The following is a 56,422-nucleotide window of genomic DNA, read 5'->3' on the forward strand; positions in this document are numbered from 1 at the left end:
TGTTGAGGGAAGCGCCCACATATCGAAAGCGTTTTCCCGTGCTGGTCGAGATGTCGATGAACTGACGCTCATCAACCCGCCAGACCGACCACGGACCATGTCTGAAGTCAGCGCGACGGGCAGGCTGGATGCGTATCCCGCTGGCTTCTCTTCCAGTTGCAACGGATCGTTTATGAAAACGGTGCCGCTGGTGCGATTCTCGAAAACCGCTCCGGCACGCTCACAGCCTGCCGTCCCGCAGAGCAGGACAGCAAGGGGAGCATATCGACGCGCGATTGCTCCCCTTGCCATATCTTACAGCACCCGTGCGCGTTCCTCGACCTCGAACAGTTCGAGCATGTCGCCCGCCTTGATGTCGTTGGTATCCTGCAACATCACGCCGCATTCCAGACCGGCGCGCACTTCGGCGACGTCGTCCTTGAAGCGCCGCAGCGAGGCGATGACCGTCTTCGACACGATGACGTCCTGCCGCGTGAGGCGGGCACTGAAGCCCTTGCGGATGACGCCGTCCACGACGAGCAGACCGGCAGCCTTGTCCTTCTTGCCCGCCGGGAAGACCTCGCGAATTTCCGCACGGCCGACGACGGTTTCGATCCGCTCCGGTCCAAGCTGGCCGGCCATCTCGTTACGGACTTCCTCCAGCAGGTCGTAGATCACGTCATAGTAGCGCAACTGCACCCCGTCGCGACGCGCCAGCGCCTGCGCCTTGGTGTTCGGACGCACGTTGAAGCCGATCAGCGGCGCCTTGCTGGCCGCGGCCAGAGTCACGTCGCTTTCCGTGATCGCGCCCACGCCGCTGTGCAGCACGCGGACCTTGATCTCGTCGGTGGAAATGCGGTTGAGCGAGTTGACGATCGCCTCGACCGAACCCTGCACGTCGCCCTTCACCACGATCGGATATTCCATGACGCTGGTGTTCAGCGCGGAGAACATATGCTCGAAGCTGGTCGGCGCGGACGTGGTGCGCTTGCGCGTCGCCAGTTCGGCACGATAGGCCGCGACTTCGCGGGCGCGCGCCTCATTCTCCACCACCGACATCTGGTCGCCCGCACGGGGAACGCCGGTCAGGCCCAGCACCTCTACCGGGGTCGAAGGACCGGCGAACTTCACCTGCTGCCCCTTGTCATTGACCAGCGCGCGAACCTTACCACTCTCCTGACCGACGACAAAGATATCGCCGACCTTGAGCGTGCCACGACTGACGAGGATGGTCGCGACGGGGCCACGGCCCTTGTCCAGCTTCGCCTCGATCACGCTGCCTTCGGCGGCGCGGTCGGGATTGGCCTTGAGTTCGAGGAATTCGGCCTGAAGCAGGATCTTCTCGATCAGCTCGTCAAGACCGGTCTTCTTGAGCGCGGACACTTCGACGTCCTGGGTGTCGCCACCCATTTCCTCGACCTGGATGTCATGCTCCAGCAGCCGCTCGCGCACCTTCTGCGGATTGGCCTCATGCTTGTCGACCTTGTTGATCGCCACGATCATCGGCACGCCGGCCGCCTTGGTGTGGTTGATCGCCTCGATCGTCTGCGGCATCAGGCCGTCGTCCGCCGCCGCGACCAGAATGACGATGTCCGTCACATTGGCGCCGCGCGCGCGCATTTCGGTAAAGGCTTCATGGCCCGGCGTATCGAGGAAGGTGATGGTCTCGCCACCCTTCGTCTTCACCTGATAGGCGCCGATATGCTGGGTGATGCCACCCGCCTCGCCGCGCACCACATCGGTGCCGCGCAGCGCGTCGAGCAGGGAGGTCTTGCCATGGTCGACATGGCCCATGATCGTGACCACGGCCGCACGCGGCTCCAGCGTCTCCTCGGGATCGACGTCGATGGACGTGTCGATTTCGACGTCCGAGTCCGACACGCGCTGGATGCGGTGGCCGAATTCCTCGACCAGCAGCTCCGCCGTATCCTGATCGATGACATCGTTCTGCGTGACGGGCGTGCCCATCTTGAACAGCGCCTTGACGAGGTCCGCGCCCTTCTCCGCCATGCGGTTGGCGAGTTCGGCGACGGTGATCGCCTCCGGCACGACAACGTCGCGCACCTGCTTCTCACGGTTGACGGGGCCACCGGTGTGCGTGCGGCGATATTCCTTCTCCCGCGCACGCTTGAGCGCGGCGAGGCTGCGCGCACGGGCGCTGTCGTCGTCGGCGAGGGCGCGGGTGACGGTCAGCTTGCCCGCCTGACGGCGATCGTCGCCAGCCCCGGCGGGACCGCGCTTGGGACGCTCGACCTTGGGTTCGGGACGCTTGGGCGCGGCGACCGGGGTAAAGCGGCGCGGTGCGGGACGCTCGTCGGTCGCAGCCGTGGTGGCCGCAGGCGCAGCCGATTCGGCCGGAGCAGCGGATTCGGCTGCAACAGCACCCTCAGCGGCAACAGGCGCGGCGGCGGGAGCAGCGTCCGCCTGCGGGGCGGCCGGCACGTCGACGGGCTGAGCCGGCTCGACCTTGGGCGCGGTGGCGGCTTCCGCCTCGGCCTTGCGGCGAGCGTCGGCTTCCTCGGCGCGGCGCTTCTCATCCTCGACAGCGGCCAGACGCTGGGCCGCATCACGGCGGCGCGCATCCTCCAGGGCGGACATGCGGGCTTCCTCGGCCTCGCGCAGCAGCTTGGCCTGACGTTCCTGACGGGTCAGCAGGCTGTCGGCAGGCTGGGCAGCGCGCGGCGGTGCGGGACGCGGGGCGACCGGCGCGGGCGCCGGAGTCGCGACGACGGGCGCAACCGGTGCGGGCGCGGGGACAGTGGCGACGGGCTCTGCCGCCGCCTCTTCCACGGGCGCGTCGGCGCGGGGCGCAGCCTCTGCCTCGCCGGGCTTGCCGATCATGCGGCGGCGCTTGACCTCCACCACGACCGTATTCTTGCGGCCATGGCTGAAGCTCTGCTGCACCTGCCCCGACTCGACCGTCCGCCTGAGGCCAAGCGGCTTACGACCCAGAACCGGCTTATCTCCGTTATTTTCGCTCATCGACCGAACTTGACCCTTCAAAAATACCCAATGCCCCGGCCCGGCACCCAAGCCGCCAGCCAGACATGCTGTCCCAAAATCCTACCGCACCACATCGACCGCGCCCGCCGGATTCCCCGACGTCGCGGCGTTAGCGCACCCCAAATAGCTTTGCCAGCGGTCGAGCAGGGTTCGCACTCGCTCCCCCGCCCGCGCGTCAATCATCGCGATGTGGACGACATTATCCCTGCCCAATGCCATAGATAGGGCCTCGCGGTCCACAGGCAAGCGCAGTCCGCCAAGATCGGTGCCTTCCAGCTCCTCCCCCACGCGCCACGCCTGATCCAGTTTCCGTACGCCATCGTCGCGCGCATCGGCGGCGTGGAGGAGCAGTTTGACCTGCCCCCGGCGCGCCGCCGTATCGATCTTGTCGAACCCGTTGATGAGGGTGGAGGACCGCGCCTCCAGTCCCAGCCGGTCGACGAACTCCCGGCGCAGTGCATCGTCGATGCGCGCCGCCAGATCGTCGGGAATGGACAGCGCCTCGCCCTTGAAGGCCCGCGCCAGACCGCCCTTCAGCTTGCCCTTCGCCTGCGCCGTCTCCAGCTCGGCACGGGGGACGCCCAGCCAGGCGCCCCGCCCCGGTGCCTTGCCGCGCACGTCGGGCAATATCTGGCCATCCGGCCCGATCGCCAGACGGATCAGCGTAGCCGGGGAGCCTCGCTCGCCCGAAATGATGCAGCGCCGTTCGCTGTCCTCCGCCATGCGTCGCTTCTCCCGCATCTGCTTGCGCGTTGGCGGCAAGTCGGCAGGTCCGTCGACATGGTCGGTGGCCGGCGCGTCGACAGACTCAGGCAGAGCCTCAGACACGGGCGCGACGATCCCGGCCCCTGCATCGGCAGGAGCAGCGGGGACCGCTGGCGCTATTGCAGCACTTACGCTGTCATTGGGAAGTTTCCGCAACATCTGCGTCCTCCCCTGCTGAGTCGACACCATCTTCGTCCGCGAACCAGTGCGCGCGGGCGGCCATGATGATCTCGTTGCCCTGTTCGTCCGACAGGCCATATTCGGCGAGGATGCCGCCCTTCTCCTCCGGCGCATCGCGGCGACGGCGAGGGTCGACACGCTTCTTCTGCACCAGTTCGTCGGTGGCGAGGTCGGCCAGGTCGTCGAGCGTCTTGATGCCCGCCTTGCCCAGTGTGACCAGCATCGCTTCGGTCAGGTGCGGGATTTCGGCCAGCGCATCCTCGACGCCCATCTCACGGCGGGTCTCGCGGGCAGCGGCCTCGCGGCGCTCCAGCGCTTCGAGCGCGCGATTCTGAAGCTCTTCGCCCAGTTCGTCGTCAAAGCCTTCAATGCCCGCCAGTTCCTCGATGGAGACATAGGCGACTTCCTCCAGCTCGGTGAAGCCTTCGGCCACCAGCAACTGGGACAGCGTCTCGTCCACGTCCAGCTCGTTCTGGAACAGTTCGGACCGCTCCACGAACTCGCGCTGGCGCTTCTCGCTCGCGTCCGCCTCGGTCATGATGTCGATGGCCTTGCCGGTCAGCTGGCTGGCGAGGCGGACATTCTGGCCGCGACGACCGATGGCGAGGGACAGCTGGTCCTCCGGCACCACCACTTCGATGCGGCCCTCATCCTCGTCGATGACGACGCGGGCGACGGTGGCGGGCTGGAGCGCGTTGACGACGAAGGTCGCCGTGTCTTCCGACCAGGGGATGATGTCGATCTTCTCGCCCTGCATTTCCTGCACGACGGCCTGCACGCGGCTGCCCTTCATGCCGACGCACGCGCCGACCGGGTCGATGGACGAATCGCGGCTGATGACGCCGATCTTGGCACGGCTGCCCGGATCACGGGCAGCGGCCTTGATCTCGATGATGCCGTCGTAGATTTCGGGCACTTCCTGCGCGAACAGCTTCTTCATGAACTCCGGGTGCGCGCGGCTCAGGAAGATCTGCGGCCCGCGATTTTCGCGGCGGACGTTCAGGATGATCGCGCGGACGCGGTCGTTGACGCGAACAACTTCGCGCGGGATTTGCTGGTCGCGGCGGATGACGCCCTCGGCCCGGCCCAGGTTGACGACGACATGGCCGAACTCGACCGACTTGACGACGCCGGTGATGATCTCGCCCACGCGGTCCTTGAACTCTTCATGCTGGCGCTCGCGCTCTGCATCGCGGACCTTCTGGAAGATGACCTGCTTGGCCGACTGGGCGTCGATGCGGCCCAGGTCGATGGGAGGCAGCGGATCGACGATGAAGTCACCGACGACGGCGCCCTTTTGCAGCTTGTTCGCCGCCTTGACGTCAACCTGCTTGAAATAATCCTCGACCGCCTCGACCACTTCCACGACGCGCCACAGGCGCAGGTCGCCGGTTTCCGGGTCCAGCTTGGCGCGAATGTCATTTTCCGCACCGTAACGGGCACGGGCGGCGCGCTGGATCGCGTCCTCCATCGCCTCGATGACGATCGCCTTGTCGATCATCTTCTCCGACGCGACGTTGCTCGCGATCGCCAGCAGCTCAGCCCGGTTTGCAGAAATGGCGTTGGCCATGGTCAGTCTCTCTGTTCTTCGGTTTGAATATGGTCGGCACCCTCGGCAGAGAGCGGCACGGTAGCAGAAATCAGGCGGTCGGTCAGCAGCAGCTTGGCCGTCGCAATATCGGCGAAAGGCACGGACACGCGACCCGCCTTGGGATCGTCGAGCAAAACCGAGTCGCCGTCCACCCCGGCAAGGTCGGACTTATACTGCTTGCGCCCGTTGGCGTCGGCCTCGGCCAGGTTGATCCGCGCCTCATGCCCGACCCAATCCGCATAATCCCGCAGGCGGGTGAGCGGACGGTCGATGCCGGGCGAACTGACCTCCAGCCGATAAGCCTCGTCGATGGGATCGCGGCCTTCCGCCTCCAGCGCATCGACCAGATCGGAGATGCGGCGCGACAGGGCGGCGCAATCGTCGATGGTGAGCTGGCGCGTGGCCGGACGTTCCGCCATGACCTGCAAGGTGCGATCACCGTCGCCGCCGAACCATGCCACGCGCACGAGATCGAATCCCAGCGCCTGGGCCTCTGGTTCGATAAGCTGCGTCAAGGCGGCCATATCCGGCAACCGCGTCTCCCGTGAAAAATGCCAAGCGCCCCTGTCGCCGGAGCCTTTCGGCGCCGACCTGCCATTTTCAACGATGTCAGGAGGACGACCGCCATATATGGTGGTCGGCGTCTGTATGCAACCCAATTCGCGCGACCCGCGTTGCGCCCCTATCGCCAGCTCCCGGAGACACAACCCATGCGCGCCATTCCCCTGCCCCTCACCCTTGCCCTCCTGCTATGCGGTTGCGGCCAGCCGTGGGATGCGCGGGCGGACAGTCGAGCCGATGGAGGAACACAAAGCACCGCTGCGCCCTTCACCCGCACACAGGTCGCGGATTTCGATGCCCCCTGGGCAATGGCGTTCCTGCCGGGCGGCGAAATGCTGGTGACGGAAAAGGCGGGGCAGTTGAAGGCCGTCTCGCCCGATGGCCGGATCGTGCAACTGGTGACGGGCACGCCCAAGGTGGACAGCGCCGGACAGGGCGCTCTGATGGACGTGGTGCCCGCCCCCGATTTCGCAAAGAGCCAGCGCCTCTACCTGAGCTGGTCCGAGGCGGGCGAAGGCGGCAAGGGTGTCGTGCTGGCCACCGCAACCCTGGCGCGGGACGGTGAAGAGGGGTCGCCGCGCCTCAAGGATCTGAAACCGATCTTTCGCGCTGCCCCGCTAGTGTCGGGCAATGGCCATTATTCGGGACGGATCGCCTTTGCGCCTGATGGCCAGCATCTGTTCTTTACGGCGGGCGAGCGGCAGGCCTTCACACCGGCGCAAGACCCCAGGGCGACGCTGGGCAAGGTGTTGCGCCTCAACCTCGACGGCACGGCGGCGGCGGGTAATCCGCTGGCGGCGAAGGGCTTTCATCCCGCCGTCTGGTCCTATGGCCATCGCAACCTGCTGGGCATCGCCTTCGATGCCAAGGGACGCCTGTGGGAGCAGGAGATGGGGCCGAAGGGCGGCGACGAGATCAACCTGATACAGCCGGGCCGCAACTATGGCTGGCCCAATGCCTCCAACGGCAGCCATTATGATGGCCGCGACATTCCCGACCATAAGGCAGGCGACGGCTATGAAGCGCCGAAGCTGTGGTGGAACCCGTCCATCTCGCCGGGCGGGCTGCTCTATTACGACGGGGCGATGTTCCCGGCGTGGAAAGGGTCGCTGTTCCTGGGCGCCCTGTCGGGCAAGGCGCTGATCCGCGTCGCCCTCGACGGGGAAGCGGCGCGCAAGGCCAACCAGTGGGACATGGGCTTTCGCGTGCGCGACGTGGAACAGGGACCGGACGGCGCCCTCTGGGTGCTGGAGGATGGCGGACAAGGCAGCCAGGGGCGGCTGTGGAAGCTGACGCCGCCGGAGAAGTGAGGCGCGGGATGCCCCTATCCGGCCGTAGCCCCGCCCCCGTTTCCTGACCGGCACCCTGTTATCAGGGCAAAGCGTCATAACGGATCAGGGTTCGGGGTGACGGTCGGGCATGAGGCTACACCACCCGGCATCATACCGCACAACCGGAATGCTCACGCAGCAGGACGTCGGCACCGGGGCATCCGTCGCCCGGTACGACAACACCCCGGATGCAGGCTTCACCTACCCCCGTGCTTCAGTCGAACTCCCACGCCCGCTCGCCATGGCTGGAGATATCCAGCCCCTCGCGCTCCGCATCCAGCGAGACACGCATCGGCGCGATGACCGCGACGATCAGGCTGATCGCCAGCGTCACCACGGCGGACCACAGTGCCACAGCGCCCACGCCCACCGCCTGCGCCACGAATTGCGAGGTGGCGTTCGCGCCGCCCTCATAACCCGCACCGCCCAGCGCGGCGCTGGCAAAGGGGGCCAGCAGCAGCGAGCCAACGATGCCGCCAACGCCATGCACCGCGAACACGTCCAGCGAGTCGTCGATATGCCATTTGTGGCGGACGAGGATGACCACGCCGAAACAGACCAGCGCGCCGATCACGCCCAGCGCCATCGCGCCCAGCGGCCCGACCATGCCGGCCGCCGGCGTCACCGTGGCAAGTCCCGCGATCGCGCCGGTGGCGATGCCGACCGTCGTCGCGCGGCCCAGCTTGATCCGCTCCACCGCGATCCAGGTGAGCGCCGCCGAGCAGGCCGCGAAATGGGTGTTGAGCATCGCGCTCGACGCGCCATCGCCCGCGCCCAGCGCCGATCCGCCGTTGAAACCGAACCAGCCGACCCACAACATGCCCGCCCCAACCATGGTCAGCGCCGGGCTGTGCGGCAGGATCAGCTTTTGCGGGAAGCCGTTGCGCCGTCCGATCAGCAGCGCAATGACCAGCGAGGACACGCCCGCTGTGGTGTGCACGACGATGCCGCCCGCGAAATCCAGCGTGCCCAATTGCGCAAGCCAGCCGCCGCCCCACACCCAATGAGCGACGGGCGCATAGACCAGCAGCGACCAAAGCGCGGAAAAGCCGAGCAGCCAGCCGAAGCGGACACGCTCCACAAAGGTGCCGATCATCAGCGCGGGGGTGATGATGGCGAACATCATCTGGAACAGGGCGAAGGTGGATTCAGGCACCGTCATCCCCTCCCGCAGCAGAGCGAGGTTGGACAGGCCGACGTTCAGCGCGCCGCCTGTCCACGCCGTACCGGGCGCAAAGGCGATGGAATAGCCGACCAGCCCCCACAGGAGCGAGGCGACCGCCGCCACCGCGAAACAGTGCATCATCACCGACAACAGGTTACGCGCCCGCACGAGGCCGCCATAGAAAAGCGCAAGGCCGGGCAAGGTCATGAACAGGACCAGCGCGGACGCGGCCAGCATCCAGGCGGTATCGCCGCTATCGGGCACCAGCGTCGCCGCCTGATCCTGCGCCAGCGCGGGCGCCGCCAGCGTGGCGCCCACGAGGAGGAAAGCGGCGCGCATCCCGCTGCGCGTCAAAGCCAAAGCGTCCCGAATCATACATCCCCCACAGCGCATCCCGCCCCGTCCTTAATCGGGGGCGTGTCGCAAAATGATTAAGCCCAGCCTTCCAGCACCTGATCCGGGGGCCGGTCGCCGCCCACCCACAGACGGATATTGGTGATGACCCGGGTGCCCATGTCGTCGCGCCCCTCGAAGGTCGCGGACCCCATGTGGGGCAGCAGCACGACGTTGGCGAGCGCGAGGAGACGCGGATCGACCGCCGGTTCATGATTATAGACGTCGAGACCCGCACCCGCGATGCGGCCCTGCTCCAGCGCGCCGATCAGCGCGTCCTCGACCGTGATCTCGCCGCGCGAGGTGTTGATGAGATAGGCGCTGCTCTTCATCAGGGCCACGCGGCGCGCGTCGATCAGCCCCTCTGTCTGCTCCGTATGAGGACAGTGGATGGAGACGATGTCGGCCTGTGCCAGCAGCGTGTCGAGATCGGTATGATAGACGGCGTCCGTCTCCGCCTCCACCGCCGAGGGCAGCCGGTGGCGATTGTGATAGCCGATGGTGAGGCCAAAGGCGCGCGCGCGCCGTGCGACCGCCTGCCCGATCCGTCCCATGCCGACGATGCCCAGCATCTTGCCGCCGATGCGGTGACCCAGCATGGCGGACGGCCCCCAGCCGCTCCAGGCGCCGGACCGCACCAGCTTCTCACCCTCCGCCAGACGGCGCGGTACGGACAGGATCAGCGCCATCGTCATGTCGGCGGTATCGTCGGTCAGTACGCCCGGCGTGTTGGTGACGATGATGTCGTGCGCCCGCGCGGCGTGCAGGTCGATATGATCGACGCCATTGCCGAAATTGGCGATCAACTGGAGCCGCTCCGCCGCCGCCGCAATCAGGCCCGCGTCAATCTCGTCCGTGATGGTGGGGACGAGCACGTCGCAGGCTCGCATCGCCTCCGCCATGCGCTGACTGTCGAACGGCGTGTCGGTGACGTTGAACTGCACATCGAACAGCGACGCCATCCGATGCTCGACCGCCGCCGGGAGACGCCGGGTGACGATGATGCGGGGGGTCGATGGACGAACGCGCTTTGGCATGAGGCGGACTTCGTTCAAGGCCGGAAAAAGGTCAAGCCCCATTGGCCATTCCTGCCACATCACGCGCCCATCGTCGTCGCCCCTCTGTCGATGGTTGAAGCGGGCCGGGCGTCGTGGCAAGGGGAAGCGATGATGGCCCTCCCCCTTCGATCCGGCGTGAAATTCCTGTGTTGCGCGGCATTGGCGCTGGCCTTGCCCGCCGTCGCCCCCACACCCGCCACGGCGCAGGCCCAGAAAAAGCTGCCCTATTGGGTCGCGATTTCGAAGGATGAGGCGCGGATGCGCGTCGGCCCCAGCATGGATTATCCCGCCAACTGGATTTATCGCCGCAAGAACCTGCCGCTCAAGGTGATAGAGGTCTATCCCAACTGGCGCAGGATCGAAGACCCGGACGGCACCAAGGGATGGATGCATGTGCGGCTGCTGAAGGATGACCGCACCGCCATCGTCATCGGCGAGACCGTCGCCCTGCGCGCCGACCCGTCGAACAGCGCCCGTGCCCTCTATCGCGCCGAGCCGGGCGTCGTCGGCCGCGTGACCGATTGCGACGATGGCTGGTGCATGTTCGACGTCCACGGCCAGCGCGGCTATATCCCCACCCGCAACCTGTGGGGCGCGACCAGCGAATAGAGGGCCATCAGGGCGGCGGGCGTTCGTAATCGCTTAGGACCTGGCCGGTAAGACGGGAGCCATGAGCATGACGCCCCCTGCCCCATCCAGCGCATCCGCCATCGTCGCGGAGGGACTGGTCAAGGATTTCAACGGCTTTCGCGCCGTCGACCATATCGACCTGACCGTGCCCGCGGGCAGCATCTTCGGCATCCTCGGTCCCAATGGCGCGGGCAAGACGACGACGCTGCGCATGTTGCTGGGCATCATCGACCCGGATGAGGGGCGCTGCACCCTGCTGGGCCATGACCGCCCGCTGTCGGTGGCGAAACAGGTCGGCTATCTGCCGGAGGAGCGCGGTCTCTATCCGTCGATGACAGCGGGGGAGGCGATCGCCTTCATGGGTGCGCTGCGCGGTCTGCCGCTGGCGGAGGGGCGTCGCCGCGCCCGCGACCTGATGGAGGGGCATGGCCTCGGCTACGCGCTGAAGCGGCAGGTCCGGCAATTGTCCAAGGGGATGGCGCAAACAGTCCAGCTCCTCGGCACCATCGTCCATGAGCCGCGCCTCATCATCCTCGACGAGCCTTTTTCCGGCCTCGACGCGCTGAACCAACAGAGGCTGGAGGAGATGATCCGGGCGCAGGCCGCCAACGGCGTCACCATCATCTTTTCCACCCATGTCATCGCCCATGCAGAACGGCTGTGCGAGGACATTGCGATCATCGCGGGCGGCAAGGTGCCCTTTGCGGGGCCGGTGGAGGAAGCGCGCAATCGGCTGCGCCCGCGCGTGCGGCTGGAAACCCGCGCGGCGGATGGGCCATGGCGCGCCGCCCTGCCCCCCGGCACGGTGCCGCAGGGCCGCCACTGGCGTTTCGACCTGCCCGAACAGGGCGTCGAGCCATTGCTGAAGGCGCTGATCGAGGGGGAGGCCGGCATCATGTCCCTCTCCATCGAGCGGCCCGGCCTGCACGATGCCTTTGTCGCCATCGCCGGGGCCTCGGCCGCCGCCGATCTGGCGCGCACCAGCGGATCGCAGAACGCAGCGGAGGCACGGCCATGAATGAGATCGTGCGCGCCGCACTGGTCATAGCCCGCCGCGACTTTACCGCGCTGGTCCGGTCAAAGGCCTTTATTTTTTTCCTGCTGACGCCGATCGTCATGCTAGTCGTGGCGGTCGCCGCAGGCGGGATCGGCGCGCGCATGGCGAAGCCGCCCGCTACCCCGGTCGTCGCCGTGCTCATGCCCAGCGACGACAGCGCCCGCCTGATTGCGGCACGCCAACGGCTGGACGAAGCGGTGGACGGCCTGCCCGCACTGGAGGCCGTCCGCACGGCCACGAGTGCGGAGTCCCTGCTGCGTGGGAGCAACCCTCCAGTGGCGGTCCTGTCCGGCACGCTCGACGCGCCGCGCCTGTCCAGCGACGGCGAAGGGGCACGGCATTGGCCTGACCGGGTACGGCTGATCCTCGATCAGGCGCGACACGATGCGGATTATCGCCGGGTCGCGCTGGACGTCCGCACCATCGCCCTGCCCGCCACGCCCGCCGCCGACGCGGAGGTCGACCGGAGCACGACCGCGCAAATGGGGCAAATGGCGCTGTTCCTGACCACCATGTTGCTGGCGGGCATGGTCCTGTCAAATCTGGTGGAGGAGAAGACCAACAAGATCATCGAGATACTGGCCGCCAGCATCCCCATGGAGTCCATCTTCCTGGGCAAGTTGTTCGCGATGCTGGCCATGGCGTTGATCGCCATTGCGGCATGGGCGGCGTTCGGGGCGGCCATCGGCCTGGCGGCGGGGTCCGCCCTGCCCAGCCTGCCGCCGCCCGCCGTGGGATGGCCAGTCTTCATCCTGCTCGGCATCCTCTATTTCTCGACCGCCTATCTGCTGTTCGGCTCCCTCTACCTCGGCATCGGTGCGATGGCCGCCACGGTACGGGAGGTGCAGACGCTCGCCATGCCGGTCAACATGGGGCAGTTGGGCGTCTTCCTCTTCGCCAGCTATGCCGTGACCCATATCGGCGACGGGGTAGAGATGGCAGCCTGCATCATTCCGTTCAGTTCGCCCTTCGCCGCGCTGGCCCGCGCCGCGCAGGCGCCGGACATCTGGCCGCACCTGGTCCTGCTGCTGTGGCAGGGGCTGTGCACCTGGGCGATCATCCGCATCGGCACGACATTGTTCCGGCGCAATGTGCTGAAGTCCGGCGGGGGCAGGCGGCGGCGCAAGGCCACGCGCGCGGGCGCTGGCGGACAAGGGCAAGTGGATCGTTCGGGGCCATCATAGCGGGGGCAGAACAAGTGACTTGCGGAACCGGGCGCAGCCGTGCTCCAAGTCCAAGTCACAGCAAGGACCGAGGAAAAGCCGATGAACCCGTGGACACACAGAGCCATCCTGCTTTTCTTCATGATCCAGATGCTGTTCCAGACCATATTATCGTCGAGAGTGACCGAAGAGGTCCGGTGGAACCTCTACTGGATATTCTTCGGTATGGCGTCAGTCGCCCTGTTAGACTTCATTATCGGCAAGCTGCGGGCGAAGCGCACGTCCGCCTGAGCAGCCTGCCCCCGCCCTATCGCGCCAGTTGCGTGTCCATCGCCGCCAGCATTGCCGATGCACCCTGCTCCGCCAGATCGCTATGGTCGCGGAACAGCGCGAACAGTTCGCGACCAGTATCGTAAATGTCCGGCGCGGACTCGGCGAGTGGCCGCGCGGCCCACTCCGCCGCATCGACCAGCGCCTCCAACTCGCCCGTCTGCGCGCAGACCCGCACCACATCGCCGTCGCGCAGCCGCGCGATGGGACCGCCGCCAATCGCTTCGGGTGACAGGTGGATGGCGGCGGGCACCTTGCCGGATGCGCCCGACATGCGGCCATCCGTCACCAGCGCGACCTTATACCCCTTGTCCTGCAACACGCCCAGCGGCGGGGTCAGCTTGTGCAGTTCCGGCATGCCGTTGGCGCGCGGCCCCTGAAAACGCACGACGACGACCACGTCCCGGTCCAGCTCGCCCGCCTTGAAGGCGCGCAGCACATCATTCTGCTCGCTGAACACGCGGCACGGCGCCTCTATGGTCCAGCGGACGGGATCGACCGCGCTGGTCTTCATGATCGCCCGGCCCAGATTGCCCTCCAGCAGCGCGATGCCGCCATCCGCGTTGAACGGATCGCTGACCGGGCGCAGGATGCTGTCGTCGCGCGTTTGCCGGTCATAGGGTTTCCACGCCAGCGCATCGCCCTCCAGCACAGGTTCCGCCGCATAGGCGGTCAGGTCGTCGCCCTCGACCGTCAATATGTCGCGGTGCAGCCGGCCCGTTTCCAGCAACTCGCCAATCACCCAGCCGATGCCGCCCGCATGGTGGAAGTCGTTCACGTCGCGCGCGCCATTGGGATAAACGCGCGCGATCAGCGGGATCACCGACGACAGTTCGGACAGGTCGGTCCAGTCGATGCTGATCCCCGCCGCCCGCGCGATGGCGGGCAGGTGGATGGCATGATTGGTCGATCCACCCGTCGACAGCAGGCCGATGGCCGCATTCACGATCGCCTTTTCATCCACGCACAGGCCCAGCGGGCGATAGTCATTTCCCTCCCAACTGATGTCAGTCAGCCGGTGCGTCGCCGCCCGCGTCAGTTCCTGCCGCAGCTTAGTACCCGGATTGACGAAGGCCGCACCCGGTATGTGCAGGCCCATCATCTCCATCATCATCTGGTTGGAGTTGGCCGTGCCGTAAAAGGTGCAGGTGCCCGCCGAATGATAGGAGGCGCTTTCCGATTCCAGCAGCTCCGCACGGCCGACCTTGCCCTCCGCATAGAGCTGGCGGATGCGCTGTTTTTCCTTGTTGGCGAGGCCCGACGGCATCGGCCCGGCGGGCACGAAGATGGTCGGCAGATGGCCAAAGCGTAGCGCGCCGATCAGCAGACCCGGCACGATCTTGTCGCAAATGCCCAGCAGCAGCGCTCCCTCGAACATCGCATGGGACAACGACACCGCCGTCGCCATAGCAATCACGTCGCGGGAGAAGAGCGAGAGGTCCATGCCGGACTGCCCCTGGGTCACACCGTCGCACATGGCGGGCACGCCGCCCGCGACCTGCGCCGTCGCGCCCTTCTCGCGCGCGAACAGCTTGATCTGGTCGGGGTAGCGACCATAGGGCTGATGCGCGGACAGCATGTCGTTATAGGCGGTGACGATACCGAGGTTCAGCGCCTTGCCGCCCATGATCGCCGGCTTATCCTCGCCCGACGCGGCAAAGGCATGGGCGAGGTTGCCGCACGCCAGCGCGGAACGGTTCGTGCCCGCGTCCCGCCCCCGCTTGATGAGGTCGAGATATTTGGTCCGCGCGGGCGCGCTGCGCTCCACGATCCGCTGCGTGACCCGTGCGACGACGGGGTGAAGATCAGTCATGCCAGCTTGCTCCATCCCGTTCGATCAGCGCAATCGCCGATGACGGCCCCCAGTTCCCGGCGGCGTAGCTCTGCGCCTTCTGGCCGCTGTCCTTCCAGCCGCCGACAACGGAATCGATCCATTGCCATTGCGCCTCCACCTCGTCGCGGCGCACGAAAAGGGTGGTGTCACCCTCCAGCAGGTCGAGCAGCAGCCGTTCGTAGGCGATGCGGCGGCGCTGGCCGTCGAACGCCTTGACCAGCGACACGTCGAGATCGACCTCCTGCAACTTCACGCCTTCGCGATCGAGGCCCGGTTCCTTCGCCATGATGGACAGGCGGATATTCTCCTCCGGCTGGAGGCGGATGATGAGCGTGTTGGCCTCCAGCCGCGAACCCGCGCCATTGCCCTTTGCGCCCTTGCCAAAGATGCTGTGCGGCACCGGCTTGAACTGGATGAGGATTTCCGACTGGCGGCTGGGCAGCCGCTTGCCCGTACGCAGGTAGAAGGGCACGCCCGCCCAGCGCCAGTTGTCGATATGCGCCTTCAGCGCCACGAACGTCTCCGTATTGGACGGCTTGCCCAGTTCGTCGGCATAGCCGGTGACGATCTCCCCCTTCACCGCGCCGGGCGCATATTGGCCGCGCACGCTGTTGGCGCCGACGCTGTCCGCGTCCATCTTGCGAAGGGACCGCAGCACCTTGACCTTCTCGTCGCGCACCGCCGTGGAATCGAGCCGCGCAGGAGCCTCCATGGCGATGATCGAGAGGATCTGGAGCATATGGTTCTGTACCATGTCGCGCAGCGCGCCGACCCCGTCATAATAGGAGACACGGCCTTCCAGCCCAACCGTCTCCGCCACGGTGATCTGCACATGCTCGATGGCGTTGGCGTTCCACAAGGGTTCGAACAACATATTGCCAAAGCGCAGGGCGAGCAGGTTCTGCACCGTTTCCTTGCCCAGATAATGGTCGACGCGGAAGATATTCTCCTCGTCGAACAGCGCGCCGATGGCGTCGTTCACCACCTTGGACGAGGCGAGGTCCGTGCCGATCGGCTTTTCCATCGCGATGCGCGTATGGTCGTCGATCAGGCCCGCATCGGCCAGCGCCTGCGCGGTCGGGCCGAACAGCGATGGCGGCGTGGACAGATAGACCGCGACCGGGCCGCCATTACCGCCCTTCATCCGGTCCGACAGGCACTGGACACTTTCCTTCGCGCTCACATCGACCGCGCAATAGCTGACCATGTCCATGAAGGCCGCAATCCGCTCCGCATCCCAGCGGTCGGCGGGCAGATAGTCCTTCAGGCTCTTCTCGATGCTCTTGCGAAAGGCACCATCATCCATCGCCGTCCGGCCCGACGCCAGGATCGAAAAACTTTCCGGCAACAACCCGTCGGAGAAAAGGTTATAGAGCGACGGAAACAACATGCGGTGGGCCAGATCGCCCGTGGCACCGAAAAGGACGAGATTGGTTGACTTGTCTGGCAAAGGACCATCCTTTTCGCACGGGCGAGATACTGAAGCGCCGGTTCCCATTCCTGTCGCCCTCGGGGAGTGGGGCGGAAATCGTGCCGGTCGGGATATAACGTAATTCCCCCCGCTGATAAAGAAAGGCCGTTTATGCGTGCACGCCGCCAGAAGCCCCTTTTCCTGACCTTTGTTGCGGTAACGGCACTATCCGCCTGTTCCGGAGGGCACCCGGACGAGGAGCCCACCGCCAATGGCATGACCAGCAACAGGGCCGCACCCGCGCCCAATGCTGCACTGGCGAATGATACCGCTCCCATCGATAAGCCGCAAAAGCTTTCCGCCAAGGTCGACGGTTTCGAGTTTGAATATCAATGGCCGGGTGAGGCCGCCGCCATCCCAGCGCTGGATAGCTGGCTGCGCGGAAATGGCGAAAGCCTGCGCAAGAGCAACCAGTCGGACGCCATGGCGGCCAAGGCGGAGGCGAAGAAGGATGCGTTCGTCTTCAACGGCTACAGCTATCAGGAGGATTATACGGCGGCGGCAAACACGCCGCGTTTCCTGGTCCTTATCAGTGACGGCTATGTCTATACCGGCGGCGCGCATGGCATGCCGATCAACACGGCGATCCTGTGGGACAAGGCCAGTGGGAAGCGCCTTGCGACCAGCACATTGATCGACCTGCCCCGCTTTGCCGCTGCTGCGCGTAAACGCTTTTGCGATGCGCTGGACAAGCAGCGGGAGGAAAAGCGCGGCGAGCCGGTACGGCATGACGATCCCAACGACATCGTCGATTTCAACAGTTGCGTGGACCTGACCAAGCAGCTTGTGGTCCCCATCTCGCACGGTGGCCGGGCGCTGGACACGGTGCAGGTCATTATCGGTCCCTATGAGGCCGGTCCTTATTCGGAAGGGCGCTATGTCATCGACCTGCCGCTGGATGCGGGCCTGCTGGCGACGGTCAAGCCGGCCTATCGGGATGCCTTCGCCCCGGCGGACTGAACCGGGGACGCGGCTCGGTCGTCAGGTGGCCGGTCGTCAGGTGGACAGATACCAGCGACCCGTCCCCTGCAAGCCGATGGCAGTCAGCCGGTCGCTGGCATAGGCGCCGGTGTCGATACCGATGCGGTTGGGCTGCTCGTCCACGAACTCACTGATGCTATGGCCATGGACGACCATGTGGGAGTGCCGGGTCGCGCTGCCGAGGAACTCACCGCGTATCCAGCGCAGGTCGCGCCCGTCCTGCGACTCCAGAGCGACGCCGGGCCGGATGCCGGCATGGACGAACAGATAATCGCCGATCACCAGACTGTTGGGCAGCTCTTCCAGGAAGTCGCGATGGGCGACCGGCACCTGCGTCATCATAGCCTGGAACAGCGCCTCGTCGCTTCCTCGCTCTATGGTCGCGGCGTCCACGCCATAGCTGAGCAGCGTCTCGCGCCCCAGCCGGCGAAACAGGGACAGGCCATGCGGGTCGCCGCGCAGCGCCAGCAGGAACATCTCCTCATGATTGCCCATCAGGCAGGTCATGCGCGGCCAGCGATCCGCCATGGCCATCACAATATCCACCACCCCCGCCGAATCCGCACCCCGGTCGACCAGATCGCCCAGCATGACGAGGCAGAGCCGGTCCACCGGTCCGCGCGCCTCGCTGTCGGTGACGATAGTTTCCAGCAACCGGCGCAGCAGGTCGCAGCGGCCATGCACATCGCCGATGGCGTAGACGCGCACGCCCTCCCCCACGCTGGGGGCAAAGGAGGCGGCGGAGGCGTCAGTGGATGACCCTTCCCCGCCACTTCCAAAAACAGACCGTAACTGCCTGAACATCAGCGCATTGTCCTACCGGCGCGCGACGCTGGCAAGGCTTGTGTGCGATTTCCCCCTGCGGCGGCCTGCGCAACCGGTGACCGCCAGCCTCAAAGCCGGGGCAGTGTCACCCCGCGCTGGCCCATATATTTGCCCGCACGGTCGGCATAGCTCGTCTCGCACGGCTCATTACCTTGCAGGAACAGGAACTGACACGCGCCCTCATTGGCGTAGATGCGCGCGGGCAGCGGCGTGGTGTTGGAAAATTCCAGCGTGACATGCCCTTCCCAGCCCGGTTCCAGCGGGGTGACGTTCACGATGATGCCGCACCGCGCATAGGTGGACTTGCCAAGACAGATGACCAGCACATCGCGCGGGATACGGAAATATTCCACTGTGCGGGCCAACGCAAAGCTGTTGGGCGGGATGATGCAGCAATCGGTCTTGCGGTCGACCAGGCTGTCGCCGTCGAAATTCTTGGGATCGACGATGCTGCTGTTGACGTTGGTAAAGATCTTGAACTCGTCCGCCACCCGCGCGTCATAGCCATAGGAGGACAGGCCATAGCTGATGACGCCGTCGCGGCGCTGTGACTCCACGAACGGCTCGATCATGCCGTTTTCCTGCGCCTGCGCGCGAATCCATTTATCCGATAATATCGCCATGCCTGCCCCTTACCGCGCCCTTGCGCGTGTTTCTACCGATTTGGCCGCTACAGGTTACCCGGTCCAAAAGCATGGGGCAGCAGGTCCGCCACCGCATGACGCACCGCCCCCTCCAGCCCCGATGCCGAAGCTGGCGCGCTATGGATGGCGAGCGCCCGGCCCGCGACATGCTCCGCCTCCACCAGCATCTGGCGGCAGCGACCGCAAGGCGTCACCGCCACGCCGGAGGGAGCCGAAGCCGAATCGCCGACCACCGCCAGGGCCAACGCCCGGCCCATCACGCCGCTGGCATGGGCCGACGCCAGCGCCACCGCCTCCGCGCACAACGACAGGCCATAGCTGGCATTCTCCACATTGGCGCCGCGCACCACCGTCCCGTCGTCCAGCGCGATCGCCGCGCCGACGGTAAAGCCGCTGTAGGGCGCATAGGCATGGCCCCGCGCGGTCCGCGCCTCCTCCAGCAGGGCGGCCACGTCGACAGCGGGAACCGCAGCGGTCATTCCTCGACGCTCGCCTGAGGCTTCACGACCGTCCATTCCACCGTCTCCTCCGCCCCGCGCAGGCGCTTGCGGCGGTTCGCCGTCCACAGCACCCAGGGATGGCTGGCATAGGCCGGGACCAGCCAGTCGCGGTCCAGCCAGATGGTCCGGTTGATCCCGCCGCTGACGGTATAAGCCTGCTCGAACGGTTCGGTGATGCGCAGGATGGCGGGCTTGCCACTGTGCGCCTCAATCTCGTTCAGGAAGGTGTTGAGTTCGGACAGGACCACGTCGCGGTCCGGCCGGGACGCGCAGCCCGGTTCGAAATCCAGCGCGACGACTGGCGGCAACGCGCCATTATCCCGCGGCACGCTGGCGATGAACAGCCGCGCCTGATCGCTGGCGGCGCGACACAGGCTATAGGCGTGGATCGCGCCATAGCGCAGCCCCGTCGCGCGCGCCTGCGCCCAATTCGCACCAAAGCTGGGATCGCGCCGGTCGCTACCGCCCGTCGCCGCCAGATAGGCGAAATCCACACCCTGCGCACGCAGGGTCGGCCATTCCACCGCGCCATTGCGCGCACTGACCGCAACCCCCTGCAACGGATAGCGATCCCGTCCGGGTGTCCAGCGGCCCACGCCCCAGTAAAGCAGGCCCGCGCCCACCACCGCCACGACCAAAATCGCGACCAATATCCGAAAAGGAGTCCACATCGCGCGACGCCCGATACGCCCGCTGTCCGCCCACACCTGCGCCATTATTATCTTATCCCTTGATGTGCAGTACGCAGATGAGCGTGAAGAGGCGGCGCGCCGTGTCGAAATCGACCGTTATCTTCCCCTCCAGCCGCTCCTTCAGAAGCTCTGCCGCTTCATTGTGGATGCCGCGCCTGGCCATGTCGACGGTCTCGATCTGGGCCGGGGTCGCCTGCCGGATCGCCTGGAAATAGCTGTCGCAGATGGCGAAATAATCCTTGATGGACCGGCGGAACCGCCCCAGCCCCAGGATGATCGCCTCCAGCGGTTCGTCATTCTCCCGGCGGATCTCGATGGCCAGCCGCCCTTCCTCGACCCGCAGGAAGACCCGGTACGGCCCGGCATAACCATCGGCATGCACCCGCTGCGGCGCGAAGTGATTCTCTTCCAATATGTCGAAGATGGCGATCCGCCGCTCCTGCTCGACGTCCGCGTTGCGCCACAGGATAGTCTTGTCATCCAGCGCGATGTCGATGATGCGGGGGTCGGCCATAATCGCCTTGTTCCATATGTCCGACTGCGGCCAAGAACAAGCATGGCGTGCAGGAACGCCGCCACTCGTCCACAGCTTTTCCATCCCCATTATCCACAGGCGCTTCGACCAACGTCCCCTTGTGCGAACGGCCGGATGAGAGGATGAGGGGCCATGGTCGAATTGAAACTGGCAGCGGACAACGCAACCGCAAACGAATCCCTGCGCCTTCCCCGCAATATCGAGGCGGAGGCCGCGCTGATCGGCGCGCTGCTGATCGACAACCGCATCGCAGAGGATGTGCAGCAGAAGCTGAAGCCCGACCATTTCCACGATCCGCTGCACGGACGTATCTATGAGCTGATCCTGCGCCTGCTCGACAAGAATATGGTCGCCAATGCGGTGACCCTGCGCCCGATGCTGGAAAATGAACCCGGCATGGCGGATCAGGGCGGCGCAGGCGCCTATCTGGCGCAGATCAGCGCCAACAGCATCTCCGTCATCGGCGCGCGCGATTTCGCACGGCAGATCTATGACCTTGCCCTGCTGCGCGAACTGATCGGCGTGGGGCGCGGGCTGGTCGAGGGTGCGCTCGACACCAGCGAGAGCATCGACCCGCTGGGCCAGATCGAGGCGGCGGAAGTCGCGCTCTACAAGGTGTCGGAGGGCGAAGGCGAAAGCGGGTCAGTGAAGACCTTCGTCGCCGCCGCGACCATGGCGGTGCAGGTGGCGGAACGGGCGCTCAACAGCGGCGGCCACCTCTCCGGTATCACCACCGGCATCAACGGCATCAACAACAAGATCGGCGGCCTGCACAACTCCGACCTTATCATCCTTGCCGGTCGTCCGGGCATGGGCAAGACGTCGCTCGTCACCAACATCGCCTATAATGCCGCCTCCCGCTGGCTGCGCGACAAGGCGGATGACATCCCCGACGAGCGCAACATGGGCGCGGGCGTCGCCTTCTTCTCCCTCGAAATGTCGGCGGACCAGCTTGCGACCCGTATCCTTGCGGAACAGTCGGGCATCAGTTCGGAAAACCTGCGCATGGGCAAGATCAGCCGGGCGGAGTTCCAGAACCTGAGCCGGGCGGCGCGCGATCTTCAGGAACTGCCGCTGTTCATCGACGATACGCCGGGCCTCACCATCGCGGCGCTGCGCACCCGCGCCCGCCGGTTGAAACGCCGCCATGGCATCGGCCTCGTCATCGTCGACTATCTCCAGCTTCTTCAGGGTTCGAGCAAGAATGACGGCAACCGCGTCAACGAAATCTCCGAGATTTCGCGCGGCCTCAAAACGCTGGCGAAGGAACTGCACGTCCCCGTGATCGCCCTGTCCCAGCTCAGCCGTGCGGTGGAGCAGCGCGAGGACAAGCGGCCCGTGCTGTCCGACCTGCGCGAATCCGGCTCGATCGAGCAAGACGCGGACATGGTGTGGTTCGTGTTCCGCGAGGACTATTATGAGATGTCCAAGCAGCCGCGCATCGAGGAAGAGGCCGCCTATCAGGCATGGGCCGACCGCATGGAGCAAATCCACGGCATCGCGGAACTGATCGTCGCCAAACAGCGCCACGGCTCCACCGGCAAGGTCCGCATGAAGTTCGAGGCGCAGATCACCAAGTTCAGCGATCTGGCCGACGATGGCCAGCAATATGACGACAGCTATGAGTGAGGCCCTTGCCCAACCCGCTCGCGCACGTTAGTTCATTACGCGTTCAGCGCGAGGAGCCGAAGCCGCTGCCACTATAATCAGTGGTGGAAATCAGATGCGGAACATCCTGTACGGGCTGGGACTGGCCCTGTTGCTGCCCCTTTCGGCGCACGCCCAGAGCGGCAGGCCCAGTGACATGGGAGGCAGTATGGATGGCGAACGCATGGGCGGAATGGGCGGCCGGGGCCGGGGCGGCGGCATACCGGGCGGCGAAGACGGCATGGGACCGGGACGCGGCGGCAATCATCCCGCCGAAATGAAGCCGATCAAGCGCGAACGGCTGGACCAGATGGTGGAGGCGATGGCCGCATCCGCCGACACGGACCGCGACGGCATCGTTACACTGGACGAATTGCGTGCGGTTCTGGCCGCCAGGCGCGACGCCACCATCCGCGCCCGCTTCGAGAAAATCGACACCAACCACAACAAGCTGATCGAACCGCAGGAATTTCTGGCGTGGCAAAGCTCGCTGGGAAGCGCCGCCATGTCAGACCGGCAGGCGCTGGGCGATGAGGGTGGCCCCATCGCGGAATCGCTGCCCCCGCCAGACATCGACAAGACGGAGGACCGCATCCTGCGGCGGCTGATCGAACCGCTCAGCGCCACGGTGATCGTCAATGCGAACAGCAATTATGACAAAGGCGCATCCCTGTCCGAACTGATCGCCTATGAACGGCAGAAGTTCGACGCGCTGGATGGCAACAAGGACGGCTTCCTGGTTGCCGAAGAATTGCATTCGCTGGAGCCGAAGGGCGCGCGGGGGCCGGGTGCCCCCGGTGGCGGTGGCCCCGGCATGCCGCCGCCGCGCGGACGCGCACCGGACAGGAATCCAGCCGACAGGGACGAAAACTAACGGCAGGGGCGCTTCAGGCCCCTGCCCCGACGCCCTCGGTGGCAACCGCAAACGCCTCCGCTGCGATGGCGGTGCTGCGCTTGCGGGCCTGATGGTCAAAAATCTGGCTTGTCACGATGATTTCATCCGCCTGCGTGCGGGCGATGAAGGCGCTCAGGTCTGCCGCGACCCTGTCCGGCGTACCGACCGACGTCACCGCCAGAACATCGTCCAGCATCGCCCGAACCGGCGGCGCCAGCGTATCGGCATAGTTGCGGACCGGCGGCTTAAGCTTGCCCGGCTGCCCGGTGCGCAGGGCGACAAACGCCTGCTGCATGGAGGTCGCCAGATATTCCGCCTCCGCCTGATCGTCGGCGGCAAAAATATTATAGCCGACCATCACGCGCGGCTCCGCCAGAAATTCAGAGGGGCGGAAATGCTCGCGATAGATAGCGATCGCCTGATCCATCTGGCCCGGCGCGAAATGGGACGCGAAACCATAGGGCAGGCCCAGCGCGGCGGCCAGTTGCGCGCCGAACGTGCTCGACCCCAATATCCACATCTCGACATTCGCGCCCGCACCAGGCGTGGCTATGAAGCCAAAGTCGGGATCGCCCGCGAAATAGGCCTGCAATTCCATCACGTCGCGTGGAAAGGCGTTGGGATCACTGTGCAGCGTCCGCCGCATCGCCTTGGCGACGCGCTGGTCGGAGCCGGGCGCGCGGCCCAGCCCTAGGTCTATCCGGCCCGGAAACAGCGCATCCAGCGTCCCGAACTGTTCGGCGATCTGGAGCGGGGCGTGATTGGGGAGCATGATACCGCCCGACCCGATACGGATGCGGCTGGTGGCGTGGCCGACATGGGCCAGCACGACAGACGTCGCTGCCCCGCCGATGCCCGGCATGCCATGATGCTCCGCCACCCAATAGCGGTGGTAGCCCAGCGCATCGCAGTGTGCAGCGATATCCGCCGCTCCTGCGAGCGCTGAGCGTAACGAACTGCCTTCCGCGACGGGAACCAGATCGAGGAAAGACAGTCTCGTCATGCAACGGATATGGGAGCGCGGCGCGCGCTTACAAGAACCCTATCGAGCGGACGGGCGGATCAGCCCTTGGCGCCGCGCACCGTCCGCTCTTCAAGGCTCATCGTGCCACAGCTGGTGAGGCGGGCGGACTGATAGGCTTCCAGCGACGACAGGCTGAAATCATGGGCGGTCACGTCGAGCAGCGCGGCCCGGTCACGGGCGCGCATTTCCGCCTTGGCGGTCAGAACCTCGGCCTGACTATAGGTGCCGCCCTCGTTGAGAACGATGGAGGCGACGGCGCGCGGGCTCATCTCGGCCAGGTCGATCTTGCCCTTGCCCTTCTGCTTATAGTGCGCGTCCAGCGCCGCGCGAGTGTCGGCCGACAGTTCGGTCGCGGTCTTTTTCGCATCCGCCTTCGTCGCTGCCGCGATGGTGGCGTTGACCGAGATGCTGACGCCCGATGCCGAGGTGGCGGAGGAATTGCTGCTCGCCAGATTGGCGGTGGTGGCGGTCAGTTGCTGAAGCGCGGTGGTGTAGGCCGATCCCAGCGAACCGGTCGAATTGCTGCTGCTGTCATAATTGAGGTAGGAAATCAGCGACATGGCTGCATCCGATCAAAAAGAGAAGATGCATCATCCGATAAAGGCTTATGGTTAACAGTATCTCAACAGGCCGGGCCGCCGCCCGCTCCGGTCAAAAGGATGCGCCGTCCACCTGCTGCACGGTCAGGCCGTCGATGTCGCAGGCAGGGACAGCGCGCAGATTGATCGCCCGCATCGCCGCGCCGTCCGCCCCCTGCCCCTCCGCAAAGGGCTGAACGCCGCAGGTTGGACAGAAGCGATGGGCCAGCTTGTGCGTGTTGAAGCGATAGGTGCCCAACGCTGCCGCGCCCTGCGTCAGGGTAAATTGCCCGGCGGGTACGAAGGCGAGGAGGAAGCCCTTGGCCCGGCAATGCGAGCAATTGCAGCCGATTGCCTGCTCCGGCATGTCGGCATCCACCCGAAACGCCACCGCCCCGCAATGACAACCGCCTTCAAACGCCATGATCCTGCTCCTGTGCCGATGAGCGCGCACTATGGCGGGATGGGTTGCGCGGGTCCAGAGCGACGGATCGGCAGGAGCAACCTATCCGCGCGTAAAGGTCCATCCCGCCCAGAGCCAGCCGACGATCATCAGCGTGCCCCCGATCGGCGTGACCGCGCCAAGGATGCGCGGGCCGCCAAAGGCCATGGCGTAGAGCGTGCCCGCAAAGATCGCCGCGCCGACCAGCATGAGCCATGCAGGACCGCGCATCTGGCCACCCAGCGCGATGATCGCGACCGCATGAACCATCTGGTACAGCCCTCCAGTCTTGAGATATTCGGCGGCCTTCGCCTCTGCACCATGCGCGCCAAAGGCCCCCGCGGCGATGGCGATGGCGGCGGACAGGGCGGCCAGTGCGAACAGCATCATATCATCCTTCTCTGCACGGGCGGGGGTCAGCCCGGAAATTATCGCATTATCGCGCCTGCAACTCAGGCATTGTCGCCGACCGGCTCGTCCACGGTCGCGGGGACCGGACGCACCGAGGTGGAGCGCGCCCCGAAATTCATGCCCTTGGCCGCCATCAGGCTCCCCTCCGCAATCTGGCGGTCGAGGCGGGCCTTGTCATTGGCGCGATAGCGGGTTTCGGTGTCGCGTATATCCTCCTCCGCCACGCCCAGCGTCGCCAGCACGTCCAGCCCCATGAGGATGGCGGATTCAAACACTTCGCGGGTCACGCCGAACACTTCGGCGCCCTCCAGCGCGATCAGTTGCCGCCGGTCGAACGCGCGCACGAAGACCGCCGCCTGCGGAAAAGCTTCGAGGATCGGCTGCACCGTGGCCGCGTCGAAACTGGGGTCGTCCATGCAGAAGGCGATGACGTTCGCCTGATCCGCATCCGCACGGCGCAGCAGGTCGAGACGAGTCCCGTCGCCATAATAGACCTTCGTATCGAACTTGCGCGAAATCTCGATCTGTGCGGGCTTCATGTCGATCAGAGTCACACCGCAACCCGTCCCCTGCAACAATTGCGCGACCGTCTGGCCGAACCGGCCATAGCCGACGACGATGGCGCGCGAGGGCGGCGCATCGTCCGGACCGGCCAGCGCCGCGACATCGGCCGTCCGCGCGAACTCCAGCCGGCGGGCGAAGATCATCAGGAACGGCGTCGTCACCATCGACAGGGTGACGATGGCGCTGAACATCGTGGCCGCCTCCGGTGCGATGAGCAAGCCCGCGCTGGCCTGGCTGAACAGGACGAAGCCGAACTCGCCGCCCTGGCTGAGGAGCATACCAAGGCCCAGCGACTGCGGCCAGGACACGCCGAACAGGCGGCAGACAAGCGCGATGATGCCCGCCTTCACCGCCACCAGCACCAGCGCCATGGAGAGAATGAACAGCGGGTGGGCAAGGATGACGCCAATATCGAGCACCATGCCGACCGCCACGAAGAACAGGCCGAGCAGGATGGTGCGGAACGGCTCCACATCCGATTCTATTTCGTGCCGATAGGGCGAATCGGCGAGCATCACACCCGCGATAAAGGCGCCCAGCGCCGTCGACAGGTGCAGCGCGTGCATCAGCGCGGCGGCGGCCAGCACGGTGAACAGGCCGACCGCGACGAACAATTCCCGCTCCCCAAAACGCCCGACCAGCCGTAGCAGCGGACGCAGGACGAAACGGCCCGCCAGCACGAGGCCGGCAATCGCGCCCAGAGTTTGCAGCACCGCCATCCATCCGGGCGGGCCGGATGCCGCGGCGGGATCGCGCGACAGGCTGGCGATGATGGTGATGAGCGGGACGATGGCGAGGTCTTGCAACAGCAGGATGGAGAAGGCCCGCTCGCCGAACGGGGAGTTGATGCGACCGCTGGACTTGAGCATCGGCAGCACCTGCGCGGTGGACGACAGCGCAAGGGGCAGGCCGAGCGCGAGCGCCGCGCCCCAGGTGAAGCCGGTCAGCAGGATCACCGCCGACAGCGCAAGGCCGCACAGCACCACCTGCGCGACGCCCAAACCGAAGATATCGCGCTTCAACCGCCACAGGCGCGACGGGTGAAGCTCCAGCCCGACGAGGAAGAGGAGGAGGACGATGCCGATCTCCGCGATCGCCATCTTGCCCGCACCGCCACCGACAAGGCCGAAACCGAACGGCCCGACCGCCGCACCCGCGACCAGATAGCCCAGCACCGCACCCAGACCGAGGCGACGGAAGGGAATGACGCAGGCGAGCGCGGCAGCCAACAATATGACGCCATCGCTCAGCAGGATTTCGATGCCGCTTGTTTCATCCATGGGCGCGATCCTGATCCTGCGAGTCTGTGGCGGCAGCCTCCAGCGCGGCGAGGGCCGCGTCGAAGGCAAGGAGAATGGAGGCATGGCGTGCGGGATAGGAACGCGCGGCCGCCAGCGTGTCGATATTCGGCCAGTCGGGCAGGCGGTCATCCTCCCCGCGCAGATAGGCGGCAAGGCCCGCCTGCGCCGTACGGATGGCGGCGACGTCTCGGCCCGGCGCGGCGGACGCCAGAATCGCGGCGGACGCCTGCCCCAGCGCACAGGCGCTGACCGTGACGCCGATCGCGGCGATGGAACCGCTAGCATCGCGTGTCACATCGACCCCCACCCGGCTGCCGCAAGTCGGCGAGCGCCGCTCCGCGCTGCCATCCGGCGCTGCCAGAGGCGGCCATTGGGCGGTGGAGGCCGCGAGGCGCAATATGTCGATGGTATAGAGGGCTTCGGCCATGCCCGCCTTCCTCTAGCCGGGTAGCGCCAGAAACGAAAGGCGGGGATGACATGCGCCGTGCATGATGGGCAAAACGGCCTTCCGGGGTGTCACCGGGCGTTTCATTCCGAATCAACAATCTGGCGGGCTCGGCGGCGGGTCCGCCGCATCCGGTACGCCCCTCGACACAGGCTATTCGCCGCCACCTTCATTTGCGGCGTCCCCGGCATCCTCCACGCTGACCGGTCCCATCAGGCCGCCATGCACGCGCCGTTCCGCCAGCCATTCGCTCATCGCGCGGCCGCTGGCGTTGAGCAGCGGATAGGTGCGGCTGTGGCGCATCCAGTCCGGGCGGGCGGTATCCTCACCGAAAAATGTATCATAGACCATCGCGAAACCGACAAAGGCGACGGTGGCGATCAACAGGCCCTTGAGCGCGCCGAATCCGAACCCCAGCACCCGGTCCACCGGGCCAAGCAGCGAGGTCTTGATCGCCCCGCCGATCCTTTGCGCGGCGAAACGCCCCACGAACCAGGTGATGCCGAAGACAAGGATGAGGCCGAGCAGCGCCGCGCCTCCTTCCGTGCCGACAAAGCCGGTCAGCATCTCCGCCACGGGCGCGTGGAACAGGCGGACGGCGGTCATGGCGACGGCCAGGCCGACCATCGACAGCACCTCGCACACCAGCCCGCGCCGAAAGCCGAGGATGCCATTGCCGCCCATCAGCAGCAGCACGATGATGTCCATTGCGGTCATGGAAAGGCTGGCTATCCGCGCCCGAGCATCTGGTCAACCAGCGCGGCTAGCGAACCATAGCCGTTGAGCGTCAGGCCGGGCGGTGGATCGCCGACCGATGCGGGCACCCAGGCGCGCGAAAAGCCCAGCTTGCTGGCCTCGCGCAGTCGCAGCGCGCCATGGGCGACCGGACGGATTTCGCCCGACAGCGCAATCTCCCCCAATATCACCGCGTCGGCGGGCACCGACCGCTCCGTCAGGGCGGAGATCAGCGCACCCGCCACCGCCAGATCCGCCGCCGGGTCTTGCAGCCGGTATCCGCCCGCGACGTTCAGATAGACTTCGCAGGAAGAGAAGCTGAGGCCGCAGCGCGCCTCCAGCACCGCCAATATCATCGCCAATCGCCCGCTGTCCCAGCCGACCACCGACCGGCGCGGGGTCGCGCCGCTGGCGATGCGCACGGTCAGCGCCTGTATCTCCACCAGCACGGGGCGCGTCCCCTCCATAGCCGGGAAGACGGTCGCGCCCGTCACCATCTCGTTGCGGTCGGTCAAGAACAGGGCGGACGGGTTCGCAACCTCGGACAGGCCCAGTTCGCCCATCGCGAAGACGCCGATCTCGTCCGTTCCGCCAAAGCGATTCTTGACCGCGCGCAGGATGCGATACTGGTGGCTGCGCTCCCCCTCGAACGCCAGAACGGTATCGACCATATGCTCCAGCACGCGCGGCCCCGCGAGGCTGCCGTCCTTGGTGACATGGCCCACCAGGATGAGCGCGCTCCCCTGCCCCTTGGCAAAGCGGATCAGTTCATGGGCGCTCTCGCGCACCTGGCTAACCGTGCCGGGCGCGGAATCGATGACGTCGCTGTGCATCGTCTGGATGGAGTCGATGATGACCAGCGCGGGCATGGTCCCGGTCGTCAGGGTGGTCAGGATGTCGCGGACCGACGTTGCGCTGGCCAGCAGCACCGGCGCATCGCCAAGGCCGAGGCGACGGGCGCGCAGCCGCACCTGATCCGCCGCTTCCTCGCCGCTGACATAGACGACCGGCCGCCCGGACCGCGCGACATTGGCCGCCGCCTGCAACAGCAGGGTGGACTTGCCGATGCCGGGGTCGCCGCCGATCAGCGTCGCCGAGCCGCTGACCAGCCCGCCGCCCAGCGCGCGGTCGAACTCCGCAATGCCGGTGGGCAACCGTTCGGGCAGCGCGATATCGCTGTCCAGCCCGACCAGACTGATCGCCCGGCCGCCCGTGGCCAGGTCATGCCGGGCGGAGAAGACGGTGACGGGCGCCTCCTCGATCAGGCTGTTCCACTCGCCGCAATCCTCGCATTGCCCCTGCCAGCGCGCCGCGACGGAGCCGCATTGCTGGCACACATATTTGCGTTTCGCCTTTGCCATGACAGGCTCCATATCAGAACGGATAGGGAACGCCAGAGGCTAGATAACCAGTCCGCCTGTTGCCGGAAAGTCGCGGCGGTGGCACGCGCCGACACAGCGCCCGGCAAACTTCGCTTTGCGCGCCCGACAAAGGCCATTATGGGCGACGACGGACCCGCGCTGCGGCACGGGTTCGAAAAGATCGCGCCGGTGCCCCGCAAGGGGCTTAAAACGGGAAGGCGGTGCGGATGCGCCCAGCATCCAATTCCGCGGCTGTCCCTGCAACTGTAAGCGGTGAGCGCGATGCACAGGCCCCTCCCCTCCCATGGAGAGAGGCAGCCACTGGACCCACGCCGCGAGGCACGGTCTGGGAAGGCGTGCATCAAGCGATGACCCGCGAGCCAGGAGACCTGCCGGCGCAGGGTCGCTCTTGCCTTGGTCCAGGGGATGGCCGCGGCACGGTAGATTCCGTCTGAGCGACGAACGTCACGCGGCAGGGGCCGCATTGCCGTGAGCGCGGCGGGTGCGATGCGCCCATCCGACGCGCGCCCGGCGACCGTTCGGCGGACTCGACGCGAAAGCGAGCACCGGACGACAGCCCCCGTCGCGATCGCTCAGGCGCGCAAAGGGGATTACAAGATGACCAACCAAATGATAGTTTTCGCAACCCTGCTGGGGACGACCATGGCCACGCCTGTGCTGGCGGCAGGGGCAGCGGGAGAGGCGGGGCTGGACAGCGCCGCCGCCACCGACATCGTCGTCACCGCCAGCCGCATCCCACTGGAACCGCGGCAGGTCGGCAGCGCGCTGACAATCGTTACGGGTAAGGAATTAAAGCGGGCACAAACCCTGTTCATCAAGGATGCGTTGCAGGATCTGGCCGGCGTCCAGATCACCAGCGACCGGCCCGGCGACCAGGTGAATGTCAGCATCCGCGGGTCCGACAACAACCAGGTGCTGTGGATGATCGACGGCGTCCGCATGGGCGACCCCAGCCTGATCAGCACCGAATTCCAGTCCGACAACATGATTACCGCCGACATCGGCCGGGTCGAGGTGCTGCGCGGCAACCAGAGTTCGCTTTATGGTTCGGACGCGATCGGCGGCGTCATCAACATCGTCACCCAACGCGCGACCGAGGACGGCATCCGCCTGAGCGCGGAAGCGGAGGGCGGCTCCTATGGCACGGTCAGTGGCGGCGCGTCGATCCTGGGCAAGAGCGGCCCGCTGGACTTTCGCCTGACCGCCACCGGATACTCCCATGACGGCCCGTCCGCCGCCGACCCGCTGACCGCCCCCGCAGGCGCGGCGACCGAGCAGGACCGCTACTGGCGCTATGGCCTGAGCGGCCGGGTCGGGCTGGCGCTGACCGATACGCTGAGCGTACAGGCGCTGGGATTCTGGCAGAAGGCCCGCACCGATTTCGACAATGACAGCGATTTCGACAATATCCCCGACGACACCAACGACGTGGCGCGCAAGCGGGAATATGCGGTCGCGGTGAAGGCCGACTATCTGAGCCTCGACAAGCGGCTGCGCGCCGACGCCACGATCAGCCGCTTTGCCACCAACCGCCTCTATTTCGGGCCGTTCAACGATCCGTCGGTCGGCGATGTGTTCAAGGGCACGAAGGACGCCGCCAATGTCAATGTCGGCTATGACGGCGGCATCTGGAGCGTCGCGCTGGGCGGCAGCCTGGAACGGGAGAAGACCGACCAGACCACTTTCTTTTCCGGTACCTTCGCCCAGCGGATCGACACCAAGGCGATCTATGGCGAGGTGGCGCTGCACCCGGTCGAGAACCTGACCCTGACCGGCGCGGCGCGGGTGGACGACAACAGCCGCTTTGGCACGTTCGACACCTATCGCGGTACCATCGCCTATGTCGTGCCCGGCATCGGGGGGGCGGACAGCGTGAAGTTCCGCGCCAGCTATGGCAGCGGAGCCAAGGCGCCGGGCCTGTACCAGTTGTTCGACCCCAGCTTCGGCAACCCCAACCTCAAGGCGCAGACCAGCGAGGGCGGCGATGCGGGCGTGGACATCCTCTTCGACCGTTTCACCGCGCAGATCAGCTATTTCTTCAACCGGACGAAGAACAAGATCGGCTTTGAGGATCTGGGCGGCTTCAACTTCAAATATGCCCAGTTCGACCGGGCGCGGGAGCAGGGCGTGGAAGTCGCCTTTACCCTGAAGCCGGTGGACGGGGTGGAGGTGAACCAGAGCTTCACCTATCTGGACGCGAAGAAAAGCGACAATGGCGGCCTGTTCGTGGACATCGGTCGTCCCCGCCATTCGGGCAGCACCGCCGTCACCTGGACGCCGGTCGAACCGCTGACCCTGACCGCCCGCGCGCGCTATCGCAGCCGTAACGCGAACAGCTTTGGCGGCGTCACCGCACCCTATGCCGTGGTGGACCTGCTGGCGGCTTACAGGGTAAATGACCGGATCGAGCTGTATGGCCGCATCGTCAATCTGCTGGACAAGCCCTATCAGATGACGTTCGGCACCAATGCGCTGGACCGTGCGGCCTATGGCGGCGTGCGGGTCCGTTACTGATTGATGCGCGAGGGGCGCCACCGCGGCGCCCCTTTGCCCCTGTTTGCCCCGAAAGGATGACTATGGTCGAGCGCACCGACGAACAACATGCCGACAAGATGAAGAAGATGCAGGCCGCGAAGCATAGCAACATCGCGTCCAAGACCCATGAGAAGGGCCTGCTGATCGTCCACACCGGCACCGGCAAGGGCAAGACCACCGCCGCGCTGGGCATGGTGGTGCGCGCCATCGGCCATGGCATGAAGGTGGGCGTGGTCCAGTTCGTAAAGGGCGCGATGACCACGGGCGAGAAGGTCGTGTTCGACGCCTTTCCCGCACAGGTCGAATTCAAGCCAATGGGCGAGGGCTTCACCTGGGACACGCAGGACCGCGCCCGCGACATCGCGGTCGCGCGGGAGGCGTGGGACGAGGTGAAGCGCATGATCGCCGACCCCGCCTATCATATGGTGCTGGCCGACGAGCTGAACATCGTGCTGCGCTACGACTATCTGCCGCTGGACGAGGTGCTGGAGGTGCTGCGCGCCAAGCCGGAGGACAAGCATGTCATCGTCACCGGCCGCAACGCCAAGGAGGAGCTGGTGGAACTGGCCGATCTGGCGACGGAGATGACGCTGTTGAAGCATCCGTTCCGGTCCGGGGTGAAGGCGCAGGCGGGGATCGAGTTCTGAGCGCGGAGCGCGCCCCCGATCCGGCCCCTGAGCCGGCCGGCGATCCGGCCCCGCTTGCGGCCCCGGCTGCGGCGGAGGCCCGTTTCGATGCGGGCTTTCGCGAGACGCTGGACGCGCTGATCGGCTGGCGGCGCGACGTGCGGCGCTTTCGCCGCGACCCGTTGCCGGACGGCGCGCTGGAGGAACTGTTGCAACTGGCGCAGCAGGCTCCGTCGGTCGGCAATTCGCAACCATGGCGGTTTGTCCGGGTGCGGTCGGACCATCTGCGCACCGACCTTGCCAATCATGTCGATGTGCAGGTCATCAGCGCGGGCGAACGGATCGCCGACGCGACCAAGCGGGCCGCCTATGCCGCGCTGAAACTGCATGGCCTGCGCGAGGCGCCGGAGATTGTCGCGGTCTTCTGCGACGAGGAGACACAGGCCGGGACCGGGCTGGGCGCGACGACCATGCCGGAGGCGCGCCGTTACTCGGTGGTGCTGGCCATCCACACCCTCTGGCTGGCCGCGCGGGCGCGGGGCATGGCGCTGGGATGGGTGTCGATCGTCGATCCGGCCCATGTGAAGGCGCTGCTGGCGGTGCCGGACGGCTGGCGGCTGGTCGCGCTGCTGTGCATCGGCTGGCCGGAGGCGAATAGCAGCGTGCCGGAACTGGAGAGGCTGGGCTGGCAGAAGCGGATCGACTGGAGGCAGAATGTCAGCGAGCGTTGAGGGGGGGGGCGCTGTCCTGCCTCCTGCCCGGTCCCCTGTCCGCCGCCGCCCGGCTCGGCTGTGCGCGCGCCTGCTGCGCCCCGACCTGCCGCACCAGTTGCTGCGCTGCCTGCACATAGGCGGGGCCGCCGCACACGGTCCAGGCCTGCGGGATGGTGATGCGCTTCATGCCCGCCAGCGCGGGATGGTGCAGCATCTCCGTCCCCTGATCGGTGACGCGCTGCGTCGCGCTTTCCATGATGAGATAGTCGGGACGGGCCGCGACCATCTCCTCCAGCGGCACTTGCGCCATCACCGGCTTGTGGAGCCGGGCGGCGAGGTTGACGAGGCCGACGCGGTTCATCAGCTCGTCCACCAGCGTGCCGGTGCCGGTCATATAGCCGCGCCGCTGATAATAGGCCGCGACCTGTCCGGGGGCTATCCTCGGCAGGGCGGCAAGGTCGCGGTCCATGCGCGCGATCATCGCCTCGCCCCGTGCCGGATGGCCGACGGCGACGGCGACGGCGCGGATGGATGCGCGGATCGCGTCATAGCTTTCCGCCTGCGGCACATCGACGGCGCGGAAATTCTGCTTCGACAGCACGGCGAGCGCGGGGTTGCGCCGGGCGGGCATGCCGACGACGAGGTCGGGGTCGAGCGCCAGTATCTCCTCCGCCGAACTGCCCATGATGCGCAGGCCCCGCGCCTTTGCCGCCTCCGCCGACATGTCGGCGTTGTCGGCGTTGCGGGTGAGGCCGGCGATCTGCGCGCGGTCGGCCAGCGCCAGCACGAGCTGGTCGGTGCACAGGTTGAGCGAGACGATCCGGCGCGGCCGCGCCTCCGCCGGGACCGCGAGCATCGCCGCCACAGGACAGGCCATTATGGCAATCGGGCGGAGGAGGGTGCGGGCCATGGTCATGCCCCGTTCCATAACGCCGCAACCCCGCGATACAAGGTGCGCGGCGATGGCCGGGAGGGTGCACGCCATGGCGCATGAACCATCGGGGGGCGTCGCCCCGCCGCAGCCCGGCCAGTCCTACACCGTCGAAGCCCACTCCGCCCAGTCGCACTCCGACCCGTCCCGCTCCCTAGAGTCCCGGCCCGTCGCGCCCGACCCTGCCCCGCCCCATTGTCTTACGCCCGGCCCCGTCCTGCGGCGTCGCCATCCCTTGCTGATGCCCGTGCTGCTCCTGCTGGTCGGGGCCGCCGCGCTGGCGTCGCTGGGGCTGGGCGCGGTGATGCTGTCGCCCCTGCGGCTGCTGGCCGCGCTGGCCGACGGGCCGCAGGGACAGGCGGACCGGATCGCGAGCGTCATCCTGTTCGAACTGCGCCTGCCGCGCGCGCTGCTGGGCCTGCTGATCGGCGCGATGCTGGGCCTCGCGGGGGCGGTGTTGCAGGGCTATCTGCGCAACCCGCTGGCGGAGCCGTCCGTGCTGGGCGCGTCCAACTCGGCAGCGCTGGGCGCGGTCGCGGCGCTCTATTTCGGGCTGGCGGAATGGCATGCGGCGATGCTGCCGCTGATGGCCATCGCGGCGGGCATGGGCGCGCTGCTGCTGCTGTTCGCCCTGTCGGGCCGGTCGGAAAGCCCGCTGGGCCTGATCCTGGCGGGCATTGCCGTCTCCACGCTGGCGGGCGCGGGGATCAGCCTGGCGCTCAACCTCTCTTCCAACCCCTTTGCGGCGATGGAGATCATGAACTGGCTGCTCGGCTCCATCGAGAACCGGTCGAGCGAGCATGTGCTGATCGCCCTGCCCTGCATCATCGTCGGCGCGGGGCTGCTGCTGCTCGACGGGCGGGCGCTGGACGCGCTGTCGCTGGGCGAGGATGGCGCGCGGTCGCTGGGCGTGGACCTGACGCGCACGCGCACCCGGCTGTTGTTCGGCCTCGCCATCGGGGTGGGCGGCGCGGTGGCGGTGTCCGGCTCCATCGGCTTCGTCGGGCTGATCGTGCCGCACCTGATCCGGCCGCTGACCGACCGCGCGCCGTCCTCCATCCTGCTACCCTCGGCCCTGGGCGGGGCCGCGCTGCTGACCCTGTCGGACGTGATGGTGCGGCTGGTCCCCACGCGGGTCGAACTGAAGCTGGGCGTGGTCACGGCCTTCCTCGGCGTGCCCGTCTTCCTGTTCCACCTGCTGCGGGAGCGACGGCTATGGTGACGGTGCGGGTCGATCACGTGTCCGTCCGGCTGGGGCGGCGATGGGTGCTGGAAGATGTCGGCATGACCCTCTCCGCCGGTAGCCTCGTCGGGATCGTCGGTCCCAATGGCGCGGGCAAGTCCACGCTGGTCCGGGCGATGCTGGGGCTGGCGAGGCCCGATGGCGGCGCGGTGCATATCGACGGGCGGGCCGTGGCGACCATGCCGCCGCGCGACCTGGCGCGGGCCATCGCCTATCTGCCGCAGGGGCAGACGCTGCACTGGCCGCTGAGCGTGGAGCGGCTGGTGGCGCTGGGCCGCCTGCCCCATCTGGCGCCGCTGTCGCGGATCGGGGAAGCGGATCGCGCCATCGTGGCCGCCGCCATGGCGCGGGCGGACGTCGCCCATCTGGCGCAGCGCATCGCCACGGAATTGTCCGGCGGGGAGCGGGCGCGGGTGCTGCTGGCCCGCGCGCTGGCGGTGGGCGCGGCGGGACTGGTGGCGGACGAACCGCTCGCCTCGCTCGACCCCGGCCACCAGATCGACGTGATGACCCTGTTGCGGCGCGAGGCGACGGCGGGCGGGCTGGTCGTCGCGGTGCTGCACGACCTGACCATGGCCGCGCGCTATTGCGACCGGCTGATCCTGATCGACCGGGGGCGGCTGGTGGCGGACGGCACCCCTGCACAGGTGCTGACACCCGACCGGCTGCGCGCCGTCTATGGCATCAGCGCGCTGGTGGAGACCGGCGGCCCCGCACCGATGATCGTACCGCTGGACCGTATCGAGAACCGAGGAACTGCCCCATGCTGAAACCCGTCGCCACCGGCCCGGCGGTCGTCGCCTGCAACACCTGCCGCCTGTCCGCCGACGCGCGCGAGGATGGCGAGGGGGTGCGCGGCGGCGCGCGACTGGCGGAGGCGCTGCGCACCGTCAAGGCGTCGGACGCGCGCTATGACGGGGTGGCGGTGCAGGAAATGGCCTGCCTCTTCGCCTGCACCGACCATTGCACCATCCACCTGCGCGCACCGGGCAAGGTCAGCTATGTGCTGGGCCGCTTCGCCCCCGACGAGGAGGCGGCGCGCGCGATATTGGACTATGCCGTCCATTATGCGGACAGCGAACAGGGCCGCGTGCCCTTCAAGCAATGGCCGCAGGGCGTGAAAGGGCATTTCATCACCCGCTCCCCGCCGGTGGATTTCGTGGCGGAGTGAGGGGGTTGGGGTGGACGGCGGGCGTTGCCGTCGTCCTCTTGGTCCATGTTGCCATCGTCATTGCGATCATAGCGAAGCAATGACGAATGTGGGTGGGGAGCCGACTGTGTGGATATAAAAGAGAACATGGCGAAGCAGACGTTGCGCGTGGTCCGTAGGGCGCGCACATTACGAAAATGCGCGGGTTACGGATTCTTAGTAGATTAGTTAACATGTGCGGATTCGCCGCATTAGCGGCGATAACGGCCTGTGATTCCGAGGGCGAACAGCAATCTACTAAGACGCTATCGCCTGCGAGGACTGTTACGAAATCAACCCCGCCTCAGTATATCGGGATGACTGAGGCCGATATTCTTCGATCGGTTGTGGGTTGTCTCGAAGATCCTCCATATCCAATGGATGGGGGGCCAACATGTTTGCGGCGTGATGGAAGCTGGATCACTTATAACGGTTGGGGCGATCAGCGCGGCGTCTTTTGGATCACTGGCAACCAAGTGATAATGGAGAACCGCCCTTGGAACCAAAAACCCGCCCCGCAGAGGAGGATTAGCTTTTTTCGAAACCGCGAGGGTGCGAGGTTCGTCCGTTCAGAGCAAGTCGGTGAGCCTGACCAGCTAAGGCCTGTCAAACCCTATCCTGAAGCTGACTATCTTCGGATGTATGCCCATCAATGAATGGCGGGTTTGGGAAGAGCCATAAGGGTCATTGAATGACGACGTTGGGTCGCTTACCGCCACCCCCGCACCATCCCAACCCAAACCGCTACACCTCAACGGAAGCGCGACAGCCTCCCCGCTCCGCCCATGACTCCCCCGTTATGCTCTTTCCCGGCGCGCGCGCGTTCTCTACCGTCGGACCATGATGAAGATCGCAAGCTATAATATCCACAAGGCGGTCGGCACCGACCGGCGGCGCAGCCCCGAACGGATCATCGAGGTGCTGAACGAGATCGATGCCGATGTGATCGCGCTTCAGGAGGCGGACATGCGCTTTGGCCAGCGCCACGCCGTGCTGCCCGACTGGCTGCTGGAGGCGCGCAGCCCCTATCGGCGGGTGCCGCTGGCCATCCAGTCGGGCAGCATGGGCTGGCATGGCAATGCGATACTGGTGCGCGAGGGGGTGGAGGTGACCGGCCATGACGTGCTGCACCTGCCCTGCCTGGAACCGCGCGGCGCGGTCAATGCGGCGGTGTCGGCCAATGGCGTGGCGCTGCGCCTGTTCGGCATGCACCTCGACCTGTCGGGCCTGTGGCGGCGGCGGCAGGCGGCGGCACTGCTGCATCAGGTGGAGGTCGCCAACAGCCATGGCGCGCCGCTGCCCACCGTCTTGGTCGGCGACACCAATGAATGGACGCAGAATGGCGGATGCCTGCGCGACTTTGCGCGGCAGTTCACCATATTGTCCTGCGGGCGCAGTTTTCACGCGCGGCGGCCGGTCGCGAGCCTGGACCGCATCATGTACAGCGCGGGCCTGACCCTGAACGAGGCGGGGGTGCATAGCTCCCCCCTCGCCCGGCGCGCGTCGGATCATTTGCCGGTGTGGGCGGTTCTGGAGGCTGGATGACGGCGGCCCTTCGCCGCCCCGTGCCGAGAGAGAGATTGTGTATGCGCCCCTTCGCCTGCCTGACCCTGCTGCCCGTCCTCGCCCTCCTTATCCCGGTCGCCGCGCAGGCCCAGACGCGGTTCGAGGGCGCGGGGGAGGAGGTCGCGCTGGATTGCAACGGGGGGACCATCCATGTCGCGGGGGCCAGCAACCGGCTGACCATCGGCGGGGCGTGCACCGAATTGCAGGTGGAGGGCGCGAACAACCAGATCCGCATCGACCTGGCCGCCCGGTCCGGCATCAGCGTGCAGGGCGCGGGCAATGTCATCCGGTGGACCGCACCCGGCTCCGCGAAGCCGAAACTGGCGATCAGCGGCGCGGGCAACCGCCTGTCCCGCGCGCGCTAGGCGGGCGCGGCATCCAGTCCGAACGCCTGCGAATGGCTGGAGCGTGATGATTGTGCCTTGAATCGCCCTTGCGAGCGGAGCGAACCGAAGGCGGGCGAAGTCCAAAGGACGGCGCCATGGATTGCTTCGCTGCGCTCGCAAGGACGAGGGGGGCGCGCAATGATCTGGCCCGCGACTCGCTTCGAAACTCGTGGGAACCTGCCTTTTCGGCACCCATCTTCTGGAGGACGGCCTGTCCTGTCCAGGAAGCCGCCCGGCGCGCCGGTCACTCCGGGTCCTGAAACCGCTCCGCCGTCGTGATCCCCTCCATCGCACGGCTGAGGTCGGCGTGGAAATCGGCGAGGCGGCCGAGCCGGTCGGCGGCCTTGCCGGACGCCACCGCATCCTTGCGCCGGGCGATCAGGCTGGACATCTGGCTGAGCAACGTCACCTGCTTGATGAGCGGCGTGCCGGGATGCGCGCCCACCACATAGAGCACGCGCTTCGTCCCCCGTTCCCCCAGCCGCCGGACATTGCCATAGGATTCCAGCATACGCGCGGCGGTGGAGACATGGCTCTTGCTCACCTCCAGCTCCGCCACGATCTCGTCCAGCGACACCGGCTCCTCCTTGAGTTGCAGATAGCCATAGAGGCGAGCCGCCGTGATCGGCATACCCCATGGCACCAGCAGGACGGCCAGCTCCTCGATGAAGTGGCGCTGCGCCGGGGTGAGGGTGGAGGCATCGGCGGCCTTATCATTTGACATATTCGGCATTTACCGAATATACATTACGACAACGGGCGAATCAAGCGATGTTATGCAGGACGAAGCCCCGTCAAAAAGCCCCGATGAACCCTGTGGAAGGATGACCCGATGACCACGCTTTCCGACACCGACACATTGGCCGCGCCGTCGGTGCTGCCCGACGCCCTGCTCTACATCGACGGCGTGCTGCGCGGTGCGGAGGGTGGCAAGACCTTCGACAATATCGGCCCATGGACCGGCGAAGTCGTGGGCAAGGCGGCCGACGCCTCCCCCGCCGACGTGGAGGAAGCGATCGTGGCCGCGCGCCGCGCCTTCGACACCACCGACTGGTCCACCAACCATGAAAAGCGGTTCGCGCTGGTCAAGAAACTGCATGAGCTGTTTGTGGCCAATCAGGACCGGCTGGCCGAGATCGTCCGGCATGAGGCGGGCGCGGCGCTGGTCGCGGTCCACCGCGCGCAGCTCGCCCAGTGCCTCAACAGCTGGCGCGACCTGATGGACGTCTATCCGCAGCTGGAGTTCGAGAAGGATTTCGGCCCGCGCGAAACCTATGGCTTCACCACCCATCGCCGCGCCTATTATGAGGCGGCGGGCGTCGTGGGCGCGATCACGCCGTGGAACTTCCCGCTGTACATCAATGCGGAGAAGGTCGTCTCCGCATTGCTGACCGGCTGCACCGTCATCCTGAAGCCCGCGCCGGACACGCCGTTGGCCGCGTCCATCTTTGGCGAACTGGCGGCGGAGGCGGGCTTCCCCGCCGGCGTCATCAACGTCATCACCAGCAGCGACCCGGCGATGGCGGGCGAGGCGCTGGTCACGGACCCGCGCGTCGACCTCATCACCTTCACCGGCTCCACCGCCATCGGCAAGCATATCCAGCGGCAGGGTGCGGAGACGATGAAGCGCGTCTTCCTGGAACTGGGCGGCAAGTCGGCCGCGATCATCCTGGAGGATACGGAGAATTTCGCGCAGGTCGTCGCCCAGTCGATCCTGGTCTTCCACGCCGGGCAGGGTTGCGCCGTCACGTCCCGCCTGCTGGTGCCGCGCAGCCGGTACGAGGAGTCGAAGGCGATCCTGAAGGCCAGCTATGACGCCTTCTCCACCAAATGGGGCCATTTCGACGATCCCGCCTGCCCCATGGGTCCGGTGGTGTCGAAGAAGCAGCGCGACCGGGTGAAAGCCTATGTCGACCTGGGCGTGGAGGAAGGCGCGACCCTGTTGTCGGGCGGCAATATCCGCACCGACCTGGGCACCGGCTGGTTCATCGAGCCGACCTGCTTCGTCGACGTGACCAACGACATGCGGATCGCGCAGGAGGAAATCTTTGGCCCCGTGCTGGTCGTGATCCCGTTCGAGGATGACGAGGACGCGATCCGCATCGCCAACGACAGCGTCTATGGCCTGTCCGGCGTCGTGACCTCCGGCAATCTGGACCGCGCCATCGCGGTGGCCAAGCGCATCCGCACCGGCACGATCAGCGTCAACGGCGGCGTGCCGATCAACGGCGACCTGCCCTTTGGCGGGTACAAGCAAAGCGGCGTCGGACGCGCCTGGGGCGTCGAGGGATTGCAGGATTATCTGGAGACGAAGGTGATCGGCTGGCGCGACTGACGCGGGCGGAGAGGGAGAGATCGGGGGGTCGGGGATCATGGGTTCCCGGCCCCTTTTTGTTGGGCGGTGGGGGGATGTATCCGTCCGTCAGACCGGACCTGATCCCTTGGAACATGTAGCACCCTCCCGTTCGTCCTGAGTTTGTCGACCCGAAGGGCGGGCGAACGGTGTTTCCATCCTCCATGCGCAAGGGGGATAAGCGTCGACCCGATCCGGGGTGACGGTCACGACAGGCGTGTATCGCCTGTCCCCACCCCCTCCCCGCCAATCGCCACTGGCGCCCCGGCCCAACCTCTGCCATCCCTCTGTCCATGCGGGAGAAGGAACTTCGGCTGGCGCTGGTCTGCTATGGCGGGGTCAGCCTGGCCGTGTACATGCACGGCATCACCAAGGAAGTGTGGCACCTTGCCCGCGCCAGCCGCGCCTTTCACGCGGGCGAGGCGGTGGCGGGGGGCAGCGCGGCCATCTATCGCCAGTTGCTGGACGACGCGCTGTGCGAGACGGGCACGCGGCTGCGCGTCATGCCGGACATATTGGCGGGCGCCAGCGCGGGCGGGATCAACGCCATCTTCCTCGCCCATGCGCTGGAGACGGGCCAGTCGCTGGAACCGCTGACCGCGCTGTGGCTGGAGCGGGCCGATGCCGATGTGCTGCTGGACCCGGATGCGCGGCCGATCAGCCGCTTCACCAAATTCTGGGTCGCGCCCCTGCTCTGGCTGCTCGCCCGGCGGCGCGGCGACACGGTGGAGCGCACGGTCGCGCCCGAAACGCGCGAGGAAGTGCGCCGCAAGCTGTCCAACTTCGTGCGCGCGCGCTGGTTCGCGCCGCCGTTCGGGGGCAAGGGCTTTTGCCGGGTGCTGCTCGACGCCTTCGACGCGATGGCCGCCGCGCCCGCCGGGCCGCCGCTGCTGCCCGATAGCCACCCGCTCGACCTGTTCGTCACCGCGACCGATTTCATGGGGCATGAGGAGACGCTACGCCTCAACAGCCCGCGCGCCATTGCGGAGACGGAGCATCGGCTCGCGATCAGCTTTGCGGTGCGCGGCGACCGGCCCCGCAGGCTGGCGGACGCCACCGAACTGGCCTTTGCCGCGCGGGCGACGGCCAGCTTCCCCGGCGCCTTTCCCCCCTTCACCCCGCGCGAGCTGGACGAGGTGCTGGCCGAGCGCGGGCAGACGTGGCCGGGGCGCAGCGCCTTCCTCGCCCGCATCCTGCCGCGCCAGTGGATGCGCGGCACGGCGGACGACGCGCCGATCATCGACGGGTCGGTGCTGGCCAACGCCCCCTTTGCACAGGCGATCCCGGCGCTGCGCAACCGCCCCGCCCGGCGGGAGGTGGACCGGCGCTTCGTCTATATCGAGCCGACTCCGCATATGTCGCTGCTGGGCGGGGCGCGGCCCCGGCAGCGGGACGAAGGGAGCGCAACCGGCACCCCCGGCTTTTTCCGCACCATCTTCGGTGCGATGAGCAATATCCCGCGCGAACAGCCGATCCGCGACGACCTCGACCAGATCGCCCTGCGGTCGGAGCGCATCCGCCGTATGCAGCGGGTCGTGGACGCGATGCGCCCGACCATCGACACCACAATCGAACAGACCATCGGCCAGCCGCTGTTCGCGGACCGCCCCACCCCCGCGCGGCTCGCCAGCTGGCGCGGCAAGGCGCATCGCAAGGCGGCGCGCGCGTCCGGCTTCGCCTATGTGAGCTACGCCCAGTTGAAGCTGTCGGGGATCGTGTACGACCTCGCCGGATTGCTGGGGGAACTGGCCGGAGACACGCCCGCCGGGCATGAAACGCCGCCGGGGGCGCTGGACGGCGATGCGGTGCGGGCCGCGCTGTGGCAGCATATCCGCATCAGCGGGGCGGACATCATGCCCGCCAATGGATCGGCGGGGCGCAACGATGCCGCCCTGCTGTTCCTGCGCGCGCACGACACCGCCTTTCGCATCCGGCGGCTGCGCTTCCTGACGCGGCGGCTGGCGGAGACGGAGGAAGGCGAGGCCATCCCGCCCGGCGAGGAGACCGAGGCGGAGGGGGCGCGCATGGCGATGCGGGCGATGATCTATGAGGCCATCGACCTGTATGCCGCGCGGGAGGCCCCGGATATTTTCGACGCGGGCGCACGGGCGGCGGCGGCGCGGGTGCTGAACGCGCCGGGCGTGGCGCTCTCCACGCTGGCGGAGGCGCGCGGGCTGGCCGCGCTGGACGCACAGGTGGAGGTGCGCCTGTCCGACACGCTCTCCGCGCTGATGGTGTCGGACCGGCGGCGGCTGCTGAAGGCCTATCTGGGCTTTCCCTTCTACGACATCGCCACCCTGCCCATGTTGCAGGGCGAGGGGCTGGACGAATATGACCCGATCAAGGTGGATCGCATCTCCCCCGACGATGCGGTGGCGATCCGCACCGGCGGGGCGCTGGCGACGTTGAAGGGGATAGAGTTCAACAGTTTTGGCGCGTTTTTCAGCCGCTCCTATCGCGAGAATGACTATCTGTGGGGGCGGCTGCACGGCGCCGACCGGCTGGTCGACATCATCCTGTCCGCCGTGCCGCCGGGCAGTGCCATCGACGTGGCGGGCGTGAAGCGGGCGCTGTTCAACGCCATACTGGACGAGGAAGAGGAGCGGCTGCCGGGCCAGACGGCGCTGATCGCCAGCCTGCGAACCGAACTGGCGGGGGGAAAGCCATGACGGATGCGGCACGATGCGGCTGGGCGCAGGGCGACGCGCTGATGGCCGACTATCACGACCGGGAATGGGGCGTGCCGGTGCGCGATTCCCGGATGCTGTGGGAAATGCTGATGCTGGAGTGGTTTCAGGCGGGCCTGTCGTGGCGCACGATCCTGTATCGGCGCGAGGGATTCCGCGCGGCCTTCGCGAACTTCGATCCGGAGGTGGTCGCGGCCTTTGGCGAGGCGGATGTCGAGCGGCTGATGGGCGATCCCGGCATCATCCGGGCGCGGGCCAAGATCGTTGCGACCATCGGCAACGCCCGTGCCTATCTGGCGATGCGCGACGCGGGGGAGGATTTCGCGGCCTATGCCTGGGGCTTTGTGGGCGGCACGCCGATCCGGGGCGACGGGATGACGGTGCCCGCGAAGACGGCCCTGTCGGAGCATATCTCCAAAGACCTCAAGAAACGGGGGTATAAGTTCGTCGGGCCGGTCATCACCTATGCGTGGATGGAGGCGGTGGGACTGGTGAACGACCATCTGGCCGACTGTTTCCGGCGGGATGCGGTCTGACGGGATGCCGTGCGCTAGCGCTGGCCCAAGGGGGCGGCGATGGGCGACACCACTTTTTGCCGCTTAGGGCAGGAAGAGAATGTGGTCGTGCGCGGGCCTGCCGCCGGTGGTGCTGCATCCGTTGTCTTGGAACGAGCCCCCCGTTCGGGCTGAGCTTGTCGAAGGGCTGCCCTTCACTTTTGCAGCCACATTGAAGGGACGAGGGCAGTCTTTCGACAAGCTCAGCCCGAACGGGATATGCCGATCAAGTCGGGGGACGGAATGTCCGGAGTGACAGGGGGCTTGCGGAGCGACAGGGGAGCGTGCCGGGCCGATTGTCCGGCCCGGCGGTCCCCTCCCGTCATCCCGCCGCAAAGACGGGATGACGGCGCAGAATGACCGCCGTCCGTCCTACTGGAACAGATCCTTGATCTTGCTGAAGAATCCCTCGCTCTGCGGACATTCCTCCCCGGTTTCGGTGGAGCGGAATTCCTCCAGCAATTCCTTCTGCCGCGCGGACAATTTGGTCGGCGTTTCCACATCGACCTGAATCACCAGGTCGCCCCGGCCCCGGCTGTTGAGGACCGGCATACCTGACCCGCGCTGGCGCAATTGCCGCCCGGACTGGATGCCCGCCGGGATGGTGATCTTCGTGCGCTGGCCGTCGATGCCCGGCACCTCGATGCTGCCGCCCAGCGCCGCCGTGGTGAAGCTGACCGGCACGCGCGCGAACAGGTTGGTGCCCTCCCGCTCGAAAATCGCATGGCGGCTGACGTGCAGGAAAATGTACAGGTCGCCCGCAGGCGCCCCGCGCGCGCCCGCCTCGCCCTCACCCGACAGGCGGATGCGGGTGCCCTCGTCCACGCCGGGCGGAATGTCGACCTTGAGCGCCTTGGCCTTGTCCACCCGGCCCTCGCCGCGGCAGGCGCGGCACGGCGATGTGATCTTCTGGCCCGCGCCATGGCAGGCGGGGCAGACCCGCTCCACCACGAAAAAGCCCTGCTGCGCGCGCACCTTGCCATGGCCGTTGCAGGTCGTGCAGGTCTCGACGCCGGTGCCCGGCTCCGCGCCCGTGCCCACGCACGGCTCGCACGCGGCGGACACCTCGACATTGATCGTTTCCGACTTGCCGTGGAACGCCTCGTCCAGCGTGATTTCCAGATCGTAGCGCAGGTCCGCGCCGCGCCGCTGCTGCTGACGCCCGCCACCCTGACCGCCGAAACCGCCGCCGCCAAAGATCGTCTCAAAAATATCGCCGATGTCGGAGAAACCGCCGCCGCCAAAGCCGGCGCCCGGCCCGCCGCCCGCGCCGCTGGCCGCATTGACGAACGCCTCATGACCATACCGGTCATAGGCCGCGCGCTTTTGCGGATCCTTGAGGACGTCATAGGCCTCATTCAACAGCTTGAAGCGATTCTCGCTGTCCTGACATCCCGGATTCTTGTCCGGGTGATATTTCATCGCCAGCTTGCGATAGGCGCTCTTGAGCACCGTGCCGTCCGCATCCCGCGAGACTTCCAGCCGCTCGTAAAAATTGACTTCTGCGCTGCTCATGCCACCCCAGCCCGGCTACAGATAAGAAGGCGCCCGCGCCGCCTGTGAAGGAGCGCGGGCGCCATGGCCGTCATCAGGCCTTGTTGTTCTCGTCGACTTCGGAGAATTCCGCGTCGACGACATCGTCATCCTTGGCCGCCGCCGCAGGGCCTTCCGAACCCGGAGACGCCGCATTGGCCTGCTCCTTTTCGTAAATGGCCTGACCCAGCTTCATCGCCACGGTGGCCAGTTCCTGCGCCTTTTCCTTCATCGCTTCGGGATCGCCACCCTCGACCGCCGACTTGGCGGCGGCGACAGCGGTTTCGATCTCACCCTTGAGCGATGCGTCCACCTTGTCGCCATGCTCTTCGAGCTGGCGCTCGGTCGTGTGGATCAGGCTCTCGGCGTTGTTCTTCGCCTCGGCACCCTCGCGACGCTTCTTGTCTTCCTCGGCGAAACGCTCGGCATCCTTGACCATCTGGTCGATGTCGGCGTCGGACAGACCACCAGAAGCCTGGATTTTGATCTGCTGCTCCTTGCCGGTGCCCTTGTCCTTGGCCGACACGTTGACCAGACCGTTGGCGTCGATGTCGAACGTCACCTCGATCTGCGGGACGCCGCGGGGGGCAGGCGGGATGCCGACGAGGTCGAACTGACCCAGCAGCTTGTTGTCCGCCGCCATTTCGCGCTCACCCTGGAAGACGCGGATCGTCACCGCCTGCTGATTGTCGTCAGCGGTGGAATAGACCTGCGACTTCTTCGCGGGGATGGTGGTGTTGCGGTCGATCATGCGCGTGAACACGCCGCCCAGCGTCTCGATGCCGAGGCTCAGCGGGGTCACGTCGAGCAGCAGCACGTCCTTGACGTCGCCCTGAAGCACGCCCGCCTGAATGGCGGCGCCCATGGCCACGACTTCGTCCGGGTTGACGCCGGTGTGCGGCTCCTTGCCGAAGAAGTCCTTCACGGCCTCGCGCACCTTGGGCATGCGGGTCATGCCGCCGACGAGGACAACTTCGCTGATCTCGGCAGCGGTGACGCCCGCGTCCTGAATCGCCTTGCGGCAGGGCTCCAGCGTGCGCTTGATGAGATCCGCGACGAGGCGCTCAAGGTCCGAACGGCTGATCTGCTTCACCAGATGCTTCGGCCCGTTGGCGTCGGCGGTGATGAAGGGCAGGTTGACCTCGGTCGTCTGCGCCGAAGACAGCTCGATCTTCGCCTTCTCGGCCGCTTCCTTCAGACGCTGGAGAGCCAGCTTGTCCTTGGTGAGGTCGATGCCTTCCTGCTTCTTGAACTCTTCCGCGAGGAATTCGACGACCTTCGAGTCGAAGTCTTCGCCGCCCAGGAAGGTGTCGCCGTTGGTGGACTTCACCTCGAACACGCCATCGCCGATTTCGAGGATGGAGATATCGAAGGTGCCGCCGCCAAGGTCATAAACGGCGATGGTCTTGCCGTCCTGCTTGTCCAGACCATAGGCCAGAGCGGCCGCCGTCGGCTCGTTGATGATGCGCAGCACTTCGAGGCCCGCGATCTGGCCGGCGTCCTTGGTTGCCTGACGCTGGGCGTCGTTGAAATAGGCGGGAACGGTGATGACCGCCTGCGTCACCGTCTCGCCCAGATAGGCTTCGGCGGTTTCCTTCATCTTCTGGAGCGTGAAGGCGCTGATCTGCGACGGCGAATAATCCTTGCCGCCGGCCTGGACCCATGCGTCGCCGTTCGGTCCCTTGGAAATGTCGTAGGGGACGAGTTCCATGTCCTTCTTGGTCAACGGATCGTCGAAGCGGCGGCCGATCAGGCGCTTGACCGCGAAGATGGTGTTGTCGCCGTTGGTGACGGCCTGACGCTTTGCAGGCTGGCCGACCAGACGCTCGCCGTCCTTGGCGAAAGCGACGATGGAGGGAGTCGTGCGCGCACCCTCCGCATTTTCGATGACCTTGGGCTTGCCGCCATCCATCACCGCGACGCAGCTGTTGGTCGTTCCCAGATCGATACCGATAACTTTTGCCATTATGCCCTCTTCAAACCCCAAAAATGTTTCAGCGGTTTGCGGGCCCCACCCCGCATATAGCCGAGGCCGACCCGCTTCGAACGCCGATATAGGGGGGCTTTCGCCGGGAACAAGCCGGGTTTCGACTCAAGCGTGCACAGACGCCGTCCCAATGTGACAAGCGGGTGGCATTTGGACGCGTCCCAAACTAGATAGCGGGCCAAGCCGACTCGCGCCATTTGCTACACAGGGCGCGGGCATATTCACTGTCTCCAGAGATAAGAGGGACCCGATGCGTATCGCCATCGCTTCCGATCATGCCGCCGTGGCATTGAAGGCCGACCTTGCCACATGGCTGCGCGAGCAGGGCCATGCTGTGGACGATCTGGGACCGGACACCACCGACAGCGTCGACTATCCCGACTATGGCTACAAACTGGCCGCCGCCATCGCGGAAGGCCGCGCGGACAAGGGTGTTGCGCTGTGCGGATCGGGCATCGGCATTTCCATCGCGGTCAACCGCAACCCGGCCTGCCGCGCCGCGCTCGTCTCCGAACCGCTGTCCGCCGCCCTGTCGCGCGAGCATAATGACGCCAATGTCGTCGCGCTGGGCGCACGGCTGGTCGGGCCGGACATGGCCAAGGCCATCCTCACCGCTTTCCTCGCCACCGAATTCGGTGGCGACCGCCATGCCCGCCGCGTGGGCAAGCTTTCCAATCCTCCCGTTAGCGCCTGAAAGGACCGACGATCATGGCCACCACCGCCACCCAGACGACGCAGAGCGGCTTCTTCTCCGCCGACCTCGCTACCGCCGATCCCGAAGTCGCGGACGCCATCGCCCGTGAACTGAAGCGCCAGCAGAACAAGATCGAGCTGATCGCGTCCGAGAATATCGTGTCGAAGGCCGTGCTGGAGGCCGCCGGTTCGATCTTCACCAACAAATATGCCGAGGGCTATCCGGGCAAGCGTTACTATGGCGGCTGCGAATATGCCGATGTGGTCGAGACTCTGGCGATCGAGCGCGCCAAGGCGCTGTTCGGCTGCGATTTCGCGAACGTGCAGCCCAATTCGGGCAGCCAGATGAATCAGGCTGTGTTCCTCGCCCTGCTCCAGCCCGGCGACACGTTCATGGGCCTCGACCTCAATTCGGGCGGGCATCTGACGCACGGATCGCCGGTCAACATGTCGGGCAAGTGGTTCAAGCCGGTCGCCTATGGCGTGCGCGCCGACGACCATCTGATCGACATGGACGTGGTCGCGCAGATCGCGCGCGAGAACAAGCCCAAGCTCATCATCGCGGGCGGCACCGCCTACAGCCGCATCTGGGACTTCAAACGGTTCCGCGAGATCGCAGATGAAGTCGGCGCCTATCTGATGGTCGATATGTCGCACTTCGGCGGCCTGGTCGCTGGCGGCGCGCACCCCACGCCCTTCCCGCACGCCCATGTCGCGACGACCACCACGCACAAGACGCTGCGCGGTCCCCGTTCCGGCATCATCCTGACCAATGACGAGGCGATCGCCAAGAAGATCAACTCGGCGGTGTTCCCCGGCATGCAGGGTGGCCCGCTGATGCACATCGTCGCGGCCAAGGCGGTCGCCTTTGCCGAGGCGCTGCGCCCTGAGTTCAAGGCCTATGCCCATCAGGTCGTCGCCAACGCCCGCGCCCTCGCCGCCGCGCTGGCCGACACCGGCCTCAACATCGTGTCGGGCGGTACCGACAACCATTTGATGCTGGTCGACCTGACGCCCAAGGACGCCACCGGCAAGGCGGCGGAAAAGGCGCTGGATCGCGCCTGGCTGACCTGCAACAAGAATGGCATCCCGTTCGACACCCGTTCGCCCTTCGTGACGTCGGGCATCCGCCTCGGCACGCCCGCGGGCACGACGCGCGGTTTCGGTGAAGCGGAATTCCGCGAGATCGCCGGGCTGATCGCCGAGGTGGTCGAGGGCATCAAGCGCAACGGCGAAGAGGGCGATGGCCAGGTCGAGGCGCATGTCCGGGACAAGGTCGCCGCGCTGACCGAACGCTTCCCGATTTACTGAACATGACACTCCGGGGCCGCTACACCGGCCCCGGCAGTCCGGAGAGTTTTGCCAAATGCGCTGCCCCTTCTGTGGCCATGATAACAGCCAGGTGAAGGACAGCCGTCCAACCGAGGACAATGCCGCCATCCGCCGCCGTCGCCAGTGCGAAGGCTGCGCGGGCCGCTTCACCACCTTCGAACGCATCCAGTTGCGCGAGATCATGGTGGTGAAGTCGGAGGGCAAGTCCGAGCCGTTCGACCGGGAAAAGCTGGAACGGTCCATCACCCTGGCCTGCCGCAAGCGCGCCATCGACGCGGTGCGGATCGACCGGCTGGTGTCCGGCATCCAGCGCCAGATCGAGACATCGGGCGAAGGCGACGTACTGACCCGGCATATCGGCGAACTGGCGATGGAGGGGCTGAAGGCGCTCGACAGCGTGGCCTATATCCGCTTCGCCAGCGTCTATAAGGATTTCACCGACGCGCGCGATTTCGAGGAATTCGCAGGCTCCATCCGGGAGGTCAGCGGAGAATGAGTGCGACCCTGAACACGAACCCGGCGTCCCTGCCCCCCGTCATCGTGCTGGTGCGTCCCCAACTGGGCGAGAATATCGGCAAGGCGGCGCGCGCCATGCTCAATTTCGGGCTGGTCGAGATGCGGCTGGTCACACCGCGCGACGGCTGGCCCAACCCGGATGCCGGCCCTGCCGCCGCCGGGGCCGACGTGGTGCTGGAGAAGGCCACCGTCTTCCCCACCCTCGCCGATGCGGTGGCCGACTGCGCCCATGTCTATGCCACCACCGTGCGCAAGCGCGGCGTCACCAAGCCGGTCGTCACGCCGGAGGAGGCTGCGCGCGAAATCCATGGCCAGACGGGGCGCAGCGCCTATGTGTTCGGGCCGGAACGGTCGGGGCTGGAGACGGAGGATGTCGCCCTCGCCCGCAGCATCGTAACCGTGCCGATCAACCCCGAATTCGGCTCGCTGAACCTGGCGCAGGCGGTGATCCTGTGCGCCTATGAATGGTCGAAGGGGGTCAGCCTCGCCCAGCCGCCGCGCACCGAACTGCACGAACCCGCCCCGCAGGAGGAACTGGAGGGGATGATCGCGCAACTGGACGAGATGCTGGTCGCCACCGGCTATTTCTTCCCCCCCGACCGCGCGACCGCCACCCGGCTGACATTGCGTAACGTGCTGACCAAGCCGGCGTGGAACAGCCTGGAGGTACGGACCCTGCGCGGCGTGCTGTCCACGCTGGACAAGCCGCGGCGGCGGTCGGAGAAGGCCGGGAAATAGCGGAACCTGCGGTGTTGGGAGCGATCCCCGGCGTTCCTTTCCCTTCTCCCGCCAACCATCTGGCGTCATCCCGCAAATGCTGTAGCCTGTGGCCATGGCGGACACCCCCTCTTCCCCCGAACCCATCCCGCCCCAACCGGTGCCTGAACCGGTGAGCGAGGACGGCCTGCTGGTCCGTCGCCACCGGCTGTCGACGCGGCTGTGGCACTGGCTCAACGCCGTCACCCTCTATGTGCTGTTCACCAGCGGGCTGGGCATCTTCAACGCGCATCCCCGACTCTATTGGGGGGAATATGGCGCGAACTTCGATCCGGCATGGCTGGAACCGGGCCGTTTTTCGGGCTGGCTCACCCTGCCCGCCCATTACAGCCTCGCCCTGTCGCGCCGCTGGCACCTCAGCTTTGCGCTGGTGCTGGGCTTCTCGCTGCTGGCCTATATGCTGTGGAGCCTGCTGAACCGTCACATCGCCCGCGACCTCGCCTTTCGCAGGGGCGAGTTGAAACCCCGTCATGTCTGGCGGGAGATCAGGGGCCATGCGCGGCTGCGCTTTCCCACGGGCGCGGCGGCGCGGCGCTATAATGTCCTGCAAAAGGCCAGCTATATCGGCGTGATCTTCATGCTGTTGCCGCTGATGATCCTGACCGGCCTGACGATGTCGCCGGGGATGAACGCGGTGCTGCCCTGGCTGACCGACCTGTTCGGCGGGCGGCAGTCGGCGCGGTCGATCCACTTCATCCTCGCCTGGACGCTCGTCGCCTTTTTTGTCGTGCATATCGTCATGGTTATCGTCGCCGGGCCGTTCAACGAGATACGGTCGATGATAACCGGCTGGTATCGGCTGCCCGGTGCAAAGACGGGCGCGAAGAGGGGCGGGGAGCGGCCATGAGTCTCCTCCTCTCCCGCCGCGCGCTGATCGGCAGCCTCGCCGCGTCCATGCTGGCGGGGTGCGACCGGCTGGCCGACACGGCGGATGTCCGCGAAATCCTCTTCTCCGCCGAGAATTTCCACAAATGGAGCCAGCGCGCGCTCGGCGATCGCAACGCCCTGGCCCCGGAATTTCGCGCGGACCAACTGTCCCCCATCTTCCGCGCCAATGGTACGCACGATCCCGCCACGGACGAATATCGCGCCCTGTGGCGCGGCGGCTTTGCGGACTGGCGGTTGCAGGTCGACGGGCTGGTCGGGCGGCCGCTGTCGCTCACCCTCAACCAGTTGCGCTCCATGCCGCATCGCACCCAGATCACCCGCCATGATTGCGTCGAGGGGTGGAGCGCGATCGGCCAGTGGCGCGGCGTGCCGCTCGCCACCATCCTGCACGCGGCGCGGCTGAGCGACCGGGCGCGCTATATCGTCTTTCACTGCGCGGACCGGATGACCGCGACCCGTCCCTATTATGAGAGCATCGACCTGATCGACGCCTTCCACCCGCAGACGATCCTCGCCTTCGCGCTCAACGACCGGTTGCTGTCCGTGCCCAATGGCGCACCGCTGCGCCTGCGGGTGGAGCGGCAACTGGGTTATAAACAGGCCAAATATCTGATGCGGATTCAGGCGGTCGAGAGCCTTGGCAACATCCATGGCGGCAAGGGCGGCTATTGGGAGGATGTCGCGGTATATGAACATTATGCGGGAATCTGAAAGCGCGCGCGAACGCCCTCACCGCAAGGGGGTGGCGGGCCGAGGATAACCCCGGCCCGCCACTGATCGGTCAGATCAGAAACGGACGCCCACGCCCGCCACGACCTGATGCCGGTCGATGTCCACATCGGCGTTGAAGCGGCCAATGTTGAGGTTCGAATAGTTGGAATAGCGATATTCCGCCTTCACGAAGCCGCTGGGACCGAACAGGTTGAACTTCTGCTCGATGCCCGCGCCGACGCGGTAACCGTCGAGATTGTTGCCCGTCTCGAAATAGCCGTTGGCGTCATAGGCGCGCAGGTTGAGCCGGGTGTTGGTGTAGCCGCCCTTGAGGTAGATCAGGGTGGAGGGCGTCGCCGCCACGCCGATGCGGCCACCGACATAGAGGTCACGCCCGGCGCGCAGTTCCGCACCGTCACCGGGGGCGAAAATGTCCCGCCCGCGCGCCTTGGTGGTCGAACCGGCGAATTCGCCCTCGATGCCCGCGATCACGCCGCCGAACTGGAAGTCATAGCCCGCGCCGATGCCATATTGCAGGCCATCGACCGAGTCGTCGACGCCATCGTCGCCGCCGGACAGATTGTCGTAACCCGCCAGCGCCTCGATATGAGGACCGGTAAAGGGCGCCGTTTCCTGCGCCAGGGCGGGTGTCGCCGCCGCGATCAGACCGCCCGCGAACGCCAGGGAAAAGAGATACCGCATAAATAGACTCCTGCTTTCTTGCCCCCCATCGGGGGAACGGTTGAAAAGCATGAGGAGTCAGTCGGTTGCACGGTTCGCCGCTGCGGCCAGCCGATGTTGCAATGCCGCAACAGGGGGTTGAACGGAGGCAGGCCATCCCCATGCAGGCGCGCGATCCGCCCGCGATGCCCCTCCCCCCGCCGATCCGGCTACCGATCCCGGTTGCGCTTCGTCGCCCCTCCTGTTAGCGGCGCGCGCTAATAGACCCTGTCAGCAAAAGAGACTGCCGCATGTCCGAACCCATCAAGCGCGTCGTCCTCGCCTATTCCGGCGGCCTCGACACCAGCGTCATCCTGAAATGGCTCCAGCAGGAGTATAAGTGCGAGGTCGTGACCTTCACCGCCGACCTCGGCCAGGGCGAGGAACTGGAGCCGGCCCGCGCCAAGGCCAAGCTGATGGGCGTCAAGGACGAGCATATCTTCATCGACGACCTGCGCGAAGAATTCGTGCGGGACTATGTGTTCCCGATGATGCGGTCGAACGCGCTGTACGAGGGCCTCTATCTCCTCGGCACCTCCATCGCGCGGCCGCTGATCGCCAAGCGCCAGATCGAGATCGCCAAGATGGTCGGCGCGGACGCCGTATCCCATGGCGCGACCGGCAAGGGCAACGATCAGGTGCGGTTCGAGCTGGGCTATTATGCGCTCCAGCCGGACATCAAGGTGATCGCGCCGTGGCGCGAGTGGGATCTGACCAGCCGCACCGCGCTGATCGAGTTCGCCGAAAAGCACCAGATTCCCGTGCCCAAGGACAAGCGCGGCGAAAGCCCCTTCTCCACCGACGCGAACATGCTGCACACCTCCTCCGAGGGTAAGGTGCTGGAAGATCCGTGGGACGAGGTGCCGGACTATGTCTATTCGCGCACGGTGAACCCGGAGGACGCGCCCGACACGCCCGAAGTCATCACCATCGACTTTGAGCGCGGCGACGGCGTGGCGATCAATGGCGTGGCCATGTCGCCCGCCACATTGCTCGAAACCCTCAACGACTATGGCCGCCGCCATGGCATCGGCCGCCTCGACCTCGTCGAGAACCGCTTCGTCGGCATGAAGTCGCGCGGCATGTATGAGACACCGGGCGGCACCATCTATCAGCTCGCCCATCGCGGTATCGAGCAGATTACGCTGGATCGCGGCGCGGCGCACCTGAAGGACGAGCTGGCCCCGCGCTATGCCGAACTCATCTACAACGGCTTCTGGTTCTCGCCGGAGCGCGAGATGCTGCAGGCCGCCATCGACCATAGCCAGACGAAGGTGTCCGGCACCGTCCGCCTCAAGCTGTACAAGGGCAGCGTGATCGTGACCGGCCGCAAGTCGCCCAATTCGTTGTACAGCGAGAAGGTCGTGACGTTCGAGGACGACGCGGGCGCCTATGACCAGCGCGACGCGGCGGGCTTCATCAAGCTCCAGGCGCTGCGCCTGCGGCTGCTGGGCCGCCGGGACCGCTGATCGCGCTCCGGTAAGGACGGGATAGTGCGAGGGGCGCCTCTTCCGATGGGAGGGGGCGCCCTTTGTTTTTGCGTCGTGCGGTGGTGGGGCAAGAATGGAGAGCGGATGGACCCGCCCCGTCATCCCGGATCACGTCAGCCATTGTCCCTCAGGAGCATGTAGCCCCTTCCGTTCGCCCTGAGCTTGTCGACCCGAAGGGCGGGCGAAGCCCAACGGCTGTACTATCCGTGAAGCGCGGTACCACAAAAGAAGACCAGCCCTTCGACAAGCTCAGGACGAACGGTATTTCTACCTACATGGTCAAGGGGGATACTTGCCGATCAGGTCCGGGGTGACGAGAATGTTAAGAGCTTGCCGAGGGTGAAGCGCAATACCCAAATCTCGTCTGCCCTCCCACATCCGTTCGCGCCCCTTCCACCCGAAACCCGTTGCAACCCGCCCGATTTGCCCCACAGTCGCGTCATGCCCGATACGCCCTCCCCCACGCCCCGCTTCCTCCCCTGGCGGTTCCTGCTGTTCCTCGCGCTCTGCCTGAGCGTGCTGCCGCTGGCGGCGATCCTGCCCGCGCATAGGGCGGTGATGGCGGGGTTCGACATCGCCGCCGCCGCCTTTCTCCTCAGCACCATCCCGCTGCTGCGCCATGACGAGGCGCGGATGCGGGCGCATGCGCGCGCCAATGACGCCAACCGGGTCGTCATGCTGCTCATCACCGGAGTCGTGATGGTCGTGCTGCTGGTCGTGGTCGCCGCCGAACTGGCGCAGCGGCAGGGCGCGCCGTCCATGGCGAGCATGGCGCTGATCCTCGGCACGCTGGCCATCGCATGGACCTTTTCCAACATGGTCTATGCGCTGCACTATGCCTTTCTCTATTACCGCGGCGACGCGAGCGGGCGGGATCGCG

Annotated in this window: 52 protein-coding genes, 1 pseudogene and 1 riboswitch (1 of these 54 only partly in view); of the genes and pseudogenes, 27 read left to right on the forward strand and 26 right to left on the reverse strand. The window is 66.4% G+C overall.

Annotated features, from left to right (window positions below; genetic code table 11):
• Positions 1-294 precede the first annotated feature (294 nt).
• From infB to rimP, 4 genes are all read right to left on the reverse strand, one after another.
• Complete coding sequence (gene infB / locus LWE61_RS13700) at positions 295-2,961, reverse strand: translation initiation factor IF-2 (RefSeq protein ID WP_234151044.1); 2,667 nt, start codon at positions 2,959-2,961, stop codon at positions 295-297.
• Positions 2,962-3,042: 81 nt separating this feature from the next.
• Positions 3,043-3,705, reverse strand: coding sequence for a DUF448 domain-containing protein (locus LWE61_RS13705; RefSeq protein ID WP_234151048.1), 663 nt, complete (start codon positions 3,703-3,705; stop codon positions 3,043-3,045).
• Between the two features lie 178 nt (positions 3,706-3,883).
• A complete protein-coding gene (gene nusA, locus LWE61_RS13710) occupies positions 3,884-5,497 on the reverse strand; it encodes a transcription termination factor NusA (RefSeq protein WP_234151050.1) in 1,614 nt (537 codons plus the stop codon).
• 2 nt (positions 5,498-5,499) lie between these two features.
• Positions 5,500-6,042 carry a ribosome maturation protein RimP gene (gene rimP / locus LWE61_RS13715; RefSeq protein WP_234151052.1) on the reverse strand — a complete coding sequence of 181 codons (543 nt, stop codon included), beginning with the start codon at positions 6,040-6,042 and terminating at the stop codon, positions 5,500-5,502.
• 186 nt (positions 6,043-6,228) lie between these two features.
• Here rimP and LWE61_RS13720 point away from each other — a divergent pair, with 186 nt between their 5' ends.
• Complete coding sequence (locus tag LWE61_RS13720) at positions 6,229-7,389, forward strand: PQQ-dependent sugar dehydrogenase (protein WP_234151054.1); 1,161 nt, start codon at positions 6,229-6,231, stop codon at positions 7,387-7,389.
• 235 nt (positions 7,390-7,624) lie between these two features.
• On the opposite strand, the gene LWE61_RS13725 is transcribed toward LWE61_RS13720, so the two are convergent.
• Together LWE61_RS13725 and LWE61_RS13730 are read right to left on the reverse strand one after the other, a co-directional pair.
• A complete protein-coding gene (locus LWE61_RS13725; protein WP_234151352.1) occupies positions 7,625-8,914 on the reverse strand; it encodes an ammonium transporter in 1,290 nt (429 codons plus the stop codon).
• 92 nt (positions 8,915-9,006) lie between these two features.
• A complete protein-coding gene (locus LWE61_RS13730; protein ID WP_234151353.1) occupies positions 9,007-10,005 on the reverse strand; it encodes a 2-hydroxyacid dehydrogenase in 999 nt (332 codons plus the stop codon).
• A gap of 132 nt (positions 10,006-10,137) precedes the next feature.
• On the opposite strand from LWE61_RS13730, the gene LWE61_RS13735 reads away from it, so the two are divergent.
• From LWE61_RS13735 to LWE61_RS13750, 4 genes are all read left to right on the forward strand, one after another.
• Positions 10,138-10,635, forward strand: a complete 498-nt coding sequence (locus LWE61_RS13735) for an SH3 domain-containing protein (protein WP_234151057.1) — start codon at positions 10,138-10,140, stop codon at positions 10,633-10,635.
• A gap of 61 nt (positions 10,636-10,696) precedes the next feature.
• Positions 10,697-11,674, forward strand: a complete 978-nt coding sequence (locus LWE61_RS13740; protein WP_234151060.1) for an ABC transporter ATP-binding protein — start codon at positions 10,697-10,699, stop codon at positions 11,672-11,674.
• Positions 11,671-12,897 (forward strand): ABC transporter permease, encoded by a 1,227-nt coding sequence (locus LWE61_RS13745; RefSeq protein WP_234151062.1) that lies wholly within the window; start codon positions 11,671-11,673, stop codon positions 12,895-12,897. Before LWE61_RS13740 ends, LWE61_RS13745 begins: the two co-directional genes overlap by 4 nt.
• 81 nt (positions 12,898-12,978) lie before the next feature.
• The gene (locus LWE61_RS13750; RefSeq protein ID WP_234151066.1) at positions 12,979-13,167 is read left to right on the forward strand and encodes a hypothetical protein; all 189 of its coding nucleotides are present in this window, start codon (positions 12,979-12,981) and stop codon (positions 13,165-13,167) included.
• A gap of 16 nt (positions 13,168-13,183) precedes the next feature.
• Here the strand turns inward: LWE61_RS13750 and edd are convergent, their stop codons facing one another.
• Both edd and zwf read right to left on the reverse strand, forming a co-directional pair.
• Positions 13,184-15,019 (reverse strand): phosphogluconate dehydratase, encoded by a 1,836-nt coding sequence (gene edd / locus LWE61_RS13755; protein WP_234151069.1) that lies wholly within the window; start codon positions 15,017-15,019, stop codon positions 13,184-13,186.
• Complete coding sequence (gene zwf, locus LWE61_RS13760) at positions 15,012-16,430, reverse strand: glucose-6-phosphate dehydrogenase (protein ID WP_234151354.1); 1,419 nt, start codon at positions 16,428-16,430, stop codon at positions 15,012-15,014. The genes edd and zwf overlap by 8 nt, the downstream gene beginning before the upstream one ends.
• A 297-nt stretch (positions 16,431-16,727) precedes the next feature.
• Here zwf and LWE61_RS13765 point away from each other — a divergent pair, with 297 nt between their 5' ends.
• Complete coding sequence (locus tag LWE61_RS13765; protein ID WP_234151074.1) at positions 16,728-17,471, forward strand: PdaC/SigV domain-containing protein; 744 nt, start codon at positions 16,728-16,730, stop codon at positions 17,469-17,471.
• A 36-nt stretch (positions 17,472-17,507) separates the two neighbouring features.
• Here LWE61_RS13765 and LWE61_RS13770 read toward each other — a convergent pair whose 3' ends face one another.
• The 5 genes from LWE61_RS13770 to LWE61_RS13790 all read right to left on the reverse strand — a co-directional run bounded on the left by LWE61_RS13770 (position 17,508) and on the right by LWE61_RS13790 (position 20,667).
• On the reverse strand, positions 17,508-18,296 hold the full coding sequence (locus LWE61_RS13770; protein WP_234151076.1) for a metallophosphoesterase family protein: 789 nt from the start codon (positions 18,294-18,296) through the stop codon (positions 17,508-17,510).
• A gap of 89 nt (positions 18,297-18,385) precedes the next feature.
• On the reverse strand, positions 18,386-18,940 hold the full coding sequence (dcd, locus tag LWE61_RS13775; protein WP_234151079.1) for a dCTP deaminase: 555 nt from the start codon (positions 18,938-18,940) through the stop codon (positions 18,386-18,388).
• 47 nt (positions 18,941-18,987) lie between these two features.
• Positions 18,988-19,440 (reverse strand): cytidine deaminase, encoded by a 453-nt coding sequence (locus LWE61_RS13780; RefSeq protein ID WP_234151082.1) that lies wholly within the window; start codon positions 19,438-19,440, stop codon positions 18,988-18,990.
• Positions 19,437-20,177, reverse strand: coding sequence for a GH25 family lysozyme (locus tag LWE61_RS13785; protein WP_234151085.1), 741 nt, complete (start codon positions 20,175-20,177; stop codon positions 19,437-19,439). The genes LWE61_RS13780 and LWE61_RS13785 overlap by 4 nt, the downstream gene beginning before the upstream one ends.
• Before the next feature lie 7 nt (positions 20,178-20,184).
• A complete protein-coding gene (locus tag LWE61_RS13790; RefSeq protein WP_234151088.1) occupies positions 20,185-20,667 on the reverse strand; it encodes a UPF0262 family protein in 483 nt (160 codons plus the stop codon).
• A gap of 153 nt (positions 20,668-20,820) precedes the next feature.
• Here LWE61_RS13790 and LWE61_RS13795 point away from each other — a divergent pair, with 153 nt between their 5' ends.
• Together LWE61_RS13795 and LWE61_RS13800 are read left to right on the forward strand one after the other, a co-directional pair.
• Positions 20,821-22,317: a replicative DNA helicase gene (locus LWE61_RS13795; RefSeq protein ID WP_234151104.1), complete on the forward strand. Its 1,497-nt coding sequence runs from the start codon at positions 20,821-20,823 to the stop codon at positions 22,315-22,317.
• 94 nt (positions 22,318-22,411) lie between these two features.
• Positions 22,412-23,209 carry a calcium-binding protein gene (locus LWE61_RS13800; RefSeq protein ID WP_234151107.1) on the forward strand — a complete coding sequence of 266 codons (798 nt, stop codon included), beginning with the start codon at positions 22,412-22,414 and terminating at the stop codon, positions 23,207-23,209.
• A gap of 13 nt (positions 23,210-23,222) precedes the next feature.
• Here the strand turns inward: LWE61_RS13800 and LWE61_RS13805 are convergent, their stop codons facing one another.
• The 8 genes from LWE61_RS13805 to radA all read right to left on the reverse strand — a co-directional run bounded on the left by LWE61_RS13805 (position 23,223) and on the right by radA (position 30,091).
• Positions 23,223-24,233, reverse strand: a complete 1,011-nt coding sequence (locus LWE61_RS13805) for an LLM class flavin-dependent oxidoreductase (RefSeq protein ID WP_234151110.1) — start codon at positions 24,231-24,233, stop codon at positions 23,223-23,225.
• Between the two features lie 59 nt (positions 24,234-24,292).
• Positions 24,293-24,814, reverse strand: coding sequence for a hypothetical protein (locus tag LWE61_RS13810; protein ID WP_234151113.1), 522 nt, complete (start codon positions 24,812-24,814; stop codon positions 24,293-24,295).
• Between the two features lie 91 nt (positions 24,815-24,905).
• Positions 24,906-25,256: a GFA family protein gene (locus LWE61_RS13815; protein ID WP_234151122.1), complete on the reverse strand. Its 351-nt coding sequence runs from the start codon at positions 25,254-25,256 to the stop codon at positions 24,906-24,908.
• Between the two features lie 81 nt (positions 25,257-25,337).
• The gene (locus tag LWE61_RS13820) at positions 25,338-25,661 is read right to left on the reverse strand and encodes a DUF423 domain-containing protein (protein WP_234151355.1); all 324 of its coding nucleotides are present in this window, start codon (positions 25,659-25,661) and stop codon (positions 25,338-25,340) included.
• A 65-nt stretch (positions 25,662-25,726) separates the two neighbouring features.
• A complete protein-coding gene (locus LWE61_RS13825) occupies positions 25,727-27,529 on the reverse strand; it encodes a cation:proton antiporter domain-containing protein (protein WP_234151123.1) in 1,803 nt (600 codons plus the stop codon).
• Positions 27,522-27,977, reverse strand: coding sequence for an iron-sulfur cluster assembly scaffold protein (locus LWE61_RS13830; RefSeq protein WP_234151124.1), 456 nt, complete (start codon positions 27,975-27,977; stop codon positions 27,522-27,524). The genes LWE61_RS13825 and LWE61_RS13830 overlap by 8 nt, the downstream gene beginning before the upstream one ends.
• A gap of 171 nt (positions 27,978-28,148) precedes the next feature.
• Positions 28,149-28,712, reverse strand: coding sequence for a CvpA family protein (locus LWE61_RS13835; RefSeq protein ID WP_234151125.1), 564 nt, complete (start codon positions 28,710-28,712; stop codon positions 28,149-28,151).
• 11 nt (positions 28,713-28,723) lie between these two features.
• A complete protein-coding gene (gene radA / locus LWE61_RS13840; protein ID WP_234151126.1) occupies positions 28,724-30,091 on the reverse strand; it encodes a DNA repair protein RadA in 1,368 nt (455 codons plus the stop codon).
• A 170-nt stretch (positions 30,092-30,261) separates the two neighbouring features.
• Positions 30,262-30,502: riboswitch (cobalamin riboswitch) on the forward strand.
• 219 nt (positions 30,503-30,721) lie between these two features.
• Here radA and LWE61_RS13845 point away from each other — a divergent pair.
• From LWE61_RS13845 to bluB, 3 genes and pseudogenes are all read left to right on the forward strand, one after another.
• Positions 30,722-32,626 carry a TonB-dependent receptor plug domain-containing protein gene (locus LWE61_RS13845; protein WP_234151127.1) on the forward strand — a complete coding sequence of 635 codons (1,905 nt, stop codon included), beginning with the start codon at positions 30,722-30,724 and terminating at the stop codon, positions 32,624-32,626.
• 62 nt (positions 32,627-32,688) lie between these two features.
• Positions 32,689-33,294, forward strand: coding sequence for a cob(I)yrinic acid a,c-diamide adenosyltransferase (cobO, locus tag LWE61_RS13850; RefSeq protein ID WP_234151128.1), 606 nt, complete (start codon positions 32,689-32,691; stop codon positions 33,292-33,294).
• 83 nt (positions 33,295-33,377) lie between these two features.
• Positions 33,378-34,004, forward strand: a pseudogene (gene bluB, locus LWE61_RS13855) (5,6-dimethylbenzimidazole synthase); the annotation flags it as partial.
• Here the strand turns inward: bluB and LWE61_RS13860 are convergent.
• Positions 33,991-34,902 carry an ABC transporter substrate-binding protein gene (locus LWE61_RS13860; protein WP_407696235.1) on the reverse strand — a complete coding sequence of 304 codons (912 nt, stop codon included), beginning with the start codon at positions 34,900-34,902 and terminating at the stop codon, positions 33,991-33,993. The pseudogene bluB and the gene LWE61_RS13860 overlap by 14 nt on opposite strands.
• Before the next feature lie 256 nt (positions 34,903-35,158).
• Between LWE61_RS13860 and LWE61_RS13865 the strand changes: the two genes are divergently transcribed.
• The 5 genes from LWE61_RS13865 to LWE61_RS13885 all read left to right on the forward strand — a co-directional run bounded on the left by LWE61_RS13865 (position 35,159) and on the right by LWE61_RS13885 (position 39,280).
• A complete protein-coding gene (locus tag LWE61_RS13865; protein ID WP_234151357.1) occupies positions 35,159-36,139 on the forward strand; it encodes a FecCD family ABC transporter permease in 981 nt (326 codons plus the stop codon).
• Positions 36,133-36,930, forward strand: a complete 798-nt coding sequence (locus tag LWE61_RS13870; RefSeq protein ID WP_234151131.1) for an ABC transporter ATP-binding protein — start codon at positions 36,133-36,135, stop codon at positions 36,928-36,930. Before LWE61_RS13865 ends, LWE61_RS13870 begins: the two co-directional genes overlap by 7 nt.
• Positions 36,924-37,331 (forward strand): DUF1636 domain-containing protein, encoded by a 408-nt coding sequence (locus LWE61_RS13875; protein ID WP_234151132.1) that lies wholly within the window; start codon positions 36,924-36,926, stop codon positions 37,329-37,331. The genes LWE61_RS13870 and LWE61_RS13875 overlap by 7 nt, the downstream gene beginning before the upstream one ends.
• Before the next feature lie 858 nt (positions 37,332-38,189).
• A complete protein-coding gene (locus LWE61_RS13880; protein WP_234151133.1) occupies positions 38,190-38,894 on the forward strand; it encodes an endonuclease/exonuclease/phosphatase family protein in 705 nt (234 codons plus the stop codon).
• Positions 38,895-38,935: 41 nt separating this feature from the next.
• Complete coding sequence (locus LWE61_RS13885; RefSeq protein WP_234151135.1) at positions 38,936-39,280, forward strand: DUF3060 domain-containing protein; 345 nt, start codon at positions 38,936-38,938, stop codon at positions 39,278-39,280.
• Positions 39,281-39,545: 265 nt separating this feature from the next.
• Here the strand turns inward: LWE61_RS13885 and LWE61_RS13890 are convergent, their stop codons facing one another.
• Entirely contained in the window at positions 39,546-40,025 is a 480-nt protein-coding gene (locus tag LWE61_RS13890) for a GbsR/MarR family transcriptional regulator (RefSeq protein ID WP_234151136.1), read from the reverse strand.
• Positions 40,026-40,133: 108 nt separating this feature from the next.
• Here LWE61_RS13890 and LWE61_RS13895 point away from each other — a divergent pair, with 108 nt between their 5' ends.
• The 3 genes from LWE61_RS13895 to LWE61_RS13905 all read left to right on the forward strand — a co-directional run bounded on the left by LWE61_RS13895 (position 40,134) and on the right by LWE61_RS13905 (position 44,877).
• Positions 40,134-41,636, forward strand: coding sequence for an aldehyde dehydrogenase family protein (locus LWE61_RS13895; RefSeq protein WP_234151138.1), 1,503 nt, complete (start codon positions 40,134-40,136; stop codon positions 41,634-41,636).
• Positions 41,637-41,947: 311 nt separating this feature from the next.
• Positions 41,948-44,323, forward strand: coding sequence for a patatin-like protein (locus tag LWE61_RS13900; RefSeq protein ID WP_234151154.1), 2,376 nt, complete (start codon positions 41,948-41,950; stop codon positions 44,321-44,323).
• A complete protein-coding gene (locus tag LWE61_RS13905) occupies positions 44,320-44,877 on the forward strand; it encodes a DNA-3-methyladenine glycosylase I (protein WP_234151156.1) in 558 nt (185 codons plus the stop codon). The genes LWE61_RS13900 and LWE61_RS13905 overlap by 4 nt, the downstream gene beginning before the upstream one ends.
• A 390-nt stretch (positions 44,878-45,267) precedes the next feature.
• Here the strand turns inward: LWE61_RS13905 and dnaJ are convergent, their stop codons facing one another.
• Together dnaJ and dnaK are read right to left on the reverse strand one after the other, a co-directional pair.
• On the reverse strand, positions 45,268-46,410 hold the full coding sequence (gene dnaJ, locus LWE61_RS13910; RefSeq protein WP_234151157.1) for a molecular chaperone DnaJ: 1,143 nt from the start codon (positions 46,408-46,410) through the stop codon (positions 45,268-45,270).
• Between the two features lie 73 nt (positions 46,411-46,483).
• Complete coding sequence (gene dnaK, locus LWE61_RS13915) at positions 46,484-48,394, reverse strand: molecular chaperone DnaK (protein WP_234151163.1); 1,911 nt, start codon at positions 48,392-48,394, stop codon at positions 46,484-46,486.
• A gap of 271 nt (positions 48,395-48,665) precedes the next feature.
• On the opposite strand from dnaK, the gene rpiB reads away from it, so the two are divergent.
• The 6 genes from rpiB (at position 48,666) to LWE61_RS13945 (ending at position 53,332) form a co-directional block, all read left to right on the forward strand.
• Positions 48,666-49,109 carry a ribose 5-phosphate isomerase B gene (gene rpiB / locus LWE61_RS13920; RefSeq protein WP_234151164.1) on the forward strand — a complete coding sequence of 148 codons (444 nt, stop codon included), beginning with the start codon at positions 48,666-48,668 and terminating at the stop codon, positions 49,107-49,109.
• A 14-nt stretch (positions 49,110-49,123) separates the two neighbouring features.
• A complete protein-coding gene (gene glyA, locus LWE61_RS13925) occupies positions 49,124-50,419 on the forward strand; it encodes a serine hydroxymethyltransferase (protein ID WP_234151166.1) in 1,296 nt (431 codons plus the stop codon).
• Between the two features lie 55 nt (positions 50,420-50,474).
• The gene (gene nrdR / locus LWE61_RS13930; protein WP_234151167.1) at positions 50,475-50,936 is read left to right on the forward strand and encodes a transcriptional regulator NrdR; all 462 of its coding nucleotides are present in this window, start codon (positions 50,475-50,477) and stop codon (positions 50,934-50,936) included.
• Complete coding sequence (locus tag LWE61_RS13935) at positions 50,933-51,694, forward strand: RNA methyltransferase (RefSeq protein WP_234151169.1); 762 nt, start codon at positions 50,933-50,935, stop codon at positions 51,692-51,694. The genes nrdR and LWE61_RS13935 overlap by 4 nt, the downstream gene beginning before the upstream one ends.
• A 94-nt stretch (positions 51,695-51,788) precedes the next feature.
• Complete coding sequence (locus LWE61_RS13940; RefSeq protein WP_234151171.1) at positions 51,789-52,580, forward strand: cytochrome b/b6 domain-containing protein; 792 nt, start codon at positions 51,789-51,791, stop codon at positions 52,578-52,580.
• Positions 52,577-53,332, forward strand: a complete 756-nt coding sequence (locus LWE61_RS13945) for a molybdopterin-dependent oxidoreductase (RefSeq protein ID WP_234151173.1) — start codon at positions 52,577-52,579, stop codon at positions 53,330-53,332. Before LWE61_RS13940 ends, LWE61_RS13945 begins: the two co-directional genes overlap by 4 nt.
• Positions 53,333-53,407: 75 nt before the next feature.
• Here LWE61_RS13945 and LWE61_RS13950 read toward each other — a convergent pair whose 3' ends face one another.
• Positions 53,408-54,034 carry an outer membrane protein gene (locus LWE61_RS13950; RefSeq protein WP_234151179.1) on the reverse strand — a complete coding sequence of 209 codons (627 nt, stop codon included), beginning with the start codon at positions 54,032-54,034 and terminating at the stop codon, positions 53,408-53,410.
• 269 nt (positions 54,035-54,303) lie between these two features.
• Here LWE61_RS13950 and LWE61_RS13955 point away from each other — a divergent pair, with 269 nt between their 5' ends.
• On the forward strand, positions 54,304-55,521 hold the full coding sequence (locus LWE61_RS13955; RefSeq protein WP_234151180.1) for an argininosuccinate synthase: 1,218 nt from the start codon (positions 54,304-54,306) through the stop codon (positions 55,519-55,521).
• Positions 55,522-55,983: 462 nt separating this feature from the next.
• On the forward strand, positions 55,984-56,422 hold the 5' portion of the coding sequence (locus tag LWE61_RS13960; RefSeq protein WP_234151182.1) for a DUF1345 domain-containing protein. 206 nt of this gene lie beyond the right edge of the window; the window shows 439 of its 645 coding nt (coding positions 1-439); its start codon is at positions 55,984-55,986; the stop codon falls past the right edge of the window.

Origin of the sequence: Sphingobium sufflavum, from assembly GCF_021403115.1 — a bacterium.
In the GTDB taxonomy this organism is placed as follows: Bacteria; Pseudomonadota; Alphaproteobacteria; order Sphingomonadales; family Sphingomonadaceae; genus Sphingobium; species Sphingobium sufflavum.

Coding starts and splice junctions, on each gene's coding strand:
- LWE61_RS13835 (WP_234151125.1), bottom strand. CDS start 28,712: ATGACCGCAATGGACATCATCGTGCTGCTGCTGATGGGCGGCAATGGC.
- LWE61_RS13800 (WP_234151107.1), top strand. CDS start 22,412: ATGCGGAACATCCTGTACGGGCTGGGACTGGCCCTGTTGCTGCCCCTT.
- LWE61_RS13880 (WP_234151133.1), top strand. CDS start 38,190: ATGATGAAGATCGCAAGCTATAATATCCACAAGGCGGTCGGCACCGAC.
- LWE61_RS13935 (WP_234151169.1), top strand. CDS start 50,933: ATGAGTGCGACCCTGAACACGAACCCGGCGTCCCTGCCCCCCGTCATC.
- LWE61_RS13860 (WP_407696235.1), bottom strand. CDS start 34,902: ATGACCATGGCCCGCACCCTCCTCCGCCCGATTGCCATAATGGCCTGT.
- glyA (WP_234151166.1), top strand. CDS start 49,124: ATGGCCACCACCGCCACCCAGACGACGCAGAGCGGCTTCTTCTCCGCC.
- LWE61_RS13705 (WP_234151048.1), bottom strand. CDS start 3,705: ATGGCGGAGGACAGCGAACGGCGCTGCATCATTTCGGGCGAGCGAGGC.
- zwf (WP_234151354.1), bottom strand. CDS start 16,430: ATGTTGTTTCCGTCGCTCTATAACCTTTTCTCCGACGGGTTGTTGCCG.
- nusA (WP_234151050.1), bottom strand. CDS start 5,497: ATGGCCAACGCCATTTCTGCAAACCGGGCTGAGCTGCTGGCGATCGCG.
- LWE61_RS13765 (WP_234151074.1), top strand. CDS start 16,728: ATGACCAGCAACAGGGCCGCACCCGCGCCCAATGCTGCACTGGCGAAT.
- LWE61_RS13900 (WP_234151154.1), top strand. CDS start 41,948: ATGCGGGAGAAGGAACTTCGGCTGGCGCTGGTCTGCTATGGCGGGGTC.
- LWE61_RS13720 (WP_234151054.1), top strand. CDS start 6,229: ATGCGCGCCATTCCCCTGCCCCTCACCCTTGCCCTCCTGCTATGCGGT.
- LWE61_RS13745 (WP_234151062.1), top strand. CDS start 11,671: ATGAATGAGATCGTGCGCGCCGCACTGGTCATAGCCCGCCGCGACTTT.
- edd (WP_234151069.1), bottom strand. CDS start 15,019: ATGACTGATCTTCACCCCGTCGTCGCACGGGTCACGCAGCGGATCGTG.
- LWE61_RS13945 (WP_234151173.1), top strand. CDS start 52,577: ATGAGTCTCCTCCTCTCCCGCCGCGCGCTGATCGGCAGCCTCGCCGCG.
- LWE61_RS13845 (WP_234151127.1), top strand. CDS start 30,722: ATGATAGTTTTCGCAACCCTGCTGGGGACGACCATGGCCACGCCTGTG.
- LWE61_RS13905 (WP_234151156.1), top strand. CDS start 44,320: ATGACGGATGCGGCACGATGCGGCTGGGCGCAGGGCGACGCGCTGATG.
- LWE61_RS13885 (WP_234151135.1), top strand. CDS start 38,936: ATGCGCCCCTTCGCCTGCCTGACCCTGCTGCCCGTCCTCGCCCTCCTT.
- LWE61_RS13770 (WP_234151076.1), bottom strand. CDS start 18,296: ATGTTCAGGCAGTTACGGTCTGTTTTTGGAAGTGGCGGGGAAGGGTCA.
- LWE61_RS13940 (WP_234151171.1), top strand. CDS start 51,789: ATGGCGGACACCCCCTCTTCCCCCGAACCCATCCCGCCCCAACCGGTG.
- LWE61_RS13785 (WP_234151085.1), bottom strand. CDS start 20,177: ATGGCGCAGGTGTGGGCGGACAGCGGGCGTATCGGGCGTCGCGCGATG.
- LWE61_RS13795 (WP_234151104.1), top strand. CDS start 20,821: ATGGTCGAATTGAAACTGGCAGCGGACAACGCAACCGCAAACGAATCC.
- LWE61_RS13825 (WP_234151123.1), bottom strand. CDS start 27,529: ATGGATGAAACAAGCGGCATCGAAATCCTGCTGAGCGATGGCGTCATA.
- LWE61_RS13790 (WP_234151088.1), bottom strand. CDS start 20,667: ATGGCCGACCCCCGCATCATCGACATCGCGCTGGATGACAAGACTATC.
- rpiB (WP_234151164.1), top strand. CDS start 48,666: ATGCGTATCGCCATCGCTTCCGATCATGCCGCCGTGGCATTGAAGGCC.
- dcd (WP_234151079.1), bottom strand. CDS start 18,940: ATGGCGATATTATCGGATAAATGGATTCGCGCGCAGGCGCAGGAAAAC.
- LWE61_RS13805 (WP_234151110.1), bottom strand. CDS start 24,233: ATGACGAGACTGTCTTTCCTCGATCTGGTTCCCGTCGCGGAAGGCAGT.
- nrdR (WP_234151167.1), top strand. CDS start 50,475: ATGCGCTGCCCCTTCTGTGGCCATGATAACAGCCAGGTGAAGGACAGC.
- LWE61_RS13740 (WP_234151060.1), top strand. CDS start 10,697: ATGAGCATGACGCCCCCTGCCCCATCCAGCGCATCCGCCATCGTCGCG.
- LWE61_RS13750 (WP_234151066.1), top strand. CDS start 12,979: ATGAACCCGTGGACACACAGAGCCATCCTGCTTTTCTTCATGATCCAG.
- dnaJ (WP_234151157.1), bottom strand. CDS start 46,410: ATGAGCAGCGCAGAAGTCAATTTTTACGAGCGGCTGGAAGTCTCGCGG.
- LWE61_RS13870 (WP_234151131.1), top strand. CDS start 36,133: ATGGTGACGGTGCGGGTCGATCACGTGTCCGTCCGGCTGGGGCGGCGA.
- infB (WP_234151044.1), bottom strand. CDS start 2,961: ATGAGCGAAAATAACGGAGATAAGCCGGTTCTGGGTCGTAAGCCGCTT.
- LWE61_RS13830 (WP_234151124.1), bottom strand. CDS start 27,977: ATGGCCGAAGCCCTCTATACCATCGACATATTGCGCCTCGCGGCCTCC.
- LWE61_RS13730 (WP_234151353.1), bottom strand. CDS start 10,005: ATGCCAAAGCGCGTTCGTCCATCGACCCCCCGCATCATCGTCACCCGG.
- LWE61_RS13725 (WP_234151352.1), bottom strand. CDS start 8,914: ATGCGCGCCGCTTTCCTCCTCGTGGGCGCCACGCTGGCGGCGCCCGCG.
- cobO (WP_234151128.1), top strand. CDS start 32,689: ATGGTCGAGCGCACCGACGAACAACATGCCGACAAGATGAAGAAGATG.
- LWE61_RS13735 (WP_234151057.1), top strand. CDS start 10,138: ATGGCCCTCCCCCTTCGATCCGGCGTGAAATTCCTGTGTTGCGCGGCA.
- LWE61_RS13820 (WP_234151355.1), bottom strand. CDS start 25,661: ATGCTGTTCGCACTGGCCGCCCTGTCCGCCGCCATCGCCATCGCCGCG.
- LWE61_RS13895 (WP_234151138.1), top strand. CDS start 40,134: ATGACCACGCTTTCCGACACCGACACATTGGCCGCGCCGTCGGTGCTG.
- LWE61_RS13865 (WP_234151357.1), top strand. CDS start 35,159: ATGCCCGTGCTGCTCCTGCTGGTCGGGGCCGCCGCGCTGGCGTCGCTG.
- LWE61_RS13810 (WP_234151113.1), bottom strand. CDS start 24,814: ATGTCGCTGATTTCCTACCTCAATTATGACAGCAGCAGCAATTCGACC.
- rimP (WP_234151052.1), bottom strand. CDS start 6,042: ATGGCCGCCTTGACGCAGCTTATCGAACCAGAGGCCCAGGCGCTGGGA.
- dnaK (WP_234151163.1), bottom strand. CDS start 48,394: ATGGCAAAAGTTATCGGTATCGATCTGGGAACGACCAACAGCTGCGTC.
- LWE61_RS13780 (WP_234151082.1), bottom strand. CDS start 19,440: ATGACCGCTGCGGTTCCCGCTGTCGACGTGGCCGCCCTGCTGGAGGAG.
- LWE61_RS13955 (WP_234151180.1), top strand. CDS start 54,304: ATGTCCGAACCCATCAAGCGCGTCGTCCTCGCCTATTCCGGCGGCCTC.
- LWE61_RS13950 (WP_234151179.1), bottom strand. CDS start 54,034: ATGCGGTATCTCTTTTCCCTGGCGTTCGCGGGCGGTCTGATCGCGGCG.
- LWE61_RS13890 (WP_234151136.1), bottom strand. CDS start 40,025: ATGTCAAATGATAAGGCCGCCGATGCCTCCACCCTCACCCCGGCGCAG.
- radA (WP_234151126.1), bottom strand. CDS start 30,091: ATGGCAAAGGCGAAACGCAAATATGTGTGCCAGCAATGCGGCTCCGTC.
- LWE61_RS13815 (WP_234151122.1), bottom strand. CDS start 25,256: ATGGCGTTTGAAGGCGGTTGTCATTGCGGGGCGGTGGCGTTTCGGGTG.
- LWE61_RS13875 (WP_234151132.1), top strand. CDS start 36,924: ATGCTGAAACCCGTCGCCACCGGCCCGGCGGTCGTCGCCTGCAACACC.